This window comes from Candidatus Merdisoma sp. HCP28S3_D10 (genome assembly GCF_052065835.1).
GTDB lineage: Bacteria > Bacillota > Clostridia > Lachnospirales > Lachnospiraceae > Laedolimicola.
Window position 1 is genome coordinate 860,865 of record NZ_JBQHTG010000001.1, and the last position, 57,671, is coordinate 918,535.

General features: G+C 45.2%; 52 protein-coding genes and 1 pseudogene (2 of these 53 cut by a window edge). 10 read left to right on the plus strand and 43 right to left on the minus strand.

From position 1 onward, the window contains the following. Nucleotides 1–1,123: the 5' portion of an O-antigen ligase family protein gene (locus ACTNCH_RS03930; RefSeq protein ID WP_441014659.1), read on the minus strand. The gene continues 104 nt to the left of window position 1, outside the view; 1,123 of the gene's 1,227 nt are visible here — the first part of the coding sequence; the start codon lies at nt 1,121–1,123; its stop codon lies beyond the left edge, outside the window. 132 nt (nt 1,124–1,255) lie between these two features. On the opposite strand from ACTNCH_RS03930, the gene ACTNCH_RS03935 reads away from it, so the two are divergent. Further along, nucleotides 1,256–2,710: a sugar transferase gene (locus tag ACTNCH_RS03935; RefSeq protein WP_441018830.1), complete on the plus strand. Its 1,455-nt coding sequence runs from the start codon at nt 1,256–1,258 to the stop codon at nt 2,708–2,710. 20 nt (nt 2,711–2,730) lie between these two features. Here the strand turns inward: ACTNCH_RS03935 and ACTNCH_RS03940 are convergent, their stop codons facing one another. Next, a complete protein-coding gene (locus ACTNCH_RS03940; RefSeq protein WP_441018832.1) occupies nt 2,731–3,816 on the minus strand; it encodes a ComEC/Rec2 family competence protein in 1,086 nt (361 codons plus the stop codon). A 309-nt stretch (nt 3,817–4,125) separates the two neighbouring features. Between ACTNCH_RS03940 and ACTNCH_RS03945 the strand changes: the two genes are divergently transcribed. From ACTNCH_RS03945 to ACTNCH_RS03960, 4 genes and pseudogenes are all read left to right on the plus strand, one after another. Continuing rightward, a complete protein-coding gene (locus ACTNCH_RS03945) occupies nt 4,126–5,445 on the plus strand; it encodes an ATP-binding protein (protein ID WP_441018834.1) in 1,320 nt (439 codons plus the stop codon). A gap of 312 nt (nt 5,446–5,757) precedes the next feature. Continuing rightward, nucleotides 5,758–5,952 (plus strand): annotated as a pseudogene (locus tag ACTNCH_RS03950) (transposase); the annotation flags it as partial. A gap of 253 nt (nt 5,953–6,205) precedes the next feature. Further along, complete coding sequence (locus ACTNCH_RS03955) at nt 6,206–6,784, plus strand: IS256 family transposase (RefSeq protein ID WP_441018836.1); 579 nt, start codon at nt 6,206–6,208, stop codon at nt 6,782–6,784. Continuing rightward, nucleotides 6,669–7,184, plus strand: a complete 516-nt coding sequence (locus tag ACTNCH_RS03960; protein WP_441018838.1) for a transposase — start codon at nt 6,669–6,671, stop codon at nt 7,182–7,184. The genes ACTNCH_RS03955 and ACTNCH_RS03960 overlap by 116 nt, the downstream gene beginning before the upstream one ends. A gap of 333 nt (nt 7,185–7,517) precedes the next feature. Here the strand turns inward: ACTNCH_RS03960 and ACTNCH_RS03965 are convergent, their stop codons facing one another. From ACTNCH_RS03965 to loaP, 20 genes are all read right to left on the minus strand, one after another. Further along, nucleotides 7,518–8,462, minus strand: coding sequence for a DMT family transporter (locus tag ACTNCH_RS03965; RefSeq protein WP_441018840.1), 945 nt, complete (start codon nt 8,460–8,462; stop codon nt 7,518–7,520). Nucleotides 8,463–8,483: 21 nt separating this feature from the next. Then, complete coding sequence (locus ACTNCH_RS03970; RefSeq protein ID WP_441018842.1) at nt 8,484–9,383, minus strand: phosphotransferase; 900 nt, start codon at nt 9,381–9,383, stop codon at nt 8,484–8,486. A gap of 1 nt (nt 9,384) precedes the next feature. Continuing rightward, nucleotides 9,385–10,257 (minus strand): NTP transferase domain-containing protein, encoded by an 873-nt coding sequence (locus tag ACTNCH_RS03975; protein WP_441018844.1) that lies wholly within the window; start codon nt 10,255–10,257, stop codon nt 9,385–9,387. Further along, the gene (locus ACTNCH_RS03980; protein ID WP_441018846.1) at nt 10,247–12,022 is read right to left on the minus strand and encodes an NTP transferase domain-containing protein; all 1,776 of its coding nucleotides are present in this window, start codon (nt 12,020–12,022) and stop codon (nt 10,247–10,249) included. Before ACTNCH_RS03980 ends, ACTNCH_RS03975 begins: the two co-directional genes overlap by 11 nt. A 118-nt stretch (nt 12,023–12,140) precedes the next feature. Beyond that, nucleotides 12,141–12,947, minus strand: coding sequence for a LicD family protein (locus ACTNCH_RS03985; RefSeq protein WP_441018848.1), 807 nt, complete (start codon nt 12,945–12,947; stop codon nt 12,141–12,143). Nucleotides 12,948–13,028: 81 nt separating this feature from the next. Next, entirely contained in the window at nt 13,029–14,108 is a 1,080-nt protein-coding gene (locus ACTNCH_RS03990) for an NAD-dependent epimerase/dehydratase family protein (RefSeq protein WP_441018850.1), read from the minus strand. Continuing rightward, nucleotides 14,093–14,809, minus strand: coding sequence for an IspD/TarI family cytidylyltransferase (locus ACTNCH_RS03995; RefSeq protein ID WP_441018852.1), 717 nt, complete (start codon nt 14,807–14,809; stop codon nt 14,093–14,095). Before ACTNCH_RS03995 ends, ACTNCH_RS03990 begins: the two co-directional genes overlap by 16 nt. Further along, entirely contained in the window at nt 14,810–16,126 is a 1,317-nt protein-coding gene (locus tag ACTNCH_RS04000; protein WP_441018854.1) for a CDP-glycerol glycerophosphotransferase family protein, read from the minus strand. 4 nt (nt 16,127–16,130) lie between these two features. Continuing rightward, nucleotides 16,131–17,642: a lipopolysaccharide biosynthesis protein gene (locus ACTNCH_RS04005; protein WP_441018856.1), complete on the minus strand. Its 1,512-nt coding sequence runs from the start codon at nt 17,640–17,642 to the stop codon at nt 16,131–16,133. Next, nucleotides 17,623–18,654: a glycosyltransferase family 2 protein gene (locus ACTNCH_RS04010; RefSeq protein ID WP_441018858.1), complete on the minus strand. Its 1,032-nt coding sequence runs from the start codon at nt 18,652–18,654 to the stop codon at nt 17,623–17,625. Before ACTNCH_RS04010 ends, ACTNCH_RS04005 begins: the two co-directional genes overlap by 20 nt. After that, complete coding sequence (locus ACTNCH_RS04015) at nt 18,651–19,595, minus strand: GNAT family N-acetyltransferase (RefSeq protein WP_441018860.1); 945 nt, start codon at nt 19,593–19,595, stop codon at nt 18,651–18,653. Before ACTNCH_RS04015 ends, ACTNCH_RS04010 begins: the two co-directional genes overlap by 4 nt. A 10-nt stretch (nt 19,596–19,605) precedes the next feature. Then, entirely contained in the window at nt 19,606–20,703 is a 1,098-nt protein-coding gene (locus tag ACTNCH_RS04020) for a DegT/DnrJ/EryC1/StrS family aminotransferase (protein ID WP_441018862.1), read from the minus strand. A gap of 1 nt (nt 20,704) precedes the next feature. Further along, complete coding sequence (locus ACTNCH_RS04025) at nt 20,705–21,112, minus strand: sugar 3,4-ketoisomerase (RefSeq protein WP_441018864.1); 408 nt, start codon at nt 21,110–21,112, stop codon at nt 20,705–20,707. 15 nt (nt 21,113–21,127) lie between these two features. Continuing rightward, nucleotides 21,128–22,087, minus strand: a complete 960-nt coding sequence (locus ACTNCH_RS04030; protein ID WP_441018866.1) for a glycosyltransferase family A protein — start codon at nt 22,085–22,087, stop codon at nt 21,128–21,130. A 48-nt stretch (nt 22,088–22,135) separates the two neighbouring features. Further along, the gene (locus ACTNCH_RS04035; protein WP_441018868.1) at nt 22,136–23,368 is read right to left on the minus strand and encodes an O-antigen ligase family protein; all 1,233 of its coding nucleotides are present in this window, start codon (nt 23,366–23,368) and stop codon (nt 22,136–22,138) included. A 5-nt stretch (nt 23,369–23,373) separates the two neighbouring features. Beyond that, nucleotides 23,374–24,249, minus strand: a complete 876-nt coding sequence (locus ACTNCH_RS04040) for a glycosyltransferase (protein WP_441018870.1) — start codon at nt 24,247–24,249, stop codon at nt 23,374–23,376. 138 nt (nt 24,250–24,387) lie between these two features. Further along, the gene (locus tag ACTNCH_RS04045; RefSeq protein WP_441018872.1) at nt 24,388–25,083 is read right to left on the minus strand and encodes an acyltransferase; all 696 of its coding nucleotides are present in this window, start codon (nt 25,081–25,083) and stop codon (nt 24,388–24,390) included. A 3-nt stretch (nt 25,084–25,086) separates the two neighbouring features. Continuing rightward, the gene (locus ACTNCH_RS04050; RefSeq protein WP_441018874.1) at nt 25,087–26,430 is read right to left on the minus strand and encodes a glycosyltransferase; all 1,344 of its coding nucleotides are present in this window, start codon (nt 26,428–26,430) and stop codon (nt 25,087–25,089) included. 15 nt (nt 26,431–26,445) lie between these two features. Further along, nucleotides 26,446–27,678, minus strand: a complete 1,233-nt coding sequence (gene cps2T, locus ACTNCH_RS04055; protein WP_441018876.1) for a beta 1-4 rhamnosyltransferase Cps2T — start codon at nt 27,676–27,678, stop codon at nt 26,446–26,448. Nucleotides 27,679–27,759: 81 nt separating this feature from the next. Beyond that, entirely contained in the window at nt 27,760–28,287 is a 528-nt protein-coding gene (loaP, locus tag ACTNCH_RS04060; RefSeq protein WP_441018878.1) for an antiterminator LoaP, read from the minus strand. A 315-nt stretch (nt 28,288–28,602) separates the two neighbouring features. Here loaP and ACTNCH_RS04065 point away from each other — a divergent pair, with 315 nt between their 5' ends. Beyond that, a complete protein-coding gene (locus ACTNCH_RS04065; protein WP_441018881.1) occupies nt 28,603–29,985 on the plus strand; it encodes an alanine/glycine:cation symporter family protein in 1,383 nt (460 codons plus the stop codon). Here the strand turns inward: ACTNCH_RS04065 and larC are convergent. Further along, nucleotides 29,908–30,810 carry a nickel insertion protein gene (gene larC, locus ACTNCH_RS04070; RefSeq protein WP_441018883.1) on the minus strand — a complete coding sequence of 301 codons (903 nt, stop codon included), beginning with the start codon at nt 30,808–30,810 and terminating at the stop codon, nt 29,908–29,910. The two genes, ACTNCH_RS04065 and larC, sit on opposite strands and share 78 nt — an antisense overlap. Before the next feature lie 144 nt (nt 30,811–30,954). Here larC and ACTNCH_RS04075 point away from each other — a divergent pair, with 144 nt between their 5' ends. Both ACTNCH_RS04075 and ACTNCH_RS04080 read left to right on the plus strand, forming a co-directional pair. Next, on the plus strand, nt 30,955–31,527 hold the full coding sequence (locus tag ACTNCH_RS04075) for a chromate transporter (protein ID WP_441018885.1): 573 nt from the start codon (nt 30,955–30,957) through the stop codon (nt 31,525–31,527). Continuing rightward, nucleotides 31,524–32,090 carry a chromate transporter gene (locus ACTNCH_RS04080; protein WP_441018887.1) on the plus strand — a complete coding sequence of 189 codons (567 nt, stop codon included), beginning with the start codon at nt 31,524–31,526 and terminating at the stop codon, nt 32,088–32,090. Before ACTNCH_RS04075 ends, ACTNCH_RS04080 begins: the two co-directional genes overlap by 4 nt. Nucleotides 32,091–32,132: 42 nt before the next feature. On the opposite strand, the gene ACTNCH_RS04085 is transcribed toward ACTNCH_RS04080, so the two are convergent. From ACTNCH_RS04085 to ACTNCH_RS04115, 7 genes are read right to left on the minus strand one after another with little or no spacing between them, the layout of a single operon-like run. Beyond that, entirely contained in the window at nt 32,133–32,921 is a 789-nt protein-coding gene (locus ACTNCH_RS04085) for a LarC family nickel insertion protein (protein WP_441018889.1), read from the minus strand. Then, complete coding sequence (gene larB / locus ACTNCH_RS04090) at nt 32,914–33,702, minus strand: nickel pincer cofactor biosynthesis protein LarB (protein ID WP_441018891.1); 789 nt, start codon at nt 33,700–33,702, stop codon at nt 32,914–32,916. Before larB ends, ACTNCH_RS04085 begins: the two co-directional genes overlap by 8 nt. A 4-nt stretch (nt 33,703–33,706) precedes the next feature. Then, nucleotides 33,707–35,200, minus strand: coding sequence for a phospho-sugar mutase (locus tag ACTNCH_RS04095; protein WP_441018893.1), 1,494 nt, complete (start codon nt 35,198–35,200; stop codon nt 33,707–33,709). A gap of 16 nt (nt 35,201–35,216) precedes the next feature. Then, on the minus strand, nt 35,217–36,032 hold the full coding sequence (locus tag ACTNCH_RS04100) for a class I mannose-6-phosphate isomerase (RefSeq protein WP_441018895.1): 816 nt from the start codon (nt 36,030–36,032) through the stop codon (nt 35,217–35,219). Continuing rightward, complete coding sequence (locus ACTNCH_RS04105; protein ID WP_441018897.1) at nt 36,029–37,015, minus strand: GDP-L-fucose synthase family protein; 987 nt, start codon at nt 37,013–37,015, stop codon at nt 36,029–36,031. Before ACTNCH_RS04105 ends, ACTNCH_RS04100 begins: the two co-directional genes overlap by 4 nt. 16 nt (nt 37,016–37,031) lie before the next feature. Beyond that, on the minus strand, nt 37,032–38,099 hold the full coding sequence (gene gmd / locus ACTNCH_RS04110) for a GDP-mannose 4,6-dehydratase (RefSeq protein WP_441018899.1): 1,068 nt from the start codon (nt 38,097–38,099) through the stop codon (nt 37,032–37,034). Between the two features lie 12 nt (nt 38,100–38,111). Then, on the minus strand, nt 38,112–39,470 hold the full coding sequence (locus ACTNCH_RS04115) for a sugar phosphate nucleotidyltransferase (protein WP_441018901.1): 1,359 nt from the start codon (nt 39,468–39,470) through the stop codon (nt 38,112–38,114). Between the two features lie 174 nt (nt 39,471–39,644). Between ACTNCH_RS04115 and ACTNCH_RS04120 the strand changes: the two genes are divergently transcribed. After that, a complete protein-coding gene (locus ACTNCH_RS04120; RefSeq protein WP_441018903.1) occupies nt 39,645–40,514 on the plus strand; it encodes a helix-turn-helix domain-containing protein in 870 nt (289 codons plus the stop codon). A gap of 4 nt (nt 40,515–40,518) precedes the next feature. On the opposite strand, the gene ACTNCH_RS04125 is transcribed toward ACTNCH_RS04120, so the two are convergent. From ACTNCH_RS04125 to ACTNCH_RS04185, 13 genes are all read right to left on the minus strand, one after another. After that, nucleotides 40,519–41,685, minus strand: a complete 1,167-nt coding sequence (locus ACTNCH_RS04125; RefSeq protein WP_441018905.1) for an ABC transporter substrate-binding protein — start codon at nt 41,683–41,685, stop codon at nt 40,519–40,521. Nucleotides 41,686–41,703: 18 nt separating this feature from the next. Then, nucleotides 41,704–43,152 carry a GDSL-type esterase/lipase family protein gene (locus tag ACTNCH_RS04130; protein WP_441018907.1) on the minus strand — a complete coding sequence of 483 codons (1,449 nt, stop codon included), beginning with the start codon at nt 43,150–43,152 and terminating at the stop codon, nt 41,704–41,706. 118 nt (nt 43,153–43,270) lie between these two features. Beyond that, nucleotides 43,271–43,711, minus strand: coding sequence for an RbsD/FucU family protein (locus ACTNCH_RS04135; RefSeq protein ID WP_441018909.1), 441 nt, complete (start codon nt 43,709–43,711; stop codon nt 43,271–43,273). Between the two features lie 91 nt (nt 43,712–43,802). Next, a complete protein-coding gene (locus ACTNCH_RS04140) occupies nt 43,803–44,951 on the minus strand; it encodes a substrate-binding domain-containing protein (protein WP_441018911.1) in 1,149 nt (382 codons plus the stop codon). Nucleotides 44,952–45,048: 97 nt separating this feature from the next. Further along, on the minus strand, nt 45,049–46,053 hold the full coding sequence (locus tag ACTNCH_RS04145; RefSeq protein ID WP_441018913.1) for an ABC transporter permease: 1,005 nt from the start codon (nt 46,051–46,053) through the stop codon (nt 45,049–45,051). Nucleotides 46,054–46,067: 14 nt separating this feature from the next. Beyond that, on the minus strand, nt 46,068–47,561 hold the full coding sequence (locus tag ACTNCH_RS04150; protein WP_441018915.1) for a sugar ABC transporter ATP-binding protein: 1,494 nt from the start codon (nt 47,559–47,561) through the stop codon (nt 46,068–46,070). A gap of 20 nt (nt 47,562–47,581) precedes the next feature. Further along, nucleotides 47,582–48,583, minus strand: a complete 1,002-nt coding sequence (locus ACTNCH_RS04155; RefSeq protein ID WP_441018917.1) for an ABC transporter permease — start codon at nt 48,581–48,583, stop codon at nt 47,582–47,584. A 265-nt stretch (nt 48,584–48,848) separates the two neighbouring features. After that, nucleotides 48,849–49,826 (minus strand): substrate-binding domain-containing protein, encoded by a 978-nt coding sequence (locus ACTNCH_RS04160; RefSeq protein WP_441018919.1) that lies wholly within the window; start codon nt 49,824–49,826, stop codon nt 48,849–48,851. After that, nucleotides 49,819–51,603 carry a cache domain-containing sensor histidine kinase gene (locus ACTNCH_RS04165; RefSeq protein ID WP_441018921.1) on the minus strand — a complete coding sequence of 595 codons (1,785 nt, stop codon included), beginning with the start codon at nt 51,601–51,603 and terminating at the stop codon, nt 49,819–49,821. The genes ACTNCH_RS04160 and ACTNCH_RS04165 overlap by 8 nt, the downstream gene beginning before the upstream one ends. Then, nucleotides 51,600–53,213: a response regulator gene (locus ACTNCH_RS04170; RefSeq protein ID WP_441018923.1), complete on the minus strand. Its 1,614-nt coding sequence runs from the start codon at nt 53,211–53,213 to the stop codon at nt 51,600–51,602. The genes ACTNCH_RS04165 and ACTNCH_RS04170 overlap by 4 nt, the downstream gene beginning before the upstream one ends. A 20-nt stretch (nt 53,214–53,233) precedes the next feature. Continuing rightward, entirely contained in the window at nt 53,234–54,130 is an 897-nt protein-coding gene (locus ACTNCH_RS04175) for a DUF1002 domain-containing protein (RefSeq protein WP_441018925.1), read from the minus strand. Beyond that, on the minus strand, nt 54,127–55,095 hold the full coding sequence (locus ACTNCH_RS04180) for an alpha/beta fold hydrolase (protein WP_441018927.1): 969 nt from the start codon (nt 55,093–55,095) through the stop codon (nt 54,127–54,129). Before ACTNCH_RS04180 ends, ACTNCH_RS04175 begins: the two co-directional genes overlap by 4 nt. 95 nt (nt 55,096–55,190) lie before the next feature. Next, on the minus strand, nt 55,191–55,817 hold the full coding sequence (locus ACTNCH_RS04185; protein ID WP_441018929.1) for an AAA family ATPase: 627 nt from the start codon (nt 55,815–55,817) through the stop codon (nt 55,191–55,193). A 158-nt stretch (nt 55,818–55,975) separates the two neighbouring features. Between ACTNCH_RS04185 and ACTNCH_RS04190 the strand changes: the two genes are divergently transcribed. Then, nucleotides 55,976–57,671: the 5' portion of a hypothetical protein gene (locus tag ACTNCH_RS04190; RefSeq protein ID WP_441018931.1), read on the plus strand. It continues 401 nt past the right edge of the window; the window shows 1,696 of its 2,097 coding nt (coding positions 1–1,696); it begins with the start codon at nt 55,976–55,978; its stop codon lies beyond the right edge, outside the window.

Genomic DNA, 57,671 nt, shown 5'->3' on the forward strand with positions numbered 1-57,671 from the left:
CCATATTCATCAGAACCAGCAGCGCAATCCAGGTACCGGCCATCAGGAAGCTGCGGCTCTTCACCAGCGTGTAAATGACAATTCCCAGGAAAAGCAGTGTAAAAACAATCCCGACAGGAATGGAGAACCGGAGCATCTGATTCAGGAATACGTTGTGACCGTTATTTACCAGCCAGCCGCCCACATCAATGGCCGACTCTCCAAAGCGCAGTCCCCAGCCCTGGGGATATCTCAGAATTCCGTTCTGCCACACGCCTTTCCAAATGATCGTCCTGCCGCCCAACGTCCAGATATTCCGTTCTGCCAGCACGTCACCCGCCACTTTCCAGCCTGCATATCCAAACGCGGCCAGAACCGCCAGGTACCAGACCCGGAAATGAAAATTTTTCCAGTTAATCTGATCTGCCGCATAGCCTGCAAAGATCAGGAATACGCCGGCGATACCGGTCCAGGAATGCGTCAGGTACAGACAGCACAGCAGCACCGCAACGCCTCCGGCAAATACAAGCTGCGATTGAAATAACTTCCGATAGGCCACCAGCAAAGCGATAAACGCCACCAGCATCAGCGCATATTCGCTTTTATGGCTGTATATCCAATAATGCCGCGTCTCGTAAAAATCCTCCGGCAGACTGTAACATACAAACTGATTATTGCAGATCAGAAGCCGGATATATCCCATCTTATAATAAATAAGGCTTGCTATATTGGAAAGAATGATGCAATACATCAGAAAACGGATATTTCCCTTCCATTTTTCCTCTGCTTCCTCCCCACCGCCTGCCAGCACTGCCAGAAACAGAAACGCTACCGTATTGTTGATCTCCTCCCAGTACCAGTGCAGATATCTGTGATTGTAATACAGGGACAGCGCATTATAAAGCAGCAGTCCGACAAAATACAGGATACCTGCCACTGATATCGCCGAACATTTCCCCTTATTCTTCCATATTTTAACGCCCATATACAAAACAATAAGAAAATAAGCCCATGTAAATCCACCGTAATAAGCGCTTTGATACACATCTGTGTAAGGACTGTAGCACGCCGGAAACAATAGCATCAACGCCACCGCGCCGCGGAACAGCCAGGAGTCCAGCCCTTGTTCTTTTATCCAATTCATCTGAAATTTCCTCCTTATTTTATCTATTATATCCCAGTTACTTATTATTTGACAAGCACTGCAAAATCTTTTATGATACAAAGAGGATTATCTTTACAAATTATGTTTATATGAGAGGAACTTACCTGTACCATGTACAAAAAAGAATCAACCGGGTGGTTTAAGCATTATGATTTTATCCTGCTGGATATGCTCTGTCTGCAGATTGCCTTTCTTCTTGCATATACAATCCGGGGAATAAACGGAAACCCGTACGCCATCGTCCTGTACCGGAACATGGCGGTATTTATCGTTTTTGCGGACGTAGTTGCGCTTTTCTTTTTTGAAACGCTGAAAAACGTCCTGAAGCGTGGGATCTACGTGGAATTTATTGAGACTCTGAAGCATGTGGTCATCGTCAGCGCCCTGTGCGTTTTTTATCTGTATTTCGTACAGGACGCCCAGGAATATTCCCGCCTGATGCTGGGTATCATGTTTGTCATCTATTTTATCCTTACCTACACGGTCCGACAGATATGGAAAACCATTCTGCGACGACGTATGGTAAGCGGCGGCGATCGCTCCCTGCTGATTGTCACCAATGAAGCGGGGGCCGCAGAAGCACTGCAAAACCTGAAAGAGAATAATTACGAAATGTTTACCCTGTCCGGCGTCGTCATCCTGGATCGTGACCTGACCGGTCAGGATATCGAAGGGATTCCCGTGGTATCCAGCGCGGAAGACGCACCTATGTACGTATGTCAGGAATGGATTGACGAGGTTCTGATTCTTCCCCGTGCAAAGGATGACGCCATTCTTCGGGATCTGGTACACAAATTTGTCGAATCCGGCGTCACAGTCCACCTGAATCTGGCACAGGGCTTAAGCATTCCGGGTCAGAAGCAGCTTGTGGAAAAGGTTGGAAACTATACCGTACTTACCACCAGCATGAATTTTGTTTCCGCCAGACAGCTTTTTGCCAAACGCGCCATGGATATCGTCGGTGGCCTCGTGGGCTGTCTGCTGACTGCCCTCGTATTTCTTTTTGTGGCTCCGGCTATCTATATCAGCTCTCCGGGTCCTATTTTCTTCTCTCAGGAGCGCGTGGGAAAAAACGGAAAGAAATTCAAGATGTACAAATTCCGCAGTATGTATCTGGACGCCGAAGAGCGAAAAGCCGCCCTCATGAAGGAAAATAAGCTGGGCGACGCCAAGATGTTCAAGATGGATTTTGATCCCCGGGTCATTGGAAATAAAATCCTTCCGGACGGCACCCGCAAAACCGGTATCGGCAACTTCATCCGCAGCACCAGCCTGGATGAGTTTCCCCAGTTTTTCAACGTTCTCAAGGGCGACATGAGTATCGTCGGCACCCGCCCGCCCCTCATCGGCGAAGTCAGCGAATATGAGCTTCACCACCGCGCCCGCCTGGCCATCAAGCCCGGCATCACCGGCATGTGGCAGGTCAGCGGAAGAAGCGATATTACCGACTTTGAGGAGGTCGTGAAGCTGGATACCCAATATATCAGTGAATGGAGTATCGGACTGGACATTAAGATTTTGTTTAAAACCCTATTGGTTGTATTTAAAAAGGAAGGGTCGGTATAATACCGGGCCCTTCCTTTTTCTCAATAAATCTTAAGAGTCTGTCCATTTATCTCTGACGCCAGATACAATTGCTTATTCTCTATGAGAAAGCTCTTCATAACCTCCGCATGAGGATGGTCAAATTTATTGACACTTCCTGCGGAAACAATATAACAACAATGTTTAAGTTTTAAAAATTCTTTATTAAAGCTGTATTTTGATCCATGATGAGGTATTTGAACACATCCGACATGAGCCCAATATTTTTTATAACTTTCTTTCAGCGTTCTCCACTCTGCTTCACTTTTCGCATTATAATCTCCCGTATATAAACATCCTGATGGCATTCCATCGTTTTCAGCATCCCTTTTCTGTCTCATCGTTCTCGCAGTTTCTCCCGAAAACAGGACCATCGAGTTAATGTTCACTTCCTGTCTTACACCGAAAATTTTCTTTATTCTCTTTCTTACATCTGCGCCTGCGTTTCGCCATACCCTGTCAATATCGTCTACGGTTTCTATTCCGATCCCTTCGTTTCTCAATTGTTCCATAATTTTCAGCGCTTTACTATCCACTTCGAAATTATACGGCACAAATACCCATGGGATTTTTTTATTCGCCTTTCCCCAGATATCCTCTGCCACATTCGCGCCGGACGGTACAACTCTTCGATTCATATTTAAGCTTATATTATCGATCGAATTTTGGTCTCCAGCCGCCTGTACCAGTACCAGCTCCGGCATACTTTCTCTTGCGTATTTTTTCACTGCAGAATATGGATCGTCTATAAAATCATTTGTAAACTTATCCTTGCCCTTTATTATCTGATCCATGCGCAACACCTGCCGGTTCGCCGCGGTCACAAGCGGAAAATATATCTTCTTTACATCGCAATGCTGCAATAAATACGGAAGCCCATTGATATGATCTGCATGCAGATGAGACAAAAATACTGCATCTACCTTCTCATCCTTCTTCAAGCAATTTTCAATTTGCTCTTTCACCCTATCTACACCTGTCAGAGAACCGCAATCATAGATTATCACCGCGTCTGTTCCAAAAGTTCTCTTATCAAATCGTTCCAGATAAAACGCACCCTGACCAACAGGCAAAAAAAATCTGCGCATATGTAATTCCCCTCTCATTTTTCTTACTAAGCCTTGTAATAATAAACACACAAATCCGGAATGGTACTTAACTGCTGACAAACATACAATGTTCCAAAGCCTCCATATAATACAAATATAGTATAACACTCTATCACAAAAATTACGACGAGTTTCCGCAAATGCAGACTTTTTACAGCGAATAACGTGTACAATAAAATGTATTTTTTTCGAAAAGTCGTTTGAAAAAGTTTATATTTTGTTTTCAAACTCCCTTGAAAAAGTTCCATATTCAAATTATAATATAATAAACATGGAGGTGAAGTTGTAATGTTAAAGCGGAAAATGGAACAAAAACTGATTGATTGGAAAAACACAGAAAATCATAAACCGTTGATCATTAAGGGCTGCAGGCAATGTGGCAAGACCTTTTCTGTTCTTGATTTTGCAAAGAAAAATTATGAACATGTTGTATACCTAAACTTCTTTGAAAATCCGGACTATGCTTCTGTTTTTTCCGGCTCTTTGGAAGTGAATACGATCGTGATGATGCTGTCCGCCCTGTTAGGCAGCGAAGCCGTATTTGAAAGCGGCAATACGGTACTGGTTCTGGACGAGATCCAGGAGTGCCCGGAAGCCCGAACCGCACTAAAGTTCTTCCGGACTGACGGCCGTTATGATGTCATCGGCACCGGTTCCTTACTGGGAGTGAAGGGATACGGGAAGGAACCGAAATCTGTTCCGGTCGGTTCCGAAACAGTCATTGATATGTATCCACTGGATTTTGAGGAGTTTTTATGGGCAAATGGCATTACTTCCCCGGTAATCGATATGCTGAGACAATGCCTGCAGAAAGAAGTCCCAGTCCCGGAAGCCCTGCATAACCGCATGAAGCAGCTGCTTTTACAATATACGGTTGTCGGCGGTATGCCGGATGCTGTACAGACTTTTGTGAATACAAAACAGATGGATGAGGTACTGCAGATTCAGCGCGATATTATCCGCTCTTATGAGGATGATATGGTAAAGTATGCAGAAAAGAAAGATAAATCAAAGATCAAAGAATGTTTCCAGTCCATTCCGAAACAGCTCAGTAAGGAAAACAAGAAATTCCAGTATTCCGTTGTTAAAAAAGGATCTACCTCATCAAAGTATGCCGGAAGCCTGCAATGGGTCGAAGACGCCGGGATTATTATCCGTGCCTACAACCTGTCCATTACAGAACTGCCTCTGGATGGAAATGCTGAAGAAGATGTATTCAAGGTGTATATGCGAGACTGCGGCCTGTTTGTCAGTATGCTGGAGGATGGTACACAATTCGATATCCTACGAGGTAACCTCCATGGCTATAAAGGCGCAATCTTTGAAAATCTGATTGCAGACATTTTCGGAAAGATGGGACGTAAGTTATATTATTTCCATAAGGACAGTGGACTGGAGATAGATTTTGTAATCCGATATCAGGGAGAATGTACCCTGATTGAAGTCAAGGCAGCAACCGGTAATACCAAAAGCACCAAGACGATTTTGCGCCATCCGGAAAAGTATCACGTCTACCATGCAATTAAGCTTGGGGACTACAATGTCGGGCGTACCGAACAACTCCTGACCTTGCCATTGTATATGGCATTCCTGCTAACCGAACTGTAACTCCATCGGAGACGCAAGAAATCTTCAACAATTTTCTACTCTCAGTATGAGTTCGAGGAGTGGCACGACTGTTTGTTGTAAAATGAATATTCACCGGCAGACGGGAAATCATCTGTCGGTAAATATTCTTGCGTCAAGAAACCATGATTCAATAATAGTAATTGGCTTTTGTAAGATTCTTCTTCACTTTCTTGAGCCTGCGAGACTTTTTCTGTAAAATAACCATCACAAGGTTCTTCTATGATAAAATAAATATCATTAGGAGGGCCTTTTATTATGGCAAAACAAAAGAAACCTGTTCACAGAGTTGAAATGACAGAAGGAAAAAGAAATATCATTCGTCAGCTTCTCGAAGAATACGATATTGAGACTGCTGAAGATATCCAGGATGCTCTTAAAGATCTTCTTGGCGGCACCATCAAGGAAATGATGGAAGCAGAAATGGATGACCATCTTGGATATGAGAAATCCGAGCGTTCTGACAACGACGATTATCGAAACGGCTATAAACGCAAGCAGGTAAACAGTCGGTATGGTTCTATGGAAATCGAAGTACCACAAGATCGAAAGTCCACCTTTGAACCACAGGTTGTCAAAAAGCGTCAGAAGGATATTTCTGACATTGACCAGAAGATTATCTCCATGTATGCTAAAGGAATGACTACACGCCAAATTTCGGAAACGATTGAAGATACAGATTTAAAAACCATCTATCAGGCTGCTGATGAGCAGCAAGCAGGTAAACAGCCGGTATGGTTCTATGGAAATCGAAGTACCACAGGATCGAAAATCAACCTTTGAACCACAGGTTGTCAAAAAGCGTCAGAAGGATATTTCTGACATTGACCAGAAGATTATCTCCATGTATGCCAAAGGAATGACTACACGCCAAATCTCGGAAACGATTGAAGATATCTATGGATTTGAAACATCTGAGAGTTTTATTTCTGATGTAACAGATAAGATACTTCCGCAGATTGAAGACTGGCAGAATCGACCGCTAGACGACGTGTATCCGATTCTTTACATTGATGCTATCCACTATTCTGTGCGGGACAACGGAGTGATTCGTAAACTTGCAGCCTATGTAATTCTGGGCATTAACACAGAGGGCAAAAAGGAAGTATTGACCATCACGATTGGTGACAATGAAAGTGCGAAATACTGGCTTTCTGTCTTAAATGAACTAAAAAATCGAGGGGTTAAAGATATCCTGATTATCTGTGCAGACGGCCTTACAGGCATTAAAGAAGCGATTTCGGCGGCATTTCCAAAGACAGAATATCCAGAGGTGTATTGTCCATCAAGTAAGAAATACGCTGAAATACGTTCCGGATAAAGACAGGAAAGCTTTTGCTACAGATTTAAAAACCATCTATCAGGCTGCTGATGAGCAGAAGGCTCTGGCTGCTTTAGACCGCGTAACTGAAAAACGGAGTCCGAAATACCCGAATTCCATGAAACGCTGGAAGGACAACTGGGATGCTGTTTCTTCAATTTTTAAGTTTTCAACCACTGTCCGGAAGGTCATTTATACAACAACTGCGATAGAATCACTGAACTCCACATACCGGAAACTGAATCGCCAGAGAAGCGTATTTCCGAGTGATACAGCCCTGTTAAAAGCCTTATATCTGGCCACTTTTGAGGCTACTAAGAAATGGACAACTACCATCCGGGACTGGGGCCAGGTCTATGGGGAGTTGAGTATCATGTACGAAGGACGACTTCCAGAATAAGTAAAAACATAGTCTAAGACAGGCGGCCAGCCGCCTGCTCTTGACATGCCTGGCAGTAATTGTTATATATAAAACAAGGGTGAAAAGCCTGATTTGTAAGCTTCTCACCCTTCATTATTATAGAAGAATCTAATTTACAGAGATTTTCTCATAGTCTCGCATAAAAATACCGCCAGCCGGTTAATAGGCTGACGGAAAAAAAATTATTATTTTTCATTGTTCTCTTGACAGGTAGCACACCATATCAGGTGGTTTATTTTATTGCTGATACAACAAAAAACGGAGGCCATCCCCCGCCTCTCCCAGGTCCATGGCCTCTGTCCACTATCCACTCTATCTATTTTTCCCAAACAATTCCCTAAAATCCGCCGCTGCCAAGATTCCACACATAATAACAATGATTGCGCAAGTAATAGTAACCGGCGTCAATACGCTGGTATCTCTTAACAAAACTACCGTAAACACAATCGCCCACGCTGAATAAGATACATTGAGCGCCATTGCCTTCGATGCTCCAATTGTAGCAATCGCTTTATAATAAAATAAATAAGAAATCGTTGCAAACAATGCCGCAAATGCAATTGTCGGCAGTAGCCAGCCTGTGTGGGTTGTGAATAACGCAACTGTAAATCTCCAGCCTTTTAGGAACGGTAAAATTATGATTCCGTAGGTTAAGCCTGATGTTGTCTGGCGAATTTGCAGAGCGTATTCATCTTTCACTTCCGGTTCCTGCATACATTTGGCGAGAATAACCGCTTCAATGCCCCAGCCAAACGCACACATCAATGCTCCCAGAACTCCGAGCATAAAATTAGACATATCCAATTCCGGCGAGTAACTTAATCCGTAAACGCCCGCTAATGTAAGTAATAACAGCACCCACCGATACCATTGCATTTTTTCCTTCAGGAAAATATATGCAAGGACAGCCCCAATGGCCGGGAATATGGCGCTGGCTACTGCGCCGATGGAGGCTCCCATGTAATTAACAGCCATCACATATCCTGTCATTCCTATGGGGCCACCAATAACTGCAGCAAGTACAACAAATTTTCCGCTTTTGGTTTTAAAAGCTTTCCATACATTTTTAAGATTGCCTCTAGCTCCATTGTATAGCGTGGCCCATATCGCGGAACAAGTGTCATGTAAAAATGTACTTACAAACGGTGCCAGAAACACCGCCTGTTCCGTTGAAACAAATGGCGTCATTGCCAATGCTACGCCAAGAATAATCGTCTCCAATGCCCAGGTTACTCCTGCTAAAATTCCGTAAATCATATAATTTTATCCTCTTCTCTTTTAAATACTTTTAAATTCCTCTATGTTACTCTTTAATCTTGCGTAACGTTCCGCAGCCCAATCTTCCATGGGCTGACCATCAAATGGTACTCTTGTTTTTGCCCAAAGTGTCCAGAGATAATCTACATATATTTTATTGGCCAGAAAATGCTGCCAATCCAGACTTGTCGGTTCCTTCTCCAAATATCTGGCAAGTAACAGCCTATCTTCCTGTTCTCCATACTCTGCTTCGATTGACACATCTGCCAAATCCCAAAATCCATCATTCATGCCTGCGTATTCCCAGTCAATCAGATACATTCTTTTCCTGCTGTCTTCCACCCAGTTTTCACATAAGGCATCATTATGGCAGGGAACTTTCTGTATCGCACGCTTGTCATCAACGTTCTTTTTTACGCTCATTACTGTTGATTTTACTTCTTGATAATCATCATACATCATTACCTGATTATCATAAATAATTTTTTCATATCCCGCTGCCATATCAAATACTTCAAATGGAACTCCCGTGTCTGCTCCGCATTGATGCAGTTTTTGAAAAATAGCCGCCATCTGCTCTATATGTCTTTCCTCTTTCAGTGTTTCCGCAGACATCGTAACAGCTCCATCTATATATTCCGTCACCTTTGAACCGTCTTGTCCGAAATATAAACATTTTGCGTCTATTCCCAGCCTGCAGGCCAATTCCGTGCTCACTCTTTCATCCGCACGAACAATCAATTCTTCTGTCCCCTCTCCAGGGATTCTAACCACATATTCACTTCCATCATAGAGTTTCACATGATATGTATGATTTGTGAGACCACCCATCCTTTCTATGGTCTCATAAGATTTTCCCAATACTTCTTTACACAAGGCTGCTACCTTTGTCAAATCATTTTGTACTATTTCCTTTGCCATCTTACACTCTCCTTATCTTCTGAGTTTCATAATTATATTCAAAGTGTTGCTCCAACACCTGAAATCTACAGCCAACTGCCTCATTACTATCATCTTTTACCGCCTGTACTTCCCTTATATCTTTCTCTTTGCACTCCAATTCTTTGGATATACTTTTCAAAATATGGGATCTTGTATTTTCAACATAACTCGTATCAAATTCACGCAATTCATCCAATGTATCAAACTCAAAAATATAATTTTCGGTATATTTCCGTATTTTCATTTTCAACTTATCCAGATGTTCCATAAAAATACTTTCCCACAAAAGTTCCCTCGTACCCGGCAGGTCATAGATATTCTCCAGTATTTCTATGAATTTCCTGCTAAACTCCTCACTCCAAAAGGTATGTCCCAACATATACCATGCATTTTCCCCTCCGATAGTGACGTTGCTTATATATCCATCTTTATCTTCTTCCATACACCATTCTTTTGTCTGACCTTGGGAAAAGACTGCTGCATAATATGCATCATCTACTGACGTCTCAAATGGATTTTCCATAAAATAATTATCTGAGGAACACACATAAGAATTTTTCAGATATTCTTTTACCGCATAGATACTGGAATTATTATTTCTTACTAGATACTCTTTATTTTCCACCAATATCACGCCGTACTTTTCTTCTAAATATTCGAATTGCTCTTTTTTGTATCCAACAACCAATATAATTTCTTTTATTCCAGCCTCTTTTAACTGACGTATCTGCCGCTCTATTAATATTTCACCCCGCACTTCAATCAGTGCTTTGGGTCTTTCATACGACAACGGCGCAAATCTGCTGGACGTCCCTGCCGCCATAATGATTGCGTTATCTACCTTATATCTCATACCTTATTCCCTCTTTCTCCATTTCTTCCCGCACAATTTTAAAATAATCTTTTGCGTATCGATATTGTCGCAGCGAATATTCACCAAATTCTACTCCTAAATTTCTTTTGTATTCACACCAGTTGCTCCACAAAAGGCCGCACGCAGCAATATAGCAGTAAATTTTAATTCTTATTTCTTTTCTGCATCCTTCTGAAAAATAGATATTTATCAGTCTGTCTATTTGCCGCTTATTATACAAAGCGTAAATGCAGAACATCGCAATATCCACATGCGGATCCTGCATTCCCGCATATTCCCAGTCAATTAATCGAAGTTCTTCCTTTCCGTCTTTTTCCGCAAAAAGGAAATTATCCGGAACAGCGTCGATATGAGTCAAGACCTTTTCTCCGGCATATTTTTCGATATATCGTTTTAATGAAAATACATGCTCTTTGGTTTTCTGGTAATCTCTGTATACAGATGGCGTCCCCTCCCAAAGCTGCTCATAAAATTCAATCTGACCAAAGATATCAAACTCATGCCCCACTTTTAATTTCATCTCATGAAAAGCCCGGAGCTTTTTCATGCATTTCTTTAGATCACTTACATCCAATGGATTGCAAACTCTCGCATTTTCCAGGAATTCCGTAATCTTATACCCATTGTCCGGATTCAGGTAATCGATATCATCGCAAATATGCTTGTCTCCAATTGTGTGATATACTGCCGCTTCCTGCCTTCTATTGATCAAACGATCGGTGCCTTCTCCCGGAATTCGCATGATATATTTCTTATTTTTGCAACTAAAAAGGAATGACCGGTTTGTCATTCCCTTCTTCAAAACTGTAATATCTGTGATTTCCTCTGCTCTGGCCTCCAATGCCTTGCATATCACCTGTATGGCGTCCGTTTTCAATTGATTTGAATCGCTGTCCAATTCACGCAGCTGCTCATATGTATTTATCTCTACCACATCGGATGCGTGAACCACACGGGCCGACACGAGCATACGCCCCTTCCGGTATAATGCTTCTTCCCAAAATGAATTATCATATTTCCTGTTCTGGCTTAATTCCTGCAATTTTTCCCGGACACTTCCGGCCTCTTCTTCCAAAAGATAACTGATACCAATCATCGCATTTCCACCTACAGATTCCTGCACCGATACTAGCTCCATCTTCCGATTGACCCGCACAGAGCTTTCATTATCAACCAGATCGCTGACCATATACCAGGAATACAGCTCATGTTTACGATAAGGGTTTCTGTCGCACCAGATATCACAGGGAATGATATAGGAATTAGAAATGTATTCACGGGCCAGGTTCAAAGAATGCAGGTTATTTTTTGTGGCGTATTCTTCATTAACAATCAACTCAACTCCGTATTCATCTATCAGATATTCATATTGTTCTTTCATGAAACCGACTACGATATAGATCTTATGAATTCCTACTTCATGGAGCTGCTTTATTGTTCTTTCAATCAAGGTTTCTCCATTTACCTCCAAAAGGCCTTTCGGTGTCTCTGTGTTGATGGGAACCATGCGCATACCAAAACCTGCAGCCAGAATAATCGCATTCTTTGGTTTTTTCGCATCAAACTCTTTCCTCGCTTTTTCAGTCAGTCTGATTTGATCGTCTATATATCCTGCTCTTTCCAACTCCTTGAGCGAACGATTTACAATTCCTAATGAATGACCGGATAATTCCGCCAAAATTCGCTGGTTTATAAATGGTTCTAAATACAATGTGTTTAAGATATCTCCTTCTTGTTTGTTCATGTACATACTCCTTTTTGTTTTTCTGAACACAAGTATAAAAAATAACTACTTGAATATGAAAATACTCAAGTAGTATTCTTTATCTCCTATATAAATGCTCATTCATAAATAACTATTCTCATAGCTCTACCTTAATAGGCAGATGCGTATGCCGTTTCTCTAACGGAGGCAACTCCATATAATCACTACCATATTGTGTAGCTAAATATGCAGTCACATTATTGGGAACATACATCTCTATACCTTCGAACTTTATTTTTTTGAAAGGAAAATACGTTTCTCTTTTCATTATAGCTGCCGCTGAACTTTCATCATATTGAGCAATATAACCTAAATCTTCATTAGGATTGATGGATAATTTTTGTATCACTCTCAGTAACAATTTATTTGAGAACAAACTTCCTGGCGCAGATAAAATACGATTTATAATATATTTGGGCCTAGAATAACTACTTTTAAAAGCTTGCGGACAGCTTTTTATTTTAAGGCAATGTTTCAAATAATTAATTAACCACTTTTTTGTTCGAGTACTTAATAAGTTCGGATTATCCGCATTGTCCAATGGAAACACATCAATATAGACACCATTGTTTTTATATAGACCATCCGCAATATTTTCTATAAATAATGTTCCCTTTTTTCTAACTTTGGCAAATGTTAAGAAATAATTAGTTTCATTTTTTTCATATTGAATATCGTACAATCCATTTTCTTGTTCCATAAGGTTAATAAATCTATTATAATCTCGTCGCGGTATTGCAATATCGACATCATCATCCCATGGAATAAATCCTCCGTGCCTAAATGCGCCCAAAGCTGTTCCATACACTAAACAATATTCTATATTATTTTTTTCACAAAACTCTGTAACATAAATTAGAATTTCTAACAAAACATTGTGTAATGCATCTATATAGTTTTTCAATTTTTCTCCCTTCGCTCATTAGTGCCTTACAAGTGCTTGCAAAATTTTAAAAGCATAATAAACATAACATTTTAGTATCCATTATTTTTCTATTTCCTTTAAAATGCATAATGTATCTTTTATACCCTCATCAATTGTAAATGCTGCCTTCCATCCTAAATTTTCCAACTTTTTGGTGTTTAAAACTTGTTTTGCAATAGGTGTTCTATTCTCCAAATCTGACTCACTTGGATTTTCAAATACTACTTCTTTGCCAGCTTGCTCAGCAACTGCTTTCGCCAGTTGTGCAATCGTAATTCGGATATTCGGATTTGCTATATTATATGCTTCTCCAGTTTTTCCTTTAATAAGCACCGACAAGATTGCACTGGCACAATCTGCAACATAATTATATGAGCGCATCTGGTTGCCTGCACTTTTTAAAACAACATTTTCGTTTTTAAGCACATTCCTAATAAATTGCGCATGTGCTCGACTATCTGTTTCCGTCATCCCCGGACCATATGTATGACATGGTCTTACAATTACAGTTTCTAATGCGTATTGTTTCGTATAAGATGCACAAAGATTTTCCGCTGCTCTTTTACTAATAGGATAGCAAGCGCGAGATAGCATTGTATCCATATATCCTGCATATGATTCCTCAAACGACTCCAATGACAAATCTCCCTGACCGTATATTTCTCCCGAAGAAATATACAGCATTCTCTTTGCATTACAATTTTTTCCAAGCTTTAAAAGGTTATAAGTTCCAGATATATTTTCCATAATAGTTCCCACAGGATCTCCGTTAAATGCGGATGGATGTGCATTTCCTGCAGCATGAATTATATAATCAACATTAACTTCAAAACGGATTACATCTCGAGCATCGTATTCCATATATATCAACTGCGTATCATTCATACAAGAAAATCTTGCTTTCATCTTTAATACATTTCTTCCCGCAATATAAATTGTTATATTAGCATTATATACTTCATTAAAATAAAGCAACATATCCACAATAAATGAACCAATTGTTCCTGTTGCTCCTGTAATTAAAATTTTACAGTTTTTTAATTCTTCTATTTCTACAGTATGGCTTAAAGCAACATTCAAATCTTGTAAATATGTATTACTATCATAAAAACTTCCCATTTTAATCAACCCTTTAACCAATCTGATCGCCTTGCCATTAGTAAAGCTTTAAAAATATCAATATCCTCAACTGTTGTTAATTTAATATTTTTTTCAGATCCAATAGAAAAATGTACTTGTTCACCCATTTCTATCATCAACGTGCAAGAAGCTACTGAATTTGTAATTCCTGCTTTCAGTGCTCTACGATGCAAATCACATATTTCCCCAATATGAAATCCTTGTGGTGTTTGCGTTCTCTTGAGCCTTTCCCTTGGATAACTGCCAACCGAAACTTCTCCATTTTCTGTTTGCATCATTGCCTCCATACACGGAATAACCGCAATTGCATTACCTTTTTCTCTAGTTACTCTTATACAGTCAGAAATAATATCTGCTGAAACCATTGGTCGAATTGCATCATGAATAAGAACAATATCGTTTGAGTCAAAATGTTTTTCCAATTCATAGACTCCATTACGTATAGAATCTTGACCATTTTTTCCGCCCGATACAATGTATTTGAGTTTTGTTATATTAAACTGATTGGCATATGCCTGTAAAACAGATTGCCACCCTTCAATACATACAACTTCTATCGCATCTATTTCCGGATGCTTTTGAAATGCCTCTAATGTGTATATAATAACTGGCCGCTCATTTACTGTCAAAAACTGTTTTGGAATACTTTGCCCCATTCTATTGCCTGAACCCCCTGCAATAATTAACGCTACATTAGACATTTATACCTCTCCCTTACCACTCATTTTTAAAATTTCTTTTATATAATTTCCTGCACCCATTTCATTAAAATAGTATGCTGTTTTAGTTACTTCTTTTCTTTTTTCTTTTAATTCATCCCTGCCACTCACAAGTTTTTCCAACACATCTCTTACCATATTCCAGTCTTTTGCCTCATATAACCCTCCTTTTAATAATTCAAAATCATCATTTTCTTTACTGCCTCCACAAAAAATAATTGGCTTCCCTGTCAGGAAGTAATCATAGACAACAGACGAAGGATCTGATATTAAACAGTCTGACGAATAAAATATACTTAAATACTCTGATGATTCATCCAAATGAAGATTCTTGCTGTCTTTATATTGTTTTCTCAAACACTCTTGTTGACGCTCTGTAAACTCTCCTGTAGTATTCCACTCCAAAAAAGCCTGTGGGTGAGGCCTAAATACTAATTCAATATCTTTAGCTAAACAAAAATTAACCAATTCATCTTTGTAATCAAAAAAATGGCAGTTTCCCTCGTTTGTAGTCCAACGTGGTGTCCATACAATCCTATATTTACTATGTGATTTGTCCTTCCAAATATCAGAATTTTTATTAATTTGATTCAACCTGTCATATCTCGGATAGCCACTCATTATACATTTCGTGCTGTTGTATCCCAAACTCTTGTATCTATTAAGTATGTATTCATGATCCCTCGGGTTTTGTGTGAAATAAAATGAAATATCCCTTAAAAAATCTGCAGGAGTACATTCATCATAAAACTCACTAAATCCAACAGGGCTAAAATAGTTTAAATAACATATTTTAGCATATTGCGCTACATTCCAGCTTTTGTATGCTTCACAACGAGCAATATTATATGGCTGCTGAAAAAAAATATAATCCGGCTTTAATCTTTTTAGGTCGTACCATTCACCCGTTTCATAATTGTAGCCGTCTATGCATCCATATTCCTGCCAAAATGTTTCAGCCCCCTCAGATTCATATTTTTCATGGTTTAGCCACAATTTAGGTAACTCTTTTTTATTCGGGATTGCTACTATTGAAACATTAAACTTCTCATCTTTTTTCAAAGCATCATAAACACTATGCAAAGACTCCCATACCGCTGGCCGGTGGCACACAAAAACAACATTTATTTTTTCGTGTTTTAATTCTTTAATCTGTAATCTGTAGTCGATCGCCTCTTTAGCGATCAAAACAGAAGTATACCTTATTTCATTCAGTTCTTTTTCCAAAAGTTCGTTTTTCTTAACCAGCTTTCTCATTCCTGGCAATTTTTTTATGAATGATTTTACTCTCTTTCTCAAAATTTTACCCCTTTACCAACATGATCCACTTTTCTTTAATAACTTTTTTCTGTTCACCTGATAAACCAATACAATATAAAAGAACAATATAAACACATCCATATAAACAACAAAATCCTATTAACTGGATCCATGAATCTATCACAACAAACTTCAACACTCTTGAACTAACAATCGTTAAAACGCTCACTGGAATTAACCACTTAAACATCTCTTTCCAGAATATAAATATATTCAAACCAATTTTATGATGATAATAATAATTCATAAACAATCCATGACCCAGCAATGTTGCGAACAAAGTGCCTAAGCATGTACCAACAACTCCCCACATTTTAATCAAGAAAATACTAGCAACAACATTAACACATGCCACACAAAAATATACTATTGATCGCATTCTATGCATATTTTTCGCATTTTGAATATTTACACCAAGAGTTTGAACTGCCGGTATATATCCTGCTAGCATTAAAATAAGGGTTGCATAATATGATATTTCATATTCTTCCCCAACCCATAAACATACAAACTGACGCCCCACCAGCAGGAATCCCGACAAAACCAATAACATTAAATAATTATTAAATTTTCCAACTTTAACAAACACATTTGTTAATTCATTTTCTTTCGTTCTGTCAACTGCCAATCTATTTGCTTCAGGAACGAACATCTCAGGAACAATCCATGAAACTGTTGTATAATAATTCTTTAAATTATATCCCACACTATATATCGCAACGGCAATTGTTCCTGTTAATCTTCCCAGAAGGAATTTATCCACATTAGAATTTAATTGATCAACTACATCGCTTAAAAAAATAAATAATGTATATCCCAATAGTTCTTTAAAAATTTCTTTATTAAAAAACCCTATATTAATTTTCATTTGAAGCTTAGCATAGCAATACCAAACATTTGCAATTAACCTAACTATTGTTAAAAACAATGTAACCGAAACTACACTAACCGAACCGCCGCCCATATAAAGTAATGGAAGATTTAAAACAGGAATTGCTATATTTATTATAATTCCAACAACTTTCTGATATACAAATCTTTCGTTGGCAGACATATATGCTACATATAGACTATTGGGAAATGAAATTGCAAGATTAACAACCATTATGACTAACAGTTTTTTCGCTATACTATAGTCCTCTGTTGTTAATTGTTTACCTAATATTCCAATGTTAAAGTATAAAATAGCTCCTGCGAATAAGCACAATGCCGTGATAACCAGAAATACTTTCATAAACATTCCGTTTACATTTGCAACTTCATTATCGTCATCATTTTTATTTCTGGCCAAAACATAATAGCGAATGTATGCTCCATTAAATCCTAAATTCATTAAATTTAAATAATTAACAACTGAAAGAACTAACTGATACAAACCGTATTCGCTTTGTCCCAGTATACGGATCATTATTGGTGTATACGCAAGTCCAACAATGATTGTTATTATTTGAGAAAAAAATGATAAGGCAATTCCTCTAGATATTTGCTTTTTCATTTATAAATCCCCTCGTATAATATTTTATATATTGCTTTATGGTATATGTCTTCTTCATCTGAAATATTTTTTTTATAACTACATCTAATTTTTTACTTTCTATTGTCCTATACTCTAGCAATTCATAGCAATATGAAGGCATTAAATTTGCACATCCTGCTTTATATTTCAAACATTTTTCATTTCCTAAGATCGAATAAATATGTTTTCTCCAGATATACATTAAAATAATTGCCTCTGAATAACGTTCAATAATAGCATCATGCCATTCGTCATTCATCAATCTCAAATCCACATCTAATCCCTGAACATTCAATACAGCTTGCTCAAGTTCATTCATACTTGTATACACACTCTGCCCAGTCTGACGATATGCATAAATTGGTCTATTAACTGCGAACATTTCACCATAATTTAAACTATTCACAACAATATTATTATCATCAAAATATCCTAATTTTTTAATGTACTCTATTCTAGTTGTATCAAAAACTTTCCTGTATACACATCCACCAGCATGCATATAATAATTCTCTAAAAAATTCTTTTTATCTATACATTGATTTGACACTTCCGAAGGCAATATATGTTCTTTTCCTAAAACTCCATCTGTCACATAGCGAAACCCAAAGGCCACAATACTAATCGATACATTACTTTCAAATACTTCTATTGCTTTCTTAATGAAACTAGTATCACAATAATAGTCATCTCCATCTAATGTACAAAAAATATCTCCCGTTGAATGTTCTAATATATTCAGCCTATTAGCACTTGCTCTTTTTACCGAATCATATTTTTCATCTTGCATCCTAGGCATGATATATAATTTTATTTGGCTTGGATATTGCTGTATATACTCATTAACAACCTCAATCGTTCCGTCTGTCGAGCCATCATCACCAACAAGAATTTCCCAATCACATGGTTTATCTATTGCAAGAATACTCTCCATGCTTTGCCTTACATATTCTTTTTGATTATAATAAGTCACAAGAAACGATACTTTCATAAATTAAGCTCCCATATTTCATAAACGCCTGTACGTCCGCCAAACCCTTCTTTTTGCGCACATAAGCCTTCATTTAAATAGATTCTTCCATGTTCCGTAGAAATTCCAAAATCAAGCCACTTCTTATTATCCTTATACTTTTCAATTACCGTCGCGACTGCCAGATCTAACGCTCCAACTGTCCTAGCTTCATCGTCTGCAGCCATATACTGAGTGTGTACAACCTGTCCATACTCATAAACTACTGTTCCAGCAATTAATTTTCCTTCTTTTTTTGCTGCAAAAAGATGAATGTTGTCTGGCAATCTGTCATGAAGCAATTTAAGTTCTTCACCCGTATGAACTGCATGTACATCATGTCTTTCCGTTAATACAGTTTCTTCCAGTTCCATAAATATTTTATAGTCTTTAAGTTCCGTCAGTTCTTCAATTACAACGCCTTCGCGTTTTGCTCTTGATATTTGCGCTTTCCTTCCCTTAGGCATTTTAAGCGGTGCTACCAGATTTATATAAGTAGACACATCTACCGTAATAAGCCGGGCTCCATTTGCAAAAAGTGAAAATCTATCTTCTTCTGCCGGTTGTGTATGATAAATATGCGGTATTGTTTTGTATATCACCTTCTCTATACCATTTTCTTTTGCATATTCGATCAAAGCTTGAAAACAATCATTCATTGTATGCTGCTTCATTTTTTCATCTGTAATAAATCCTCCATAAGTAAGCCCCCCATGGGAATATAAAACATTTTCTTTTTCACTTAACGGAAGAATTGCTACAAGTTTCTCATCATCCCAAAACATCAGTGAATGATCTAAAAATCGATCCTTATGATAGTCCATATATTTTCTATCAAACATAAACAAGGAATTTTTGCTCTTACTGTTAAATTCATTCCAAATATTTATATCTTCTTCTGAATATCTCCGTACCTGTATCATTATCTCTCCCTTATTTAAACATGTTAATTTTCTCAATTACATACTCGACCTCTTCATCTGTCAGTCCATAATACATTGGCAGACTTAATTCCGTGGCGCTTATTTCCTCTGCAATCGGAAAATCTCCCTCCTTGTATCCCAACTCCTTATAACACTCCTGCAAATGCATCGGAATCGGATAATGCTTGTTTGTACCTATACCCACATCATTCAAATATTTTTCTAATTCGTTTCTTCTTTCACAACGAATTCCAAATATATGCCATACCGGAACAGCATCTTCAATGACATACGGCAACTCAATCAACGGATTCTTTATCCCCTTCAAATATAAGCCGGCAATTCGTCTACGTTCCTCATTCATTTTCTCTAATAATGGTAATTTTGCTCTAAGAAAAGCCGCCTGCAATTCATCCAGTCTTGAATTATTCCCTTTATAAATATGATGATACTTATAATCTGATCCATAGTTTCCCAATGCTCTTACTCTCTTTATCAGTTCTTCGCTATTGCTGACTGTTGCTCCGGCATCGCCCAGTGCTCCAAGATTTTTTCCGGGATAAAAGCTAAATCCTGCAGCATCACCAAAGCTTCCTATCTTTTTTCCCTTATATGTCGCACCATGCGCCTGCGCGCAATCTTCAATCACATATAAATTATACTTTTTCGCGATTTCCATAATTGGATCCATATCGCAGGCCTGTCCATAAAGATGTACCGGCATAATCGCCTTCGTTTTAGAAGTAATCGCAGCTTCGATTCTGGTCGGATCGATATTAAAGGTTCTAATATCCGGCTCTACAAAAGCTAATGTCGCTCCAACATAGGTGACTGCAAGAGCCGTTGCAATATATGTATTAGATGGTACAATAACCTCATCCCCTGCTTTAATATCTAATGCTTTCAGTGCTAACATTAACGCATCCAGACCGTTTCCGGTTCCTACGCAATGCTCAACAACGCAAAAATCAGCAAATTCCTTTTCAAATGCTTCATCTTCTGTTCCTTCGATGTACCAGCTACGTGTATACACTCTTTCAAAGGCCGCTCTAAGTTCTTTATCTAATTCTTTTTCCATTGGTTTAAAACTTACAAATGGGATTTTCACTTTAATTCTCCTTTTTGCCTACAAATTTTAAAAACTCATTGTAATCTCTGATGTAATCGGATTCATCATAAAACTCCGACGCCAATACCATTAACACTGCATCTGGTGAAAAATCATACATTTCTCTCCACATATTATTGGCTACATAAAGTCCCTCATACGGTTTTTCCAAAGGAACTATCTTTTTTTCTTCTCCATTATCCAATAAAACTTTACAACTTCCATGAATACATATTAAAATTTGTTCCAATTTCTTGTGCGCATGAAATCCTCGAATTACACCTTCTGCCGTATCGTACATGTAATACACTCTTTTAATTTCAAACGGTATATCTTTAAATTCCTCTAACGCTATCAATTGTCCTCGTTCATCCCCGTGAGGCTGAAATACGTATTTTATTACTTGCATTTTGCATTTCTCCTGTTAACAACTTAATGTCTTTTTTAAGATTTCGATATCACATTCTCTTGGTAACTTTTTCTTTCCTGCTTTCATTTTTCTGCGAAAATAAAGTATCTTTGGAAACATAACCACCTTATATATTTTTTTTATATACATAGGTAAAGAACTTTTTCTTAAATACTTCAGATATCTTTTGGTAATTGCATTTGTTCCTTCTTTTCTTTCCCCAATCAATCTGTCCGACATTTCATAATCTTTATATAATAATCTTTCCCATTTGCTATCATTGTTGGTTGATATTCCTGTACCATACTCGTACCAAACAACCGTGTGTGGGAAGTAGCATACTCGTAAATTATCAAATATCATAATCCGAATCATATAATCTTCTGCGTAAATTATTTTGCTTTTTATTAGCTCTAAATATTTCTGTATTGCATCTGACTCCATCATTTGAGCAGCACCTAAAATCGTATCATTAGCTAATAAATAATCTATAAATATATCTTTATATTTTCCCTCTTTTGTATATAATTCCTTCTTTATTGGACTGCCTTTTGTCGGAAACAGAGTTACACCATTTTGGCTTGCGCAATAATATACTGCATCGCCAAAACTTACTACTGCCTTCGACTTTTTCATAAAATCAAACCATTTTCTTAGCGTTTCCTTATGGTACAATAAATCTCCAGGTGCAATTGTTTTTATATATTTGCCCTTTGCATTTTTAACAGCTCTATATATATTTTCCACTGTTCCCTGATTTGTTTCTGAATTTGTTATCACATAATTATCAAATTCATATTTTTTCATTATCTCTATGATATTGCTATCATGCCTTACGTCTGAACCATCATCTGCAACTATAATCTGCATTCGTATATCATCTTGTGTCAAAATAGACTCTAAGGTTTGTCTCAATTTATCCCATATAGAATTGTATGTGACTACTACAACAGATACTTCTACATTATCATTCATAGCCAATCTCCTACCTCAAACATTTTACATAAAAAATCCTCAAGGAAATCATGTATAACTTTCTTCTCTTGAGAATTTCGATTGATTTAAATAATATATAATACTTAAAAAAAACATAAATATTGCAATACTTGTATTAAACATAACTCCATGTACAATAGATGTTTCCAAAGCAATTATTACGATAATTGCTTTCCAATATCTTCTTTCTTGTCCTCTTAATCCATTCCCTTTACGATACATTTCTATAAGCATCCAAATATATACTACAATGCCCCAAATTCCCCATTTCATAAGGATTGTAAAATAGCCATTATGTAAAAAGGGTAACGTATCTTCTGTCGATACCAAATATGCATATCCATGAACATCTAATTGTGTACCAAATCCACCTCCAAACAACTTTTCAACAATAGAATTTCCTTTAAATTGTTCTATTTCACAATAAGCCTCGTATCCTCTCCAATTATTATTAACAGCTACAAAATCCCAAGAATCCGTGCCAAATGACACTTCTGTAAATGAACCTAATATTTTATTTACAAAATTTCCAATCATAGATGGAAATATTAAACTTATCAGAATTATACATATTACTAATATTCCAAAATACTTTGCTAATTTCTTAGGGTTTTTCATAACTCCCGAATAAATCACAAAAATAGCCATCATCATTAAATTCGTTCTGGAAAAGTGAATCAAGATATCAGCTATCAAAATACACATACTTGTATTTTTTATCCATTTCTGCATTTTGATCTCTTTTATGAAATAAATCCCTATAAATAATGTTATTACTGCTAATCCATCTCCAGTACCTATTAACACGCGCAATCCATAAATAGAACCATCTCCTATTCCACTCTTCAAAATAGTTAAAATTGAATGACTCAAATCATAAACCGCAAATCCGGTTCCTATAACAAAAAGTATTTTATAAATGTCAAGCTCATCTGTATTTTTTTTCACTCCTACAATATTTTCTCCTACCATCCAATAAAGTAGGGGCATACTACAGTACACTATATCCTTAATTATGTTTTTTATCGTATAATCTTCAAAAAAGTAATTACATATACCTATCAATATTCCCAATATTAATAGAGAAAGATACCATATTTTCCCTGGGAAAAGATTTTTTCTTATTTTTGCATTATTATACACACTGCAAATTATAATGACCGCCACTAGTCCAATCGTAAGAAGTTCTATACTGCAAAAACGTGCGAGTATAATAACGCTCAATATCAATATTGCATAGTTTTTTTTTAATGCTTTCATATTTTTTATTTCCTCTCACGCTTTATCCATAAGTATTTGATATACAGCCATGTATTTATTTTAAATGCTATTTTATATATTAAATTTTGTACTTTATTTGTTTTTAAACATTCCACGTTATATATACACTTTGCTTCATATAGGAGTTGCATCTTCTTTTTGACGGATGTAATATTTTGATTAATAATCGCTGAATGTTCATGAATATACTGCAACTCGTTTAATAAATAGTTCTTATAACCTGCTTTTTTTACTTTGTATGATAGGAGCGACTCCTCTCCATATAAAAATGTTTTTTCATTAAATCCTTTAACCTTATTCCAAACGTTAGACGAACACATTAATAGTGAACCAGGGAGAACATCCACTTCCATATTATCTTTTGAAAGATTTTTGTACTCTTGAGGATCATACAGTTTCATTAAAAAGAGGTTTGAATTCCACAGCATCATACCAAATGTAGGTAGTTTCCATGCTGTTAAATACTTTTTGTTGTCCGGAACTATCATTTTCGGCGATATCAGTCCAATATTCTCATTTTTTTCAATGAAGTCTATCATTTTATTAACAGTATCATTTGTGTATGATACGTCTGTGTTCGAAATCATAATTATTTCTGGATCATACTTTTCTATTGCATATGCTGCACCTATATTATTTCCCACCGCATATCCAAAGTTTCTTTCGTTTCTTATAATATCTATCTTTTTTCTTTTATTTATATTCTGAATTTTATTTTCTAATTTATCATAAATTTCTTTTTCAGAACCATTATCTACAACAATGATTTTATCAATTGAATTATATCCATAAATTGTTTTCACATATTTGAATGCTATCTCTTCATCATTAAAGCACAATACTATAACCGCTAATTTCATTATTGAACTTTGTATAATAATCTCTAAAGACTATCATATACTTCCTTTCTACTTTTAACCTAAGATACTATCTTCATAATTTTCCCATGTTCGGCAAAATTTATCATATTTTAATAGTTCGCTTATTGTTTTTTGTCTCTATGATGCTCGGGTTTTCAAAATCTTCCCCGGCACTCCACCAATCACCGAATTTTTTTCAAATTTTTTCCCTACAACCGCATTCGCCGCCACCACGCAGCCATCACCAAGTTCTGCTCCGTCTAAAAATACAGCTCCGGCCCCAATCCAACAGTTATTTCCAACTTTAATTCCTTTATGGGTTACACCCTGATCTTTGATTAATACCGATGTATCGGAATAATTATGATTCTCTGAGTGAAACCGGATATACTGACCGGCGATTACATCTTCGCCTATCTCTATCCCTCCTGCTGCGCCAAAAAAGCAGTCATTTCCAAAAGTACTTCTACTTCCGATGGATACACCCTTTCCAATATGCTGAAGTCCACCTGTACACTCAATTCTCGTATTTCTCCCTAGGACAACATGGTCTCCAATCTTAACGCCATCTGTGGAAAGTGCGTCAATATAAACCCCATCATGAAGCTTTGTTTTTTTTCCTATAGTTAAATATCTTTTTTCTAAAGCTCTTACTTTTTTTCCTACAAAAATACTTCTTGCTATTTTAGAGTACCCCAGACGGAATCTCTTTCCTCTCAAAACCATCCAGCCATATTTCCAACAAAGACGCACTATATATCCCATGCTTATTCTTTCATCCATATGAAAATCATCTTTCCCGGCGACCTTCATAAGCTTATCAACAATCCTCATTTTTCAATCCTTTTCTTTATATAAATCATCATTTTCCTCCAAAAACTGCTTCCAAGTCTTTACTTGAAACTCTTCACCAATATTTTTACGCAGTCTTCCCAAACTTTCCGCATTCAAAGCTTCGACTGTTCTTTTCAGTTCTTCCTTATCTCCCGCCGTTACAACAATCCCACCATTTCCAACAATATCCTTCGCTCCCATATGATCACTCACAATCACCGGCACGCCATAGCTTAATGCCTCCAGCACCGTAAATCCAAAGGTTTCATACCAGACGCTTGGCGCAACCAGCACATCGGTATCTGCCATAATTTTACCCAACTGACTATAGGCAAAGCCTTCTTCCTGAACTACCATATAAGGCTTTTTCACCGGAACCGGGCTAAATATTTTCAATTCAAAATCGTATTTTCCACTCTGCCAGAGTTCGTCCAGCGCCTGGCACAGGATGTTATAGCCTTTAAACGGTTTGGCAGGTGCCAAACTTGTAATGCGAAGCTTTCCGGTATACTTCCAGGTATTTTTTTCTCTGTTATCTGCGATATCTTTATGCGTGATACTGATAATCCTGCTGCTTACCGGTGTAAAATATCTTTTGTAGATTTTTTCTGTGACTGTCGAATTGAAATGAATGCAGTCTATCATGGATAGCATTTCTATATAATACTGTCTCAGTTCTCTGTATTTTTTTGCGTCCTTCTCATCAACCAGAATTTCCTGTGTCTGTGTCTCATCCGTAAAGAACTCATTTCTGTGCCTTTTTCGAAGGATCTTTACAAAACTTGAATTTTTCAGATTTCTGTATAAGGGCGACTGCATCAGCCATATGTTTTTTAAGGACAACGCGCTCCGATTACAGGAAACGCAGTCTCTGCAATTGTGATCATCATCACAGGCTTCATTTCCTTTGTATAAGGTAACCTTTGGACATAACCCAAAATAATCGTGCGTTGTAAATATGGTTCGTATTTTCAGTGCTTTTGTTGCCTGAATGAACTCTCTGTGCAATCCCATTAAGGTATGAATATGAATTACTTCCGGATTTATTTTTTCCAGAAATTCTGTATACACATTTATATCACAAGCTTCTGTAAATGCCTCTGTTTCTCGTATTCCTTCATCCAGAGGAACCGGCAGCGGATTCACCAACTCATAATTACGGATTCCGTGAATGGCTTTTTGTCTCACGATTTTCGGAGCATGATTTACCATTTCCATCTTTCCCGGCCATAATGCCGATACCTCATCACCTTTATCGGCCTGCGCGCACATCAAATCGTATGCATATTTTGTAAGCCCGCCCGTTCTATATGGCGGGAATCCCAGAAAATAATGTAGAATTCGCACTTATATTCTCCCTGTTTATTTCGTAAATACCTCTTCATACTCCCCACAGATCTTCTCCCAGGTATAAGCCTCCGCCACTCTCTTTCTGGCCTTCTGCCCCAGCTCCCGGATTTCATCTGTGCTCATTTCATCCGCCCGGTCAATTAACTCCGCCAACTGGCCATTTTCTCTGCCCCAGTACAGGGCACTCTCCTCAGCCACTTCCCGGTTAAAGCCCACATCCACCAGCAGATTCAGGTCGGTGCTGCCCAGTGCTTCAATGAGCGACGGATTCGTGCCGCCGACGGTGTGTCCATGGAAATAGGCGTATGCATTTTCCCGAATCTTCTTTAAAAGTTCCTGATCGTACACGGTGCCCACGAATTTAATTCGCTTGTCCTGTTTAAAATGAAGCTTTTCCTCCAATTCATTCAGAAACTTCTCATTGACGTTCGTAATCAGGGCAAAGTCCCGTTTGGAATGGGACTTCATAAATTCCCGGATCATGATTTCGAAGGAATTTTCCGGCACAAATCGGCCTACCACCAGATAATAATTTTTTTTTCGCAGTCCCTTTTCCCGGTACCAGTCCGCCAGCTTTTTATCGTCGTCAGGCAGCTTGCTGGGCGTCAGGTCTGCGCCGTAGGCGATAAAGATCGTCTTCGGACTGCGGCCTCCGATGCCTTTTCCGTCGTATTGCTCATGGATGTATTGCTCAATATGGATGGAATCGCAGATAACCAGGTCGCTGTATTTGACCATCATTTGCTCGGAGATTTTCCAGTATTTCCGGATAGGCTTGCTCCATTTGGCGCGCATCCATTCATGTCCGTCCGGGTTCAGATACACCCGGCCTCCCAGCCTGTGAATTTCCTGATAATAATGCCTTGCAAAAGGACCGATGCGGCAGGCCATAATGTAGACGATGGGGTTCGGAATCTGATGCTTACGAATATAGCTGCAGCACTCCCGAAGAGCTGCCACATCGTAGTAGATAGCCTGAGCCGGACCAATCTGCGGAATCCGGATTTTAAAACAACGGGCGTTGTGGAACTCGAATTCCCGATCGGAGATGCGGGTGACGCCCTCCACCTTCGTTTCATCCATGCAGCCGTCACCGTTGGCCTTGCAGGCTACATGATAGCGGAGATGCGGGTTGTTCTGATGGTATTCGGTCAGCTTGTATACAAAGGTTTCGTAACCACCGTAAGCGCCCAGGCTTTTGGCTCCCACCAGAAATACATGCTGTACCTGACTTTCCTGTTTCATAATGCTCCTCATTTTTTCCACGACAAAAGCCTGCATACAGTGTTTCCACTCTATACAGGCTTTGTCTTTTTCTATTTTCTTTTATTCTTTACGGATGATTTCCAGACCTACGGCAACTTCCCGGGTCTGACCCATCATTTCCATGCTCAGCCACGCCAGGCGCTTGTGCCGGTCAATACGGCTGATATTGCTCTCCATGCCCTTCAGAGGCCCCTCGGTGATAATGATTTTATCGCCCTTTAGGTATCCCTCGGAAAAGTTCATGCGCCATCGTTCGCACAGGCTTTTCCCCTGGGGCACTGCCAGGCGACGGACCGTTTCGATATCCTTTGCGGTCATGGCAGTCCATTTTTCATCGGTGCCGAGGATGCGGGTCATACGCGGGATCCGCTTCAATGCCTGATAAAGTTCTTCCGGGGCTTCGCTTATCACAAACAGATAGCCCGGAAACAGCAGCTCTTCATATACCTGCCATTTCCCCTGATATTTTTTCTTTCGTACAGAGCGCGGCGCGAATATATCCTCCAGATAATCCTGAACCTGATAGCAGCGGATCTCTTCTATGAGTCGGTCTTCGCGTCCTGTAGGTACCTGTAAGACGTACCACATGACTGATTTCCTCCTTTTTGGGTATGCTTCGCCATTCCGCTTATACAGATAAGCAGACTTCGCTTGTTGCTCTGATCTTTTTTCTCCTCCAACGCGGCAAAGCGACGATTGACCTCAAAAAAATGCTTTTTTATCTAATACATCTTAACACAGTTCCCCGCAAAGGTAAACCAGATTTTGTAATTTCCTGTTTTTAGCAAATGTACCGCAATATTTTCGGCGTTTTACATATAATTCCGTAATGATTTCTCGCAATCTCAGGCAAAATATGGTAGAATAAGAAATATTTTACGTTACACGAGGAGATAATATATTATGTTGGAATCTATCGAACGCATCAACAGCGCCGTCAACGGCTTTGTCTGGGGTATCCCGGCTATGGTCTGTATCATCGGCGTCGGTCTGTATCTGACCTTCCGAACCCATTTCATTCAGTTTCGCAAATTCGGCTATACCTTCAAGGTTACCTTGGGTAAGCTTTTTCATAAGAAGGGTGCCGCGGACGGCGCGGTAACCCCCTTCCAGGCGGTCTGTACGGCTCTGGCCTCTACCGTCGGCACCGGCAATATCGCAGGCGTGGCGGGAGCTATCGCTCTGGGCGGTCCCGGCGCTGTCTTCTGGATGTGGTGCTCAGCCCTGATCGGTATGTGTACCAAATTTTCCGAGGTTACCCTGGCGGTTCATTTCCGGGAAAAAAATGAAAAGGGCGACTGGGTCGGCGGCCCCATGTATTATATCAAAAATGGCCTCGGACCGAAGTTCCGGTGGCTGGCCTGTATCTACTCGCTTCTTGGCGTACTGACGGTCTTCGGTACCGGCAACGCGACCCAGGTCAATACCATTACCACCGCCATCGACACGGCGGTGCTCAGCTACTCCGCTGTCTCCGATACGTTTATTCAGACCATGAACCTGCTGCTCGGCATCCTGATTGCGGTGGTTGTGGCGCTGATTCTGCTGGGCGGTATAAAGCGGATTGGCCAGGTAACCGAACGGCTGGTTCCCTTTATGGCCCTGTTTTACATTCTCCTGGCTATCGGCGTCATCATCCTAAACATCCGGTATGTTCCGGCTGTTTTTGCTTCGATTTTCAAGGGAGCTTTCAGCCCCTCTGCCCTGACAGGCGGCGCGGTCGGCACCTTTTTCCTGAGCATGAAAAATGGCTTCTCCCGCGGTATCTTCTCCAACGAGGCCGGTCTCGGTACCGGTTCCATCGCCCATGCGGCAGCGGATACCAAGGTTGCGGTAGACCAGGGTTACTTCGGCATCTTTGAAGTATTTATGGATACAATTCTGATCTGTACCATGACAGCCCTTGTGATCCTCTGCAGCGGCGTTCCGGTCGGCTTCGGCGCAGCGGCTGGCGCGGAGCTGACCATCAGCGGCTTTACCTCCACCTACGGAAGCTGGGTTTCCATCTTCACCGCGGTTGCCCTGTGCTGCTTCGCCCTGTCCACGATTATCGGCTGGGGACTCTACGGTACCCGCTGTATCGAGTTCCTGTTCGGTTCCCGGGTAAATAAACCCTTTATGGTGATTTACTCAGCGGTGGCCGTTCTCGGAGCTACCGTAGATCTGGGCATCCTCTGGGGCGTTGCCGACACCTTCAACGGCCTCATGTCAATCCCCAACCTGATTGCCCTGTTTTTGCTTGGCGGAACCGTGGTGAAGCTGACCCGGCATCCGGACACGGTCTAGGCTTACTGCCTGCTGCGCCATCTCATACACTTCCCGGTACCCTTTTCCGGTCTCCCGGGCAACCCGCTTTACGTCCTCGTATTCCGGATAGTATTTTTCACCGCCCCCGGGCAGCTCGCATACTTTGACGCGGATCGTTCCGTCCGGGGTCCTGGCCTCCAGGAAGCGGCGCTTCAGGATATCCCGCTGCACTCGGTAACGCCGGACGCCAATCGTAGTGGTTTCCCGAAAGAGAATCGCGTCCAGATCGCGGATCCTTTCTTCCTCGCAGAGAACGGACAGCTTGTAGGCCGGACGGTTTTTCTTCATGAAAATAGGCGTAAACCATGCGTCCCGGGCTCCGGCCTCAAACAGAAGATCCAGGGTGTATCCAAGCGTCTCCCCGGTGCAGTCATCAATATTGCTTTCCAGAACCCACAGCCCGTCTGTGGGTTCTTCTTTGATAAGCATAGCCCGGAGAGTCTTCTCTTCCTGTGTTCCGTCCGATAAGTTTACATAACACTTCCCCATTCCCACTTTTTGAACGGTAAACCGCTCCGGACATACGCCTTCCGATCGGGACGCAACTTCCAGTCCCACTGTGTCGGTGGGGCCTCTGTCGCTCCAGACAGGAGAAGCTGTAATTTTTCCAATCTGTAATTTCTGAAGAAGCTTTTCTATCTGTGTCAAAAGTTCCTTCTCCGTTGTTCTATACTCTTTGCCCCGTTTTACGGCCTCTTCTGCTTTTACGCTCTCTGCCAGATCCCGCAGCGCTCTCAGTACCATTTCTCCGGTAATTCCCTCATAACATTCCAGATATAAGATGTTTTTATAATTTTCTTTCATCTGTTCTCTCCTGTTGGGTCTTTTCTTATAACTAAAATAATACGTTTTTTCTTTCCGGTCAATGACCGGTTGCCATGGATATGCTATAATAACTGTGATAAATGGAATCTGCACTTCTCATATGGAAAAATGAAGGATTAGATGATGACAGACAAAACACATGTATTATGGAAAATATTTATCTCGACGCTTTATCTGAGTGCCTTTACCTTCGGCGGCGGCTATGTGATCGTGACGCTGATGAAGAAGAAATTTGTGGATGAATATCACTGGATCGAGGAAGATGAGATGCTGGATCTGGTGGCCATCGCCCAGTCCGCGCCGGGACCCATCGCGGTAAACGGCGCCATCGTCGTAGGCTTTAAGCTGGCGGGACTGCCCGGTACGCTAGTGGCGATTCTGGGAACGATTATTCCGCCATTTCTGATTATCTCGATGATTTCCGTATTTTATCAGGCCTTCCGTGATAATGCCATCATCAGTCAGCTGCTTCAGGGTATGCAGGCCGGAGTAGGCGCAGTCATTGCCTCTGTGGTCTATGATATGGGCTCCGGTATCGTACACAGTAAAAGCATCGTATCGCTGCTGATTATGCTGGGCGCTTTTCTCGCTTCCTGTGTATTTGGCGTTAATGTCGTCTACATTATTCTGGCCTGCGGTCTGTTCGGAGCGCTGCGTACGCTGCTGATAGGGAAAAAGGAGGACTCTGGGAAATGATTTTACTGGAACTTTTTTTCAGCTTTTTGCAAATCGGAGCTTTCAGCTTCGGCGGCGGCTATGCAGCCATGCCACTGATTCAGGCTCAGGTAGTAACGAAGTATCACTGGCTGTCTATGGCGGAATTTACGGATCTCATTACAATTTCCCAGATGACACCGGGGCCTATCGCCATCAATTCCGCCACTTTTGTGGGAATTAAAATTGCCGGTGTGCCGGGAGCCCTTGTGGCGACCATGGGCTGTATCCTGCCCTCCTGTATCATCGTCACACTGATTGCGGCTCTTTACCTGAAGTACCGGAATCTGTCCCTGCTGCAGGGTATCTTAGGTTCCCTCCGTCCCGCGGTGGTGGCCCTGATCGCCTCCGCCGGAATCTCTATTCTGATTACGGCCTTCTTGGGAAACAGTTCTGCCGTTTCACTGGCCGGAACCAACTGGGATCTGGTCCTTATCTTTTTGATTTGCGTAATACTGCTTCAGAAGTGTAAGCTGAATCCGATTCTGGTGATGGTACTGGCCGGCGTGATGAAAGTATTCGTAGACATGATCGCCGGACTTTAATAAGAACCCACGGGATTTTTCCCGTGGGTTCTGTAGGCTTCTCTATTTTTCCTCAATCAGCATGGCCCGGAGAATATTCGTAGTCTTATATTCCCGCTTTCCTGCTCCCATACCAATTTTTTTCACACAATAAGCGCCGGGACACTGTCCTTCGGACAGCGCTGCAATGGCTGCTCCGGTGGGTGTCACCATCTCTCCCTCCTGAACGATCTGGTGCAGGGTCAGATGATGAGCTGCCGCAATCTCCAGAACCGCCGGTACCGGTACTGGCAATATGCCGTGCTGGCAGCGGACATGTCCGCACCCTTCCATTAGCTCGGATACCAGAATCTTATCCACATTTAATTCATCCAGGCAGGCTGCCGTACCCACAATATCCACAATAGAATCCACAGCGCCCACCTCATGAAAATGTACTTCTGCCATAGAACGGCCATGTACATGTGCCTCTGCTTCTGCTACAGTCCGGAACATCTGCAGGGACAGCGCCTTTACCCGGGGCTTCAGGTCAGATTCCAACAGCATTTTTTCAATATCCGACCAGCTGCGGTGTATGTGCGGATGCATGTGAGCGTGACTGTTCTCCTCATCGTGCCCGTGCTCATGACTATGTACCGGGATCTCATGTTCCAGTATCACGTCAAAATCGCTGACCAGCAGGCCGCTCTTTACTACTTTTTTCACCTGAATCTCATAGCCGTCCACCGGCAGCTTCCGAAGCTCTTCCCGCAGATGCTCTTCCGTAGCTCCCAGATCCAGCAGGGCCGCCACCGTCATGTCTCCGCTGATACCGGAACGGCATTCCAGATATAATGTATTTCCATCATGCATCTGTCTCTTCCTCCGCCGTTTTTTCTCCGGAACATCTGCTTTTGCAGACCAGTCGGTTAATCTGGGTCGCCACGTAAGCCGCCCCATAGCCGTTGTCGATGTTCACAGTAGTAATTCCGTTGGCACAGGAATTCAGCATGGTTAAAAGCGCCGACAAACCGCCAAAATTCGCGCCATAGCCCACCGAAGTAGGAACTGCGATAACCGGTACATCCACCAGTCCCGCCACTACTCCGGCCAGTGCCCCTTCCATACCGGCTACTGCTATGACACAGCTCGCCCTCTCAAAGGCTGACAGGTTGGAAAGGAGTCTGTGGATACCGGCCACGCCCACATCATAGAGACGTATAACCTTTGTTCCAAAGAATTCCGCCACCTGAGCTGCTTCCTCCGCCACCGGAATATCCGCGGTTCCGCCGGTACAGACTACAACCCGTCCTATCCTCTCTTTTTTACGTGTCTCTACCTTCAAGACACGGGATACTTCATCCCAGACTGCCCCTGGCAGCACCGCCTTCACAGCCTCATATTGTTCTCTTGTGGCTCTTGTACCCAGTACATCGATGCCTTCTCCGCTCAGTGTCTGATAGATTTTTACCAGATGCTCCGTCGTCTTGCCCTGGCAATACACCACTTCTTCAAACCCCTGCCGGACTTTGCGGTGGTGATCCAGCTTTGCGAAACCCAGATCCTCATAAGGAAGGTTTTTCAGTTCGGCCTCCGCCTGCTCTATCGTAATTTCGTTGTTTTTTACCTGCGTTAACAGTTTCTGAATATCCATATGGTTATTTTATCACTTTTTCCGTATATACCTTAATCTTCGGCTCTGTTCCCGACGGCCGGACCACTGCTTCACTGCCGTCTTCCATCCACATCTGAAGAACGTTGGAGGCCGGAAGGCCGTCGATACCGTCTTTATAATCCTTAAAACGAACTACTTTGGAACCGCCAAACTTCATGCCCTCCGGACTCTGAAGTCCTTCCCGGATCCGCGCCATACGCTTATCTGCCTCAGCTCCGTTGAATTCATAGGTTTTAAGCGTGGTCTCGTAGTGTCCGTATTTGGCGTACAGATCCTCCAGAGCGTCCCAGACCGTCTTGCCCTCTGCTTTATAAGCGTCTGCCATTTCACAGAACAGCATAGCCGTGCCTACGGCGTCCTTATCCCGGACATAGCTGCCGATCAGATAGCCGCAGCTTTCCTCAAAACCGAAGACATAACGTTCCTCCTGGCCCGCCTTCTCCAGTCTTCCAATCTGCTCGCCAATCCATTTGAAGCCGGTCAGGGTCTGTATTACTTCAACTCCATAATCCTCCGCAATCCGGTCAACCATGGAGGTACTTACGATAGTCCGGATCATTACCGGATGCTCCGGCAGAGTACCTGCCGCCTTTCTGCAGCGCAGAATATACTCAAACAGAAGAACACCTACCTCGTTGCCGTTCAGACGCTTGTACTCAGCGCCCTTCTTCGCTACCACACCCAGGCGATCGCTGTCCGGATCCGTGGCAATCAATAGATCCGCGTCTGTCTTCTTGCACCACTCCAGACCGAGTTTCAACGCGTCTGGGGATTCCGGGTTCGGATAGGGACAGGTAGGGAAATCCCCATTGGGCTTCGCCTGCTCCGTCACAATCTGCAGATCCTTGACGCCGATGTATTTCAGAATGCTGGTAACCGGAATCAGACCTGCGCCGTACAGCGGCGTATAGACCACCTTCAGCCCTGCCGTCAGCTCTTTTCTGGTGCGCTTACGGATAATCGCAGCCAGAAATGCCTTCAGCGTCTTCTCATCAATCAGAACAATCTGTCCGTCTTCCACGTACTCTTCAAAGGTTTTACCCCCCTGGGCCACGCTCTTATCCGCGTCCCAGATATGCTGCTGAATCCGGTCTGCCGTCTCGTTTGTCACCTGACAGCCGTCAGAGTCATATACTTTATATCCGTTGTATTCCCGCGGATTGTGGCTTGCCGTCATCACGATTCCTACGGTGGTCTTCAGATGGCGCACCGCAAAAGAAAGGGTCGGGGTCGGCATCAGCTTCGGGTAAATATAAGCCTGAACGCCCTGCTGCGCCAGTACCCTGGCCGCTTCTCTGGCAAATTCCTCTGAGTGGTTCCGGCTGTCATAGGCCAGTGCCGCGCTGGGCTTCTCACTCTGCTCCTTCGCGTAAGCTGCTACGCCCAGAGTAGCTTCCTGAATGGTCTCCAGATTCATATGGTCCGGTCCCGGTCCCATGGTGGCGCGCAATCCGCCTGTTCCAAATTTCAGATTCATATTCTGTACCTCACTTTCACTCCGCAGTTGAGCGGAGAAGCTGCAATGTTCCGATGATTTGATAATCGTCTGTCTCCGGCGGAAGGTAAATACTGTCGCCTGCCGCAAGGGGTATCTCCCCAAAGCGGCTCTTTAAGACGCCTTCTCCCTCCAGAATCAGAAGCGATTGAAAGCCTCCGGCGGTATCGCCGCTCATGCTTTCGCATATCTCATATAATTGTACCACAAAATACGGACATTGCACTAACAAAGTTCTGGAATATCCGTTTTTCTGAATCCGGGGGCCCATGGGGCGGTGCCCGGCCAGCGGCGGCATGAAGCCCGCCACCTCCGCGGCCTTCTCGATATGCAGCGGCCGTTTTTCGTGATTGGCGTTTTCCCGGTTGTAATCATAGACCCGGTAGGTCACATCCGAGCTCTGCTGAATCTCTGCCACCGTAATCCCTGCGCCGATGGCGTGGAGAAGGCCTGCGGGAATATAAAACACATCGCCCTTTTTCACCGGCATTTTCCGGCAGACCTCCAGAATGGTCTGGTTCCGGATCCGCTTGCGGAACTCCTCTTCGGATATCTTATGCTTCAGGCCATAATAGAGATAGGCTCCCGTCTCACAGTCCAGCACATACCACATCTCCGTCTTGCCGCTCTTGTGCTCGGTTTTCTCCGCAAAGTCATTGCCCGGGTGCACCTGTACCGACAGAGCCTCCCGGGCTTTGATGATTTTAATGAGCAGAGGCACCTGTTCCAGGCCTTCGTTCAGCCAGGAGAGCATCCAGTCCTCGGTACCCCAGATATATTCTTTTCGAATCGGCGTCAGCTTCCGCGGTTTCATCTCTGTGCAAAATCTCCCGTCTCATATCGCTCACAGAACCATTCATAGGTCTGTCTGAGCCCTGTTTCCAGATCAATCTTCGGCTCCCAGCCTGTAGCGCGGATCCGGCTGATATCCGTCAGCTTTCTCGGCGTTCCGTCCGGCTTTGTCGGATCCATGACAATCTCTCCCTCATAGCCGGTCACTTTCTTCACCAGCTCCGCCAGCTCCCGGATTGTGACCTCCCGGCCGTAGCCCACATTGAAGAAATCGTCACCATCATAGTGATCCATCAGATACAGGCAGGCGTCTGCCAGATCGTCCACATTCAGGAACTCCCGTAAGGGCTTTCCGCTGCCCCAGACCGTGACGGTGGGCGCGTGGTTGATTTTCGCTTCATGGAACTTCCGGATCAGGGCCGGCAGTACATGGGAATTCTCCAGGGCAAAGTTATCGTTGATTCCATAGAGATTGCAGGGCATGACGCTGATGTAATGGGTGCCGTACTGGTGGTTATAGAAGGCGCACATTTTGAGGCCCGCGATTTTTGCCAGGGCGTAGGCCTCGTTGGTCTTCTCCAGATAACCGCTCAGGAGATATTCCTCCCGGATAGGCTGGGGACAGTCCCGGGGATAGATACAGGAGCTTCCCAGAAATAAAAGCTTCTGCACCTGGTTTTTATGGGCTGCGTCGATCACATTAGTCTCGATCTGCAGATTTTTCATGATAAAGTCCGCCGGATAGGTATCGTTGGCATGGATGCCGCCCACCTTTGCCGCGGCCAGAATGACATAATCCGGCTTTTCCTCAGCAAAGAAGGCTTCCACATCGGCCTGCCGGGTCAGATCAAGCTCGGCATGGGTACGGGTAACGATATGTTTAAATCCTGCCTTCTGAAGGCAGCGCACCAGACCGCTTCCCACCAGACCCCGGTGGCCTGCCACATAGATTTTTTTATTGCGGTCGAGCGGCTCGACTGCCTGGGTATTTTTTACTTCTTCCATATTTTTCACGCTTTCTTTATTTTAGTACGCCCGCTGTCGCGGAATTCTTTACCAGCTCCAGGTCATGCTCGGTCATGATTTTTACCAGCTCATCAAAGGAGGTCTTTCTCGGATTCCAGCCCAGGGTCTCCTTCGCCTTGGTCGGGTCTCCCAGCAACAGATCCACCTCTGCCGGCCGGAAGAATTCCGGGGACACTTCCACCAGTACCCGGCCGGTCGCCCTGTCGATTCCCTTTTCCTCTACGCCCTCGCCTTCCCAGCGAAGCTGTACGCCTGCATGGGCAAATGCTGCCTCGGTAAATTCCCGGACTGTCCGGGTCTCTCCGGTGGCAATGACGAAATCCTCCGGGGTATCATGCTGCAGAATCAGCCACATGCATTCCACGTAATCCTTTGCGTAGCCCCAGTCGCGCTTGGCGTTCAGGTTGCCCAGATACAGCTTATCCTGACGGCCTGCCAGAATATTGGCTACGGCCAGGGTAATCTTCCGGGTCACGAAGGTTTCGCCGCGTCGCTCGGATTCGTGATTGAACAGAATGCCGTTTACCGCATACATTCCGTAGGCTTCCCGGTAGTGCTTTGTGATCCAGTAGCCGTACAGCTTGGCGACCGCGTAGGGCGAACGGGGGTGGAAGGGCGTCGTCTCCTTCTGGGGAATCTCCTCTACCTTGCCAAACAGCTCGGAGGTGGAAGCCTGATAGATCCGGGTGGTCTTCGCAAGGCCTGCGATCCGGACCGCCTCCAGGATCCGCAGCACGCCTATACCGTCCGCATTGGCGGTATACTCCGGCTCCTCGAAGGATACAGCCACATGGGACTGGGCTGCCAGATTATAGATTTCATCGGGCCGGATTTCTAGCATCAGCCGTACCAGGTTCATAGAATCGGTCATATCGCCGTAGACCAGATGGAGGCCGTCGCCTTTTGCCTCCCGCTCTTTCAGAAGATGCTCAATCCGCTCGGCTGTATTGGTGGATCCGCGGCGGAATAAGCCATATACCTCGTAACCCTTCTCCAGCAGAAGCTCTGCCAGATAGGAACCGTCCTGTCCTGTAATACCTGTGATAAACGCTGTCTTTTTCATGTCTGTTCTCCTTTATAGTATATGGCTTAACTCGATTTCATCCCAGTTAAAGGTAATGCGGTTGATGTCCTCATTTCCGCTGCTGGTTCCCACATGAATTTCAATGTATTCAAAATCGTGAAAGGCCTTGACCGCATGCCGCTGATTTTTACGGATGCAGACGGCTTTTCCCTGGCTTAAAGGAATCTTCGTCCCCTCCAGGATCAGCTCTCCGCTTCCTCTGAGCACCGTCCAGATCTCGTCCCTGTTCTCATGGTAATGATAGCTGGAGGTCATTCCGTCATAAATGCAAATCTTCCGCGTCAATGTAATCTGCCCCTGACTTTCCGTATCGTCCAGGGTCTCCAGGGTACCCCAGCGGCGCTCCTCAAACATGGGCCTGGATTCAAAGGCTGCCGCAACCGCTTTTACGTCGGCCGTCCGGCTCTTATCCGCCACCAGAATTCCATCCTGGGCGGCCACCACCACCAGATCCCGGGTTCCCAGGACGGCTACCGGCATTTTCAGTTCATTGATGACCTGGGTATTCTCACAATTCTCATCCAGAACTGCTTTTCCGATGGTATCGGTGCTCATCTGGTCCGCCAGGGCGTCCCAGGTTCCCAGATCCTTCCAATACCCCTTGAACTCTATTGCAGCCAGATGCTCTGCCTTTTCCAGCACCTCATAGTCAAAGCTGATTTTCGGAAGCTTTTCGTACGCGGCGCAGAGCGCGTCATACTCTTCCGGTACTCCATACGCTTTGCAGCGTTCCAGAATATCGCCGATCCGCACACAGAATACGCCGCAGTTCCACAGAGCGCCTTCCTTCAGAAGCTGCTCCGCCTTTTCCTCGTCCGGCTTTTCCGCAAAGCCCCGGACCTCCAGCCAGCCCTCTTTCTTCTCCCCGGGCAGGATATAACCGTATTTTACAGCCGGATAACTGGGCGCCGCGCCCATGAGTCCCACCTCTGCGCCGGATTCCTTCATCACTGCCTCCAGCTTTTTGACAGTCTCGAAATAAGCACCCTCTGTATAAGGATCGACAGGCATCACCGCCGCGTAATCCTCCCGGGACGCTCCATTTTTCAGAAGCCAGGCGCAGGAAAGCAGCACTGCCGCAAAGGTATCCCGCCGCCCCGGCTCTACCGCAATACGCGCTTCCTTCACCTGACTTTTTATCAGCTCCACCTGCTCCCGGCCTGCTGTGATCACGGCCTGTCCGGAAATTCCGGTTTCCTGAAGCTGTTCCCAGACACGCTGGAGCATGGAGCAGCGTTCCATGGAGTTATTCTCTTTATTGACCACCTTCAGGTACTGCTTGGGTCTTGCGTCGTTGGACAGAGGCCAGAGCCGTTTTCCGGAGCCTCCGGAGAGTAATACATAGTACATACTTTTTCTTCCCCTTCTTACAGGTATTATATTGTTCTTATTGTTATTTCATTTTTACTCGTTTTTCTCTTGCTTTTGCAAGTATATACCTGTATATTAGAATTAACAAGTGAGGATCTTGCCTAAAACAGGTATTATATTGCTATCTATCATTTTCGCAGAAAGGACTCTTCCATGCATAATTATTTTGACCGTTTTCCCGATTCCTATCTGGAAAGCTCCAGACGCCGGATCCAGACCCCCAGCGCCTTTGCCCGCTCTGCCTTTTTCTACGTGCAGGAAACCGGCTACCTGAAGCTTAAGGAAAGCCATGTGGCCAGCCGTAAAAACCTGGAATCCTATCTGGTGGTTCTGGTTCTCTCCGGCAGCGGCGTGCTCATGTATGACGGCACCCTCTATGAGCTGCGTAGGGGCTCCTGCTTCTTCATCGACTGTATGGTTCCTTATTACCATCAGAGCAGCGAAGCCGATCCCTGGGAGCTTCTCTGGGTTCACTTTAACGGCTCCTCCTCCCGGGAATATTACCGGTATTTCGCTTCCAACAGTGCCCCCGCCTTTCAGCCCACAGATTTTTCCGCGCTCTATCAGAAGCTGAACAGTCTGCTGGATCTCAACGAGGCTTCAGATTTTCAGACGGAGATCAATTCCGCCCGCCTGATTGTAGATATTCTGTCCATTTTATTGCAGGACATTACAGAATCCAGAGAAGAAAAATACCCCGGCCGCCGAAAGCTGACCGAGGTACGGAACTATCTGGATGAACATTTCACAGAAAAATTTTCCCTGGACGAATTATCTGCGCAGTTCTTTATCAGCAAATATCACCTGTCCCGGGAATTTCACCAATATTATGGAACTACGCTGAACCAATATGTGATCTCCAAGCGCCTGACCCTGGCAAAAAAACTGCTGCGCTTTTCGGATCTGTCTCTGGAGGAGGCTGCCCGGAGCTGCGGCTTCTATGACGCCAGCTATCTGAACCGCCAATTCAAAAACTCCGAGGGGATTACCGCCTCGGAGTTTCGTAAAAAATGGAAAAACTGATTTTTTATTTATAAGTCAGCGCCTGGGTCATGGCGTCTTCGGTATTCTCTGCATTGATCCAGTAATAGCCCGGTTCGATCACAGACGCATTCTCCATACCTGCAATGGTCCGAAGGGCGGATACCGCGCTTGCGTAGCCCATTCCGAAGGCATCCTGGGCCATAACGCCGGCTAACTGGCCGTTTTTCACCGCCTGTACCAGCTTGTTGGACGCATCAAAGCCTGCGGCGATAACGGTCTCATTTTCCTCTGCAAACTTCGATACCACCGTAGCCAGAACCTTGGTTACATTTTCATTGGTTCCAAAATAAGCCTTCAGATCCGGATACTCTGCCATAACGGCTGCCACGATTTCTTCCGCGCTCCGCTCGTCCTGGTTTACATAAGACGTGTCTATGATCGTTACATCCGGATGGTTCTCCTCGATTTCCTCCCGGAAGCCCTTTTCCCGCTCGATACCGGTCTCTGTCTCTGAGCTGTGCACCAGAAGCGCCACCTCTCCGGAGTCGCCGATAAGCTCGCACAGTTTATCCGCAGCCTCTGCGGCCGCCTTATAATTATCGGTCTTGGTTTCACTGACAATCAGGGAATTCTGGATACTGGAATCTACCGCAAACACCGGTATGCCGTTAGCCTCAGCCAGCTCCAGCTGGGTTTTTCCGGAATTCACATCCACATAACCCACAATCAGCGCGTCCGGATTCTTATCCAACATCTGATCGATGATGTCGATCTGCTCGGATACGTTCTCTCCTGACGGCGCGTCATAAGTCAGCTTTATCTTTGCGTTTCCGGTGTAGCCCAGAGCTGCGTTGACGTCTTTTACAGCCTGCTCTGCGCCCGCTTTGACGCGCTTCCAGAAGCCGCTGCCGGAATCCTTTCCAATCATGGAAATAGCTGTGCCCTCCGGAACTTCAATTTCCTCGACGGAGAGATAATCAATCCCCTCTGCTTCGATACTGAATAATTCCTGAAAATTATCCGGCGCAGTCTCCTCTGCAGTCGTTTCCTTTTCCGTCTCTTCCTTCTTCTCCTCCGGTTTTTCTGTTTCGGACTTTTCCTCTGTCTGGGCCGGAGTCTCCGGCTTCACATTCTCTGTCTTCTTCTCACCGCCTATGGCACAGCCGGTCAGCAGTCCCGCCACACACAACATTGCTGCAAACTTTTTCATATTCCTTCCTCCTGTTTTTTAAAGACGTTTCCGTCTCTTTCTCCACAACAGATATCCCCCCGCGAGCGCTACGGCCGCCATGCTTCCTGCTATCCACTGCCAGATCTCGTGTCCCATCCACACATGATAATCTTCGCTGACAATCTCCACGATTCTGGCGTGCTCTGTGCTTTTTCCCGCAATATCGTACATCTGCCCTATCAACGCCAGAGCTTTTCCATTCCACTCCTCATAGGCTTCGTCCACATCTTTCTGATCTGCCTGCCCCTTCATGGCCTGCCGCACCACGGAGCGATAGTCTGAAGATGCGCTGTGCCATGCCTGATTCAGGGTTTCCAGCTGCTTGGCTGCTTCCTGGCCCGGATTCAGAACCAAACTGGCCAGATTGATACCTTCCGCCAGCTCGGAACCCCGGTACTGTCCCACCAGAATCCGGTTCATATACACCCGGTAGGTGATGTCCGGGTGCAGTCCCTTCACCTGAAGATCTTCCCTGCTGATTTCGTCAATTACTTCAAAATACTGGGTTGCCTGTTCAAATTCATAGGTCACTGCCATGGGCAGACTGCCGGGCCGATATCGAAATGATATGTATCGGTCGCCCTTTCGTTTCAGCTTCGTCACTTCCGCATTCCGCGCCTCTGCGGATTCACCTTCCCCTATTTTCACGGAAGCTGCTTCTTTGCCGGCCCCTTGCTGATACAGAAAGAAGAAACCCGCCAGGGTATTCCCCATGGCGTTGGGATGCACATTGTCCGTCACGGTCAGAGTATCGTCTGGAATCATCTGCTGCACAATATCGGTCACCCAGAGCATGGGCGTATGCAGGTCAATATAATGGGTTCCCAGCTCGTCGGCCAGGATTTTTAACTCGCCTGCGTATTCATAAAGCAAATCATCGTCCCTGTGCTTCTTGGAACCATCTTCCCGGTAATTGGAGCTGCGGGTCTGATCGTAGGGCGTCGGCGCCACTAAAATGATGTGATCGTTGTCGATCCCCTTTTTATTCAGCAGCTTTACCAGCTGATTGATACTGTGAATATAGCTGGAGGCCGACCAGTCGTGAAGGGCTTCGTTCATTCCAAACATGATCACAGCCTTGTTGATTCCATCTATGGCCTTGTCCGTCACCGCCGCGCTTTCACTGTACAGCCGTACCGCATCGGAAGCCATATAGGAAGCTGTTCCCAGATTACGGAATTCCAGCTTCCAGTCCGGATAGCGTGTTATATAATAATTGTAAATAAATTCCTGATAACTGATACCTGTATAGTCTACCTGAGTGATGCTATCGCCGATAAAGCCCACCACATCACCGTCCTCAAACATACAGTCGGCTTTTTCCGGCATAACCTGGGCAAGCTGCCGCTCCAGTTTATCGTCGCTGTCACTGGCGCAGACGGTACTTCCCGGCAGCAGAACTGCCGCGCAAATCAGCGCCGACAGGCATTTTTTCCATTTTTTCATAATCACTCCACTTTTCCTTGTAACTCGCAGTAAAGTATAACTTAAAAAGGGATATGCCGCAAGGCATATCCCCCAAAATACCGAAAATATTAAGAATATTTCACAGTTTTTTCACGCTTTAGTTGATGACAACGCCCTTCTGGAGCATTACGTTGGCATATACTGCGCTCTCTCCGGTAGCAATGATGGCGTACGCCTTCTTTGCCTCCTCGTAGAACTGGAACCGCTCGATGTTGCCCACGCAGGCCGCGCCTCTCTCATCGTGCTTTGCCACGATCTCCTTGTAGGTATCCCAGATAGGAGTCTTTACGGGATCGCCCGGCATAACCTCCATCAGATTCATGGGCTTCTCCACATAGGTATCCAGAGGAATCACCTGCAGGATAGCGTCCAGCAGTTCCGGTACGCCATGTCCGTCGCAGCGGAGCACGATCGCTTCCTTCCCCATGGATTCAGCCGGGAAATTGCCGTCTGCGATTACGATACGGTCACTGTGTCCCATTTCACAAAGCACCTTCAGCAGCTCCGGGGATAAAATCTTCGGAATTCCTTTTAACATAATACTTCTCCTTTTCTGTTTCAGAAAGGGCACACCATCTGGTGTGCCCCTCACTATTTTATTCAGTTTTCAGCGATACTGCCGAAACAGATTACTCGTACAGGTTCTGTGCGATCTCTGCGTCTCCGCAGTTCTCTGCTGTATACCACTGGCATCCGGTATCTGTATCCTTAACAGCTGCGGTATTTCCGGAAGCTGCATCGTACAGAAGCTGAACCAGAGTCTCACCCATAGCTACCGGAGCCTGAGTAATAGAACCAAGCAGAACGCCGTCCTTAACTGCCTGAATCTGAGCTGCGCCAGAGTCAAAGCCTGCTGCAACAATCTTGCCCTCGCCAACGCCGCACTTGTTCAGGTTCTCGTTTGCGGTGATGATAGCGTTTGCGGAATGCTCGTTGGAGCCGTAGATTGCGATAGTATCCTTCTCGTTCATCAGAGCGGTTGCATCTGCTGCAGACAGCTCAGAGGTAACGCTTGCCGGTACACGAACGTCGATAACAACGTCAGCGCCATCGGTCTTCTCAGCCTTGGAATCTGCGATGTACTTGTCGTTTCCAACTACGTTAGCAGTCTTGCCATCAGCCTTAGCCAGCTCAGCGAACTTGTCGATGAAGCCAAGACCTCTGTTGATAACGGACTCGGAAGTAGCATCCTGAGCTACTACACCAACACGAACCGGAGCGGTTGCGTTAGCTACCTGATCCTTAACTGCCTCGTAAACCTTCTCTGCTGCCAGAGCGCCTGCTGCGTAGTTGTCAGTAGAGCAGTTTGCAAGTACGGATCCTTCCGGAGCGCCCGGAACACCAGAGTCAAATCCGATTACCGGAATATTGCTGTCTTTTGCTTTCTGAAGCAGATCCTTAACGGACTCTGTATCCAGAGCTGCCAGACCAACTGCTGTCGGGTTAGCGTTCAGAGCACTCTCAAGCTGCTGAACCTGCTGGGAAATGTTGGACTCACTGTCCGGACCTACGAAGTTAACAGTAACTCCGAGCTCTGCAGCCTTCTGCTCAACACCCTTCTTAACTGCCTGCCAGTACTGATGCTGCAGACCCTTGGAAACGATCTCGAAAGACATTCCGCTTGCGTCAGCTGCCGGAGTTGCTGCTGCGTCGTCTGTGGTCTCCTCAGTTGCTGCGTCAGGAGTTGTTGTGGTGGTGGTATCCTTGGAGCCGCCGCATGCGGTCAGTCCAACTACCATCGTTGCTGCAAGAATTGCTGCCAATACCTTCTTTTTCATGTAAAAATCCTCCTTTTATTAAGTTCTCCTTATTGGATTCTTTTTTTATATGAACTGCTCGCCGCAGTACACATCGTTATATAGTTTTGAATTCCCCTTACTTATCCAGCTTCTTATTCTTCAGTACGTCGATGTAAACAGCTACAATCAGTACCAGTCCTATGATAATCTGCTGATAATTTGCCTGAAGTCCGATAAGCGGAAGTCCTGTCTGGAGTACGGACATAATGAATACTCCCAGGATAGTACCGGAGATACTTCCGGCTCCACCGCTCATGGAGGTTCCTCCGATGATAGCTCCGCCGATAGCGTTCAGCTCTACACCACCGCCGCCGCCGGGCGCCATGGACTGGAACGCGGAACTGTAAGCCAGCGCTGCAAGTCCTGTGAAGATACCGGCGAATACATACGCCATGGTCTGATATTTTGCTACGTTGATACCGGACAGGCGGGTTGCCTCTTTGTTACTTCCGATTGCGATGATATAACGTCCTGTACGTGTCTTATTGAGCACGATACTCATAACCACTGCCAGAATCATAACCCACAGGAAGCCCAGGGGAAGCTTAGTCTCACCTACTGTCAGCTTGAACAGGCTTCTGGTCCAGCCGTTGGGTGCGGTAGCGCCCGGCCAGGTTACGCTGGCTCCGCCGGTAGCGATAGCGCCCAGACCTCTGGCAATCATCATGGTACAGAGGGTTGCCAGGAACGGAGCATGTCCGCCCTTGGAAACAATCAGTCCGTTGATAATTCCCATTACCAAACCGCAAATCAGGGTTGCCAGAATACCTACGATAACCGGCATTCCCTGACGTGTAATCAGGTATCCGCCAATCAGTGCGTAGCAGAACATACCGGTTCCGATGGAAAGGTCAACACCGCCTGTAATCAGGCAGAAGGTTACGCCGATTCCAAGGAATGCCAGGTAGTATGTATAATCCATGATACTTAACAGTGTAGAATACTGTCGGAATGAGGGGCTTACCGCGCTGAAGAACGCTATCAGGGCAATCAGCACAATCACGACGACAATTTTCTGTACACCAATCGCTCTCACAAGCGGATTGTTTGTAAAAGCATTTCCGTTTTTCTTGTCTGTCATTGTCTTATTCCCTCCTAATTTCTAAGCGTTGCCGCGTGCATGATCCGCTCCTGTGTGGCTTCTTCGATTCCCAGCTCGCCGGTCTTTCTTCCCTCACACATGATTACGATACGGTCACTCATTCGCAGAATCTCTGTCATCTCTGAAGAAATCATGATAATGGATTTTCCTTCCGCTACCAGCTCATTCATCAGGTGATAAATCTCGCTCTTCGCGCCTACGTCGATACCTCTGGTAGGCTCGTCGAAAATCAGGATGTCGCAGTTTCTTACCAGCCACTTGGCGATAACCACCTTCTGCTGGTTTCCTCCGGACAGGTTGACTACCAGCTGATCCACGCTGGGGGTCTTGGTCTTCAGGGCCTCTACATATTCCTGAGCTGTATCCTTCTCCTTCTTCTTATCAATGAAGATACCCTTCATGAAGTTCTCCATGGAAGCCATGGTGGAGTTCTCAGCTACTGTCTTGTCTACTACGATACCGAAACGCTTACGGTCCTCGGAGAGGTAACCGATACCGCATTTAACAGCGTCCTGCGGAGTCTTGATATCGACCTTCTGTCCGTTGACATAGATATCGCCGCTATCCTTCGGGTCTGCTCCGAACAGTGCTCTGGCTGTCTCGGTACGGCCTGCTCCCATCAGTCCGGAGAAGCCGAGGATTTCACCCTTGTGAAGCTCGAAGCTTACATCCTTTACCATTCTTCCCGCATTCAGGTGCTCTACCTTCAGAACCACCGGCGCGTCTGGCGCAACCTGGCTTTCTGTCTTCGGGTCCTCATAGATAACACGGCCAACCATCATGTTGATGATGTCGTCCTTGGTGGAATCCTTGGTAATCAGAGTTCCCACATATCCGCCGTCACGCATGACGGTTACACGGTCTGTGATAACCTTAATCTCGTCCATACGGTGTGAGATATATACGATACCCATCTGCTTATCGCGCAGGTCTCGGATAATCTTGAACAGTTCCTCGATCTCCGCCTCAGTCAGGGCTGCTGACGGCTCGTCGAAAATAATAACCTTCGCTTCGTGGGAGATGGCCTTCGCAATCTCACACATCTGCTGCTTTCCGACTGTCAGACGGCTCATGGTCTCCTTCGGGTCGATATTGATACCAAGCTGATCAAACAGCTTCTTTGCTTCTTCATTCATCTTCTTATCGTCGATAAGCTTTCCATTCATGTACTCACGGCCGATAAAAATGTTCTGAGCTACGGTCAGATGACCCATCATGTTCAGCTCCTGGTGCACGATAACGATACCTGCGTCCTGGGCCTCTCTCGGATTGGTGAATTCTACTTCCTTACCCTCGTAGGTAATGGTTCCCGCATCCTTGTGGTAAATACCTGTCAGAACCTTCATCAGAGTTGACTTGCCGGCTCCGTTCTCACCCATCAGAGCGTGAACCTCTCCCTTACGTACCTCCAGGTCTACGTGATCCAGCGCATGTACGCCGGGGAACGACTTGTCAATTCCCTTCATGGTTAAAATTACGTCACCCATTTTTCGCTTCCCCCTTCCGATTAATTCCGTCTGCGCCGGCTTCTAAGGTCAGCGTAAACAACCACCAGTACGATGATACCAGTAATGATATACTGATAATTGATCTGGAATCCCATAGCCAAGATTCCTTCCTGCAGAAGGGCTATAATCAGAACTCCTACCAGAGTTCCGGCGATGGATGCCACTCCACCGGTCATGGAGGTACCGCCCATTACGCAGCCCGCGATTGCCTCGTTATTGAAGGTATCGCCCAGACCCGGCTGAACGGTAGTGTATGCTCCTACATAGAAGATAGCTGCAAGTCCTGCCAGCAGGCCACAGATGATGTAGGCAAGCATTTCCCATTTCTTTGTATTTACACCGGACAAACGAACCGCCTCGCGGTTGCTTCCGATACAGAGAATGTATCTTCCGGCTTTTGTCTTATTTAAAATAATGGAGCAGATAATCGCGCCGATAATCAGATAGATAAGACCGGTCGGAATATCCGTACCGTTTATCTTCATCTTTACCAGATTACGGAACCAGCCGTTGGCGTCTGATGACTGGGGCCAGCTGACAGACTGTGTCTTGGTGAATACGGAGCCGACGCCCTTTGCAATCATCATGCTCGCCATGGAGGTGATGAAGGAAGGCAGTCCTGCGTAAGCTACCAGGAAACCATTGATGATACCGAAGATGGTTCCTACCAGAATGCTTACCAGCAGACATACCGGAAGCGGTACACCCTTCAGGGTCAGCATATATCCTGAAATCAGTGCTGAACAAAACATAACCGGTCCGATTGAGAAATCGATTCCTCCGGTCGCAATTACGAATGTTACACCCAGTGCAAGAAATCCTAAAAAGTAAGCGTAGTTCAGAGCACTTACGATTCGAGAATAACTTACGAAGCTTGCATTTGTCTTAATCAGCGGCGTCGCAATGGCAAACAGTATGTACAGCACCACCATAACACACAGCAGAACCAATGTGTTAAAGCCAATCTTTTTGACGAACGCATTTTCTTTTATCTTCTCCACTTTCCTTCCTCCTAACTTCTGACTGCCCCTTTTCGTTTCACCCCAATAAGAAACGAAAGGAACGGAACAACCATTTCTTCAGTCTTGTCCGCTCTGTCAATCTATGACTATTATATGTCCAAATTATGAATAAAGTAATAGAAAATCTTTTTGGAAAGGTTGAAAATCTTCTTTAAATCAACGAAAATGTGGTAAAAAAAGTGCCTTTTTCAACATAAATAAAGATTCCGCAGGCAGCTGTCCAAAACAGCCGCCCGCAAAATCTTTATTTTGCAATCGGAAAGAGAAGCTTCTGGTTCTCTTCTGTATACATATTCTCTTTTGTAATCAGTTCCGAACCGGAATCTGTACTTTTCGCAATCTTTCTCCCCCGCACTGCGTTTACTGCCGTCTCCACACCCAGGTATCCCATGTTGAAGGGCTTCTGGATCACCAGGGCTTCATAAATACCCGCCTCCAGATACTGGATCTGTTCCATGGAACTGTCAATGCTGCCCATCCGGATCAGATCGGTCTTTCTCAGAACACGCACAGCCCGGGCCGCGCCTACGGCAGAATACTCGTTGAGACCCACGATCATATCCATGTCCGGATATTTTTTCAGAAGCTCCTTCGTCTGCTCATAGGCTTTGTCTGCGTCGGAATCGCAGAATACAATCTCCACAACCTGCTCTCCGAATTGCCCCAGACCCGCGCGGAAGCCTGCTTCCCGGCCTACCGCCGTGGAGCTTCCTTTTACGTGGCCTACGATACCGATGACGCTGTCTTCCTTTGCGAAGCGCTTCATATAACTGCCCAGCTTATAACCGGCCTGGTAATTATCCGTAGCCACCACAGCGCTTCCTACCGGTTCGTCCATGATGGAATCCGCCAGAATCAGCCGGATTCCGGCTTCTTCTATCTGCTTCGCGTAAGGCACCGTCTGATCGGTGCTGCAGGGACAGAGCACTATGGCGTCCGGCTCTGTGGCTATGGCCTCCAGAATCATCTGATTCTGTTCCTCCACCTGCCGCTCATTTTCCGGCCCCATCACCGTCAGGTTTACATTGTATTCTTCTGCCGCCGTCTCTCCCCCCTGATAAACGGAGGTCCAGAAATCCGTATCGTCCAACGCCTTCTGAATCAGCACAATATCCAGCGGACGGGCCGCTTCCCGTTCTTTTTTCCAGTACCAGAAGCCTCCCGCCAGTACAACGATCGCCGTTCCGGCTGTCAGAAGAAGCCTCATTCTCTTTCTATTCATTTTCAACCGCAGCCCTATCCTTTCCGGCCGGAATCACCACCATGGCCCGGGTTCCCCTGCCCGGCTCGCTCTCGTAACGCAGTCCGTATTCCGGTCCGTAGAACAGTCGGATCCGTTCGTTCACATTGGAAACGCCTACCCCGTTGGATTTGGTATCCCGGATATGCTTCTCGAACATATGGGCGAGGGCTTCTTCATCCATTCCGATACCGTCGTCCTCCACCTCCAGCCAGATCAGACCGTCCTTACGGAAGCCGCGAATCTCGATGGTGCCCTTTCCTTCTTTATATTTGATACCGTGATAAATCGCATTCTCCACCAGAGGCTGCAAAAGAAGTTTTACAATTTTTTCCTCTTTTATACTGTCCTCTACCGCGATACTGTATTCCAGCTTATCCTTATAACGCATCTTCTGAATGGTCAGATAGGCCTCGGTGCAGTCGATTTCCTCTCCGATGGTCACCAGCTCCTGCTCGTTGCTGATAGTACGCCGAAGCAATCTGGCCAGGGAGGAGGTCATAGTCACAACCTCTTTATTCTTCCCCCATTCTGCCATCCAGATGATGGAATCCAGGGTATTATATAAGAAATGCGGATTGATCTGGGACTGCAGCGCTTTCAGCTCGTATTTCCGTTTTGCCCGCTGCTCCCGCTCGCTCTGCTTCATCAGGTTCTGGATTTCTTCGGTCATGATGTTGAAGCTGCGGGTCAGAGAACCGATTTCACTGTTGTCACGGACCTCCAGGGCCGCATTGCCGAAATTTCCCCGCTCCACTTCCTTCATGGAACGCTCCAATCCTTTGATGGGCCGGGTGATCTCATTGGAGATCAGATACCCCAGTGTCAGCGCCACAGTAAAAAGCACCAGAGCCATAATCACGTAAATCAGCCGGGCCGCATCGGTTCCCTCCATCAGCTCAGCTATATCAGACACACCCACCACGATCCACCCGGTGGCTTCAGAGCGGGACACCGTGTACAGCTTTCCGTCGTCTGTTACAAAGGAGGTATCGCCGCCCTCCATGACCTCGCTGATCAGTTCGTGCTTCATTCCGCTGTAAATCAGCTGCTGCTGGGGATGATATACGATACTCCCATCCTTATCCAGGATATAGACGTAACCCTTATTTCCCAGGCTGATATGCTCGCACAGCTCCTGAATAGAGTTATAATTCAGGTCTACAAAGAAGACGCCGCAGACGCCCGGACTGATCTTATTGGTGATGCTTCTGCTTAAGGTCACCACCCAGTTGTATTTATCCCGCACCGCGTTCTGCACATGGGAGGAGGAGATAGCCGCCTGTCCCTGCAGTTCAAGCGCCTCCTGATACCAGGACATCTCTGTGACCCTGGCATAAGGATTCAGCTCCGCCCACCCGTCATTGATCACCGGCTCCCGGTTCTGGGGCAGCAGCCCGATATTGGTAATATCCCCACGGGTATCCGACACAGTCCGGAACACGGTTGTAATTCTTTCCCGCAGCTCCCTGGCACGTTCTTCGCTCAGATTTTCCGCAAACAGATAATCCCGCACGTCCGTATTGCCGGATACGATATAGGAAATATTTTCCATGTGGTTGATGTAGGAATCAATATCGTTGTTCACCTGGCCAATCAACTGGGAGGTATATTCCCTGGAATTTTTCAGGACCGTATCCTCCGTATACTGCAGAGAAATCACCAGATAGGTCAGCAGCGAAAAGACGATCAGTGCGCTGAAGGCCACAATGATAGACGTGCGGATACTGCGGAACCGCATCAGCAGGCTTTTTTTCATTTCTTCCGTTTCTCCTTCGCGTACTCCGTAGGAGTCTTTCCCGTAGCTTTCTTAAAGGCTACGCTGAAATAATGGGGATCGGCAAAGCCAACCTCCTCGGCCACCTCATAGGCGCGCTTGGAAGTATTTTCCAGCAGCTGCTTTGCCTTTTCCATCCGCTTCTTGGTCAGCGCCTCAATAAAGGTTTCCCCGGTGTGGGCCTTGAACATGGTGCTGAAATAACTGGTGCTCATGGCCAGATAGGTGCAGACGGAGTTCAGCGTCACGTCTGAATTCATATAATTGCGCTCGATATATTCCAGCGTCCTTTGCGCCTGTTTTTTTCCATAGCTGTCCCTCTGCTCGTTCAGCAGCCGGGAGATATTTTTGCAGATGGAAATCACGTCTGTGGACATATCCCGCAGCCGTTCATAGGTATAAAGCCGGTTCATCAGTTCCTTTTCCTCTTTATAGATCTCCGGCTCCTGATCCTCCTCCAGATCTGCGCTGTTCACCACGCTGAGAAGCAGATTCTGCAGATAGATAATGGCGCGGGTCCGGTTCACCCGGCGCTCCCGCAGCTCCTGTGCAAAATCGCGCACCTCTTTTTCAATCTCCTCTGAATTACCTCCCTTTACTGCCGTGAGCACCCGTTCCGCCCAATGGGGCACGTCCACCGGGGCGCTCTTGCAGGCGTCCAGCATACCGGATACCAGGATCTGGGATCCGCCCAGCAGCCATTTCAGTTCCAGGGCTGCCTTCGCTTTTTCGAAGGACTGATACAGCTTCATCCGATCCTCCACCGTCTCGCCCACGCCTATGGTAGTCTCAATCAGAAGCAGTTCCCGGATGGTTGCCCGGATCTCTGCCAGCACAGTTTCTGTCTGTTTATCCAGCTCCTTCTGATCTTTCCCGCTGAAAATGATCACAGTCCGGGCGTCCATATTCTGGAACACCGCGCCCAGTCCCCTCTGCTCCACCAGCTCCTGGGTGATATTGTAGATGGAAAATAACGCCAGCTCCTCCCGCACGCCTGAATACCGGTTCAGGAACGGAGTCAGATCGTCTCCCTCCACAATCGCGGTATTATAGAAGGATCCCGGAAGGGATACATCCAGATCTCTCATTTTCTCTTCCAGCTCCTCCGGATGCTCGTCCCCGCGCAACAGGCTGTTCAGAAAACGTCCGCGCAAAAGAGGCCTGTTGCTCTGATAGGCCCCTTTTAATTTCTTTAAGGTTTTTCGCTTGCTCCGCGCTTCCTCCAACTGTTCCTTCGCCTTCAGAAGCACTTCCGTCAGTTCCGACGGCGTAATCGGCTTCAGGATATACTCCATGACCTGATAGCGTACCGCCTGCTTGGCATACTCAAATTCATCGTAGCCGCTGATAATAATGGTCCTGGTATCCGGACAATTCTCATAGATATATTTTGCCAGCTCAATACCGTCCACATAGGGCATACAGATATCGGTCAATACCAGATCCGGTTTTTTTGCCCGGATCACTTCCATGGCTTCCCGTCCGTTTTCACAGCTTGCCACCAGCTCAAATCCCAGTTCCCCCCAAGGGATATTTTCGCCGATTGCTTCGCGGATCAGGGCCTCGTCATCCACCAGCAATACCTTATACATAATGCTCCCCCACACTTATTTTACCCGATAAACTGATTGATCAGATTCATAATCTGGTCAAAGAACCGGGTGATAAAATTGCCTACCTTCTCTGTATCAATTTTATCCAGATCCAGTCCCATTCCCTTCAGCTTGTTATAAATCTCCGTCGCCTGTTTGGAAAGGGCGTCCACATCAATATCCAGCTTGCTGATCTTATGCATCAGTTCGATCAGCTGCTTGATCTGGGCGTCGGTCAGCTTAATATCAAACTGCTTCATGGCGTCGCGGATTACGGCTTCAATATCTGCGTCGCTGTCAATGTCGCCGGCCAGAACCTGCTGCTTGATATAGGCAATCATATCGGAAGCCGTCTCGGAATTTCCCAGGGAATCTCCCAGATCTCCGGTCACTACCAACTCGTTGACCGCTGTCTCCAGCGCCTGCTCATCTACCTTGCTGTCCGTCATTTCCGCGTAACCCTTTACCGCTCCAATCAGGGCTGAGGTTCCGGAGATATTGGTGGGAGCCGCCACGAATACGTTGGCGTCCTGAAGTCCTGCGGTCAGCAGCGCATTGGTATACATATCAATGGTACAGTAGCTAATATTATAAGTAGTTACATTCAGTCCCGCGCCCTCGTCGGCCGGACGAATCAGTACGGAAGACAGCGCTCTGGTTCCGATTACCGAAGAAGAAAGATAGGAATCCAGATACTGGTGCTCCTCGCTGTTGGTAATGCTGATCACGTCATAATCGTCCAGGTCGCCTTCATCGATACCCAGGAGTCCCAGCACCGTCGCCCTCTGATCGGCTTTTAAGTCCGCGCCCAGAGCCAAAATCGGCTTTTCATCGGAAGCAGCGTCTGCTGTAACTCCAAGCCCCAGAACCAGGGTCATTGCCAGTGCCAGTGATAACAGTTTCTTTGTCAGTTTCATGATTTTTTACCTCCCGCTTTCCGTCGCGGCTCAGCAAGCCGCACGTACAGCCATGCGTAGAGATCCTTGTAGACCGTAGCCCGGTCTGTCTCATTCAGGATCTCATGTCTGTCATTTTCATATAAAATCCAGGTTACATCTTCCATACCGGCCGCCTGAAAGCTTTTCCGTACCTGTTCTACACCTTTTCCAAAATTTCCCACCGGATCTGCGCTGCCGGACGCAAAGAGAATCGGCAGATCCTTTGGCATCTTCTGAAGATTTTCCGGTCTGGACGCGTCCTCAATGCTGCGGAACAGATTGTAATAGCCGTTCAGCGTAAACAGGAAGGTACAACGCTCATCTTTAAGATACGCATCCACCATCCGTTCATCCCTGCTCAGCCAGTCTTTGCTGGTACGGGCCGGCTGGAAGTGCTTATTATAGCCGCCAAAGGCCAGATTGTCAACAAAGGGCCAGCGATACCGCCAGCCGCGCAGCTTCGCCATACACCGGCAGAGCTTCTGCCCAAACCGGAGCGCCGCCAGCGGCTGGCTTCCGGTTCCCATGATAATGGCCCCGTCCAGCTCGTCCCCATAGCGGCACAGGTACTGCCGGAGCAGAAAGGATCCCATGCTATGCCCCAGGATAAAGTAAGGCAGATCCGGATATCGCTTCGCCGTTTTCCGGTGAAGCCTCCGCAGATCCTGCAATACGATCTCATTTCCGTTTTCTTCCGCGAAATAACCCCAGTCCTCTTTCTTCACAATGGAACGGCCATGTCCCAGGTGATCGTTTCCGATGACCAGAAATCCTCTGTCCGTCAGATATGAAGCAAACTCCTCATAGCGTTCGATATATTCTACCATGCCGTGGAAAATCTGAAGCACCGCCACCGGCTTTTCCTGCTCCGGCCTCCATTCCACCCCATGTATCTTCGTTCGTCCGTCGGCGGACGCAAATGTAAATTCCCGTTTTACAGCCATTCTGTTTTCCTCAAAAAAGGGGTGTCCCAGAGCATCTCCCGCGCGCATCTGCACGGAGACCGCTTTGAGATACCCCTCTCATCTCTCTGTATCTGTTATTTCCCGGCAAGCATATTCTCCGCGAAGTCCTGAATCGCCTTCGCCGCCTGCTCAAAGCTCATCTGGGTTGTGTTGATACACAGATCGTAATTCTGCATACTCTCCCATTCCTGACCTGTAAAATACCGATAGTAATCACGGCGATACTTGTCCGTCTTGGTAATGAACCGATCCGCTGCCTTCCAGTCGATCTTCTGACGGTTCATCTCCTTCTCGATACATTTCTCCCGGGACGCGTAGATGTATACACGAACCAGTCCCGGCTTATCACGGAGTACATAATCTGCCGCACGGCCAATTACCACGTAATTGGACTCGTCTGCCAGCTCCCGCAGCACCTTCGCCTGATAGTTAAACAGGTTGTTGTTGGAAGTAAAATCTTCCTTCTCCGGCGGGATCAACCCTCCGGTGTATACCTTCTGGGACGCCCGGAACAAAAGACTCTGCTTCTGATCCTCGTCTGCCCTGGCGAACAGCTCCTCGCTGATACCGCTGTCGTCAGACGCCAGACGGAGGATATTCCGATCGTAGAGCTCCACGCCCAGATTCTTTGCCAAAATTTTTCCGATAGAGGTAGCCCCGCTTCCGCAGGTTCTGGTGATTGCTATTACGAATTTGTCCATATACAAGCCTCCTCTTTTCACCACTGATAGTTAATTTTATTGTAGTTTTTTTTCGGGCTTTTGTCAATTGCTGTTTCGCTTGTCAAACAGGGACCGCTCTGCTATTATCAGATTAGATTGTTATCCCATTTTATAGAAGTAAGGCAGGTATCTCCTTTATGAAGCATACGATTCAGAAATTCCACCGGCTTTCCACGCCTACGGCCGCGGCTCTTTCCCTGTGCCTGGCTCTTTTCCTGGCGCTGGTGCTGGAACTCGGTATTTTTCAATTTTCTTATTTTACACAGAACTCCGGAGCTTATCCGGAGACAGCCCTTGACCTCTCCGGCATGGAGGGCTGGAACGGGGAGGCCCTGGCAATCTTGCCGGAGAATCCGTCCGTATCCTTCGACGGCCTTTCCCTGCCGACGCGCAGGGTGACCGTGACCATGGCCGGGCCTTCCGGCGTCATCTCCGGCAATGTGGGCATCTGTGACGCGGCCAGTTCTGTGAAGACCACCGGGGCGGGCAGCTTCTCGGTCAATCCGGGCGGTCAGGAAAATACCTTTACCGTGCGGCTCCAGAGCCGCGGCGATCTAACCCGGCTGCGTCTGACCTTTGCGGAACTGAATGAGCCGGTTTTTCTGCTCTCAGCCACCCTGAATGCCAGACAGCCCCTCGCCATTCACTGGCTTCGTGTATTCCTTCTGACCGGGCTTCTGGCCGCGCTGTTCCTGACCTTACGCTTCCGTCTCTACGCACAGGATTATCAACCGGACAGACGCAGCCACCGCCTCCTGAATCTGGGCGTGCTGCTGCTTGCTTTCTTTATCTCCGCCGGAATTCTGTATGGAAGCGATGCTTCCCACCAGCTTCTGCGGCCCTATCCGACCCTGGAGGAGGTTCGCTCCCCGGAGATGGTAGTGGACGCTTACATGCAGCAGCTGGACGCCTTTGAAAAGGGACAGCTGGAGCTTGACCTGGACGTCAATCCGGCCTTACATGAACTTACCAACCCTTACGATAAGGGCGAGCGGGATAAAAATGGTGTGAAATATCACTGGGATCGGGCCTATTATAACGGAAAATACTATTCCTACTTCGGCCTGGCACCGCTTTTTATGGTCTATTACCCGGTATTCTGGCTGACCGGCATGCTGCCCACGACCATTTTCGCAGGAGCCTGCCTCACCGTTTTTGCCATTCTGTGTATCTTTGCGGCCATTCAGGGGCTTATGCGGCTCTTTACGCCAAAGGCCAACCTGCTGCTCTTTCTCTTAGGAGAACTGGCTGTGATAGGCGGCAGCTTTCTGTGGCTTATGCAGGCTTCAGCCTCCAGTTTTTACTATCTGCCGCTCATTGCCTCCTTTGGCTGGCTGGGCGCATTTGCAGCTTTCGCCTGCTATGGATATCAGGCAGGGAAGCCCTGGAAACGGATCGTACTCTTTGCGCTCTGCGGACTTTCCGTAGTAATGCTGGTATTGTCCCGGCCCAACGCAGCGCTGCTGGCGATGGCCTTCGGCGCGCCGCTATTCCTGCAAATTCTCTTTGATAAGAAGCGGCCTGCCCGGCAGCGCTTTCTGGAAAGCGCCCTGCCTTTTCTGATCCCGGTTCTCATGGGAGCAGCCGGAATCATGTATTATAACGCTATCCGTTTTGGATCGGTTTTTGAATTTGGCACCTCCTACCAGCTGACGGAAAGCGATATCCGCTACAATTCCGTGACGCCAGGCCTGCACCATTTTGGTTCCATGCTCTATCACTATTTTGCGGAATCCTTTGTATACACAGAATTTTTCCCCTTCCTGCGTTTCACCACAGAGAAATGTGTGGATTTCGGCAACTATCTCTATCAGGAATACAGCGCAGGGCTCC

Bases quoted from the DNA above. Each gene is read 5' to 3' on its own strand.
- ACTNCH_RS03975 (WP_441018844.1), bottom strand. From the start codon at position 10,257: ATGAGATATAAGGTAGATAACGCAATCATTATGGCGGCAGGGACGTCC.
- ACTNCH_RS04025 (WP_441018864.1), bottom strand. From the start codon at position 21,112: ATGCAAGTAATAAAATACGTATTTCAGCCTCACGGGGATGAACGAGGA.
- loaP (WP_441018878.1), bottom strand. From the start codon at position 28,287: ATGTGGTACGTCTTACAGGTACCTACAGGACGCGAAGACCGACTCATA.
- ACTNCH_RS04140 (WP_441018911.1), bottom strand. From the start codon at position 44,951: ATGAAAAAGAAGGTATTGGCAGCAATTCTTGCAGCAACGATGGTAGTT.
- gmd (WP_441018899.1), bottom strand. From the start codon at position 38,099: ATGAAAAAGACAGCGTTTATCACAGGTATTACAGGACAGGACGGTTCC.
- ACTNCH_RS04065 (WP_441018881.1), top strand. From the start codon at position 28,603: ATGTTGGAATCTATCGAACGCATCAACAGCGCCGTCAACGGCTTTGTC.
- ACTNCH_RS03965 (WP_441018840.1), bottom strand. From the start codon at position 8,462: ATGATTTACGGAATTTTAGCAGGAGTAACCTGGGCATTGGAGACGATT.
- ACTNCH_RS03955 (WP_441018836.1), top strand. From the start codon at position 6,206: ATGGAAATCGAAGTACCACAGGATCGAAAATCAACCTTTGAACCACAG.
- ACTNCH_RS04130 (WP_441018907.1), bottom strand. From the start codon at position 43,152: ATGAAAAAATGGAAAAAATGCCTGTCGGCGCTGATTTGCGCGGCAGTT.
- ACTNCH_RS04180 (WP_441018927.1), bottom strand. From the start codon at position 55,095: ATGGCTGTAAAACGGGAATTTACATTTGCGTCCGCCGACGGACGAACG.
- ACTNCH_RS04115 (WP_441018901.1), bottom strand. From the start codon at position 39,470: ATGTACTATGTATTACTCTCCGGAGGCTCCGGAAAACGGCTCTGGCCT.
- ACTNCH_RS04010 (WP_441018858.1), bottom strand. From the start codon at position 18,654: ATGAAAGTATCGTTTCTTGTGACTTATTATAATCAAAAAGAATATGTA.
- ACTNCH_RS04085 (WP_441018889.1), bottom strand. From the start codon at position 32,921: ATGCATGATGGAAATACATTATATCTGGAATGCCGTTCCGGTATCAGC.
- ACTNCH_RS04170 (WP_441018923.1), bottom strand. From the start codon at position 53,213: ATGTATAAGGTATTGCTGGTGGATGACGAGGCCCTGATCCGCGAAGCA.
- ACTNCH_RS04120 (WP_441018903.1), top strand. From the start codon at position 39,645: ATGCATAATTATTTTGACCGTTTTCCCGATTCCTATCTGGAAAGCTCC.
- ACTNCH_RS04145 (WP_441018913.1), bottom strand. From the start codon at position 46,053: ATGACAGACAAGAAAAACGGAAATGCTTTTACAAACAATCCGCTTGTG.
- cps2T (WP_441018876.1), bottom strand. From the start codon at position 27,678: ATGAAACAGGAAAGTCAGGTACAGCATGTATTTCTGGTGGGAGCCAAA.
- ACTNCH_RS04080 (WP_441018887.1), top strand. From the start codon at position 31,524: ATGATTTTACTGGAACTTTTTTTCAGCTTTTTGCAAATCGGAGCTTTC.
- ACTNCH_RS04045 (WP_441018872.1), bottom strand. From the start codon at position 25,083: ATGAGGATTGTTGATAAGCTTATGAAGGTCGCCGGGAAAGATGATTTT.
- ACTNCH_RS04175 (WP_441018925.1), bottom strand. From the start codon at position 54,130: ATGAAACTGACAAAGAAACTGTTATCACTGGCACTGGCAATGACCCTG.
- ACTNCH_RS03970 (WP_441018842.1), bottom strand. From the start codon at position 9,383: ATGGCAAAGGAAATAGTACAAAATGATTTGACAAAGGTAGCAGCCTTG.
- ACTNCH_RS04075 (WP_441018885.1), top strand. From the start codon at position 30,955: ATGACAGACAAAACACATGTATTATGGAAAATATTTATCTCGACGCTT.
- ACTNCH_RS04100 (WP_441018895.1), bottom strand. From the start codon at position 36,032: ATGAAACCGCGGAAGCTGACGCCGATTCGAAAAGAATATATCTGGGGT.
- ACTNCH_RS03995 (WP_441018852.1), bottom strand. From the start codon at position 14,809: ATGTCTAATGTAGCGTTAATTATTGCAGGGGGTTCAGGCAATAGAATG.
- ACTNCH_RS04125 (WP_441018905.1), bottom strand. From the start codon at position 41,685: ATGAAAAAGTTTGCAGCAATGTTGTGTGTGGCGGGACTGCTGACCGGC.
- ACTNCH_RS03980 (WP_441018846.1), bottom strand. From the start codon at position 12,022: ATGAACAAACAAGAAGGAGATATCTTAAACACATTGTATTTAGAACCA.
- larC (WP_441018883.1), bottom strand. From the start codon at position 30,810: ATGAAAGAAAATTATAAAAACATCTTATATCTGGAATGTTATGAGGGA.
- ACTNCH_RS04030 (WP_441018866.1), bottom strand. From the start codon at position 22,087: ATGAATGATAATGTAGAAGTATCTGTTGTAGTAGTCACATACAATTCT.
- ACTNCH_RS04160 (WP_441018919.1), bottom strand. From the start codon at position 49,826: ATGAATAGAAAGAGAATGAGGCTTCTTCTGACAGCCGGAACGGCGATC.
- ACTNCH_RS04185 (WP_441018929.1), bottom strand. From the start codon at position 55,817: ATGGACAAATTCGTAATAGCAATCACCAGAACCTGCGGAAGCGGGGCT.
- ACTNCH_RS04135 (WP_441018909.1), bottom strand. From the start codon at position 43,711: ATGTTAAAAGGAATTCCGAAGATTTTATCCCCGGAGCTGCTGAAGGTG.
- ACTNCH_RS04105 (WP_441018897.1), bottom strand. From the start codon at position 37,015: ATGGAAGAAGTAAAAAATACCCAGGCAGTCGAGCCGCTCGACCGCAAT.
- ACTNCH_RS03935 (WP_441018830.1), top strand. From the start codon at position 1,256: ATGTACAAAAAAGAATCAACCGGGTGGTTTAAGCATTATGATTTTATC.
- ACTNCH_RS03940 (WP_441018832.1), bottom strand. From the start codon at position 3,816: ATGCGCAGATTTTTTTTGCCTGTTGGTCAGGGTGCGTTTTATCTGGAA.
- ACTNCH_RS03945 (WP_441018834.1), top strand. From the start codon at position 4,126: ATGTTAAAGCGGAAAATGGAACAAAAACTGATTGATTGGAAAAACACA.
- ACTNCH_RS04150 (WP_441018915.1), bottom strand. From the start codon at position 47,561: ATGGGTGACGTAATTTTAACCATGAAGGGAATTGACAAGTCGTTCCCC.
- ACTNCH_RS04005 (WP_441018856.1), bottom strand. From the start codon at position 17,642: ATGAAAAAGCAAATATCTAGAGGAATTGCCTTATCATTTTTTTCTCAA.
- larB (WP_441018891.1), bottom strand. From the start codon at position 33,702: ATGGATATTCAGAAACTGTTAACGCAGGTAAAAAACAACGAAATTACG.
- ACTNCH_RS04035 (WP_441018868.1), bottom strand. From the start codon at position 23,368: ATGAAAGCATTAAAAAAAAACTATGCAATATTGATATTGAGCGTTATT.
- ACTNCH_RS04040 (WP_441018870.1), bottom strand. From the start codon at position 24,249: ATGAAATTAGCGGTTATAGTATTGTGCTTTAATGATGAAGAGATAGCA.
- ACTNCH_RS04015 (WP_441018860.1), bottom strand. From the start codon at position 19,595: ATGATACAGGTACGGAGATATTCAGAAGAAGATATAAATATTTGGAAT.
- ACTNCH_RS04095 (WP_441018893.1), bottom strand. From the start codon at position 35,200: ATGAATCTGAAATTTGGAACAGGCGGATTGCGCGCCACCATGGGACCG.
- ACTNCH_RS04165 (WP_441018921.1), bottom strand. From the start codon at position 51,603: ATGAAAAAAAGCCTGCTGATGCGGTTCCGCAGTATCCGCACGTCTATC.